The organism is Curtobacterium sp. Csp2, assembly GCF_013347165.1.
Window position 1 is genome coordinate 636,739 of the sequence record NZ_CP054593.1, and the last position, 47,948, is coordinate 684,686.

At 72.9% G+C, this 47,948-nt stretch carries 44 protein-coding genes, 1 tRNA gene and 1 other annotated feature (1 of these 46 running past the window's edge); of the genes, 32 read left to right on the forward strand and 13 right to left on the reverse strand.

Translation table 11 applies throughout. The features are described 5' to 3' along the window. On the reverse strand, positions 1-1,953 hold a 1,953-nt coding region (locus HUN59_RS03175), incomplete at its 3' end, for an adenosylhomocysteinase (RefSeq protein ID WP_174777473.1). On the opposite strand from HUN59_RS03175, the gene HUN59_RS03180 reads away from it, so the two are divergent. The 6 genes from HUN59_RS03180 (at position 1,943) to HUN59_RS03205 (ending at position 7,225) form a co-directional block, all read left to right on the forward strand. Beyond that, positions 1,943-2,647 carry a hypothetical protein gene (locus HUN59_RS03180; RefSeq protein WP_174777474.1) on the forward strand — a complete coding sequence of 235 codons (705 nt, stop codon included), beginning with the start codon at positions 1,943-1,945 and terminating at the stop codon, positions 2,645-2,647. The two genes, HUN59_RS03175 and HUN59_RS03180, sit on opposite strands and share 11 nt — an antisense overlap. Then, positions 2,644-4,017 (forward strand): amidohydrolase family protein, encoded by a 1,374-nt coding sequence (locus tag HUN59_RS03185; RefSeq protein WP_217483610.1) that lies wholly within the window; start codon positions 2,644-2,646, stop codon positions 4,015-4,017. Before HUN59_RS03180 ends, HUN59_RS03185 begins: the two co-directional genes overlap by 4 nt. Before the next feature lie 55 nt (positions 4,018-4,072). Then, positions 4,073-4,576, forward strand: coding sequence for a cupin domain-containing protein (locus HUN59_RS03190; RefSeq protein WP_254629976.1), 504 nt, complete (start codon positions 4,073-4,075; stop codon positions 4,574-4,576). 132 nt (positions 4,577-4,708) lie between these two features. After that, positions 4,709-5,530 carry an ABC transporter substrate-binding protein gene (locus tag HUN59_RS03195; protein WP_174777475.1) on the forward strand — a complete coding sequence of 274 codons (822 nt, stop codon included), beginning with the start codon at positions 4,709-4,711 and terminating at the stop codon, positions 5,528-5,530. A gap of 4 nt (positions 5,531-5,534) precedes the next feature. Beyond that, a complete protein-coding gene (locus HUN59_RS03200) occupies positions 5,535-6,413 on the forward strand; it encodes an amino acid ABC transporter permease (protein ID WP_114849498.1) in 879 nt (292 codons plus the stop codon). A 50-nt stretch (positions 6,414-6,463) separates the two neighbouring features. Beyond that, on the forward strand, positions 6,464-7,225 hold the full coding sequence (locus HUN59_RS03205) for an amino acid ABC transporter ATP-binding protein (protein ID WP_217483643.1): 762 nt from the start codon (positions 6,464-6,466) through the stop codon (positions 7,223-7,225). A 113-nt stretch (positions 7,226-7,338) separates the two neighbouring features. Here HUN59_RS03205 and HUN59_RS03210 read toward each other — a convergent pair whose 3' ends face one another. Continuing rightward, positions 7,339-8,304: an NAD(P)H-quinone oxidoreductase gene (locus HUN59_RS03210; RefSeq protein WP_058743114.1), complete on the reverse strand. Its 966-nt coding sequence runs from the start codon at positions 8,302-8,304 to the stop codon at positions 7,339-7,341. A 109-nt stretch (positions 8,305-8,413) separates the two neighbouring features. Between HUN59_RS03210 and HUN59_RS03215 the strand changes: the two genes are divergently transcribed. Then, on the forward strand, positions 8,414-8,911 hold the full coding sequence (locus HUN59_RS03215) for a hypothetical protein (RefSeq protein WP_174777476.1): 498 nt from the start codon (positions 8,414-8,416) through the stop codon (positions 8,909-8,911). A 66-nt stretch (positions 8,912-8,977) separates the two neighbouring features. On the opposite strand, the gene HUN59_RS03220 is transcribed toward HUN59_RS03215, so the two are convergent. Further along, positions 8,978-9,853 (reverse strand): aldo/keto reductase, encoded by an 876-nt coding sequence (locus HUN59_RS03220; RefSeq protein ID WP_141862935.1) that lies wholly within the window; start codon positions 9,851-9,853, stop codon positions 8,978-8,980. Between the two features lie 153 nt (positions 9,854-10,006). Between HUN59_RS03220 and HUN59_RS03225 the strand changes: the two genes are divergently transcribed. Beyond that, positions 10,007-10,744 carry a DUF6891 domain-containing protein gene (locus HUN59_RS03225; protein ID WP_174777477.1) on the forward strand — a complete coding sequence of 246 codons (738 nt, stop codon included), beginning with the start codon at positions 10,007-10,009 and terminating at the stop codon, positions 10,742-10,744. Positions 10,745-10,757: 13 nt separating this feature from the next. On the opposite strand, the gene HUN59_RS03230 is transcribed toward HUN59_RS03225, so the two are convergent. From HUN59_RS03230 to HUN59_RS03240, 3 genes are read right to left on the reverse strand one after another with little or no spacing between them, the layout of a single operon-like run. After that, complete coding sequence (locus HUN59_RS03230) at positions 10,758-11,999, reverse strand: FAD-dependent oxidoreductase (RefSeq protein ID WP_174777478.1); 1,242 nt, start codon at positions 11,997-11,999, stop codon at positions 10,758-10,760. Further along, entirely contained in the window at positions 11,996-12,478 is a 483-nt protein-coding gene (locus HUN59_RS03235; RefSeq protein ID WP_174777479.1) for a DUF6264 family protein, read from the reverse strand. Before HUN59_RS03235 ends, HUN59_RS03230 begins: the two co-directional genes overlap by 4 nt. 10 nt (positions 12,479-12,488) lie before the next feature. Further along, the gene (locus tag HUN59_RS03240; RefSeq protein ID WP_058743103.1) at positions 12,489-13,361 is read right to left on the reverse strand and encodes an HpcH/HpaI aldolase/citrate lyase family protein; all 873 of its coding nucleotides are present in this window, start codon (positions 13,359-13,361) and stop codon (positions 12,489-12,491) included. Between the two features lie 138 nt (positions 13,362-13,499). Between HUN59_RS03240 and HUN59_RS03245 the strand changes: the two genes are divergently transcribed. Together HUN59_RS03245 and HUN59_RS03250 are read left to right on the forward strand one after the other, a co-directional pair. Beyond that, positions 13,500-17,336: an ATP-binding protein gene (locus HUN59_RS03245; RefSeq protein ID WP_058743104.1), complete on the forward strand. Its 3,837-nt coding sequence runs from the start codon at positions 13,500-13,502 to the stop codon at positions 17,334-17,336. 302 nt (positions 17,337-17,638) lie between these two features. Next, entirely contained in the window at positions 17,639-18,223 is a 585-nt protein-coding gene (locus HUN59_RS03250; RefSeq protein ID WP_174777480.1) for a CDP-alcohol phosphatidyltransferase family protein, read from the forward strand. A gap of 118 nt (positions 18,224-18,341) precedes the next feature. Here HUN59_RS03250 and mscL read toward each other — a convergent pair whose 3' ends face one another. From mscL to HUN59_RS03265, 3 genes are read right to left on the reverse strand one after another with little or no spacing between them, the layout of a single operon-like run. Beyond that, positions 18,342-18,842 carry a large conductance mechanosensitive channel protein MscL gene (gene mscL, locus HUN59_RS03255; RefSeq protein ID WP_058743106.1) on the reverse strand — a complete coding sequence of 167 codons (501 nt, stop codon included), beginning with the start codon at positions 18,840-18,842 and terminating at the stop codon, positions 18,342-18,344. Between the two features lie 56 nt (positions 18,843-18,898). Then, positions 18,899-19,210 carry an FmdB family zinc ribbon protein gene (locus HUN59_RS03260; RefSeq protein ID WP_174777481.1) on the reverse strand — a complete coding sequence of 104 codons (312 nt, stop codon included), beginning with the start codon at positions 19,208-19,210 and terminating at the stop codon, positions 18,899-18,901. Position 19,211: 1 nt separating this feature from the next. Next, complete coding sequence (locus HUN59_RS03265; protein ID WP_174777482.1) at positions 19,212-19,796, reverse strand: 5-formyltetrahydrofolate cyclo-ligase; 585 nt, start codon at positions 19,794-19,796, stop codon at positions 19,212-19,214. Positions 19,797-19,910: 114 nt separating this feature from the next. Here HUN59_RS03265 and galU point away from each other — a divergent pair, with 114 nt between their 5' ends. The 4 genes from galU (at position 19,911) to HUN59_RS03285 (ending at position 22,937) form a co-directional block, all read left to right on the forward strand. Next, a complete protein-coding gene (gene galU / locus HUN59_RS03270) occupies positions 19,911-20,801 on the forward strand; it encodes a UTP--glucose-1-phosphate uridylyltransferase GalU (RefSeq protein WP_174777483.1) in 891 nt (296 codons plus the stop codon). 90 nt (positions 20,802-20,891) lie between these two features. Then, entirely contained in the window at positions 20,892-21,554 is a 663-nt protein-coding gene (locus HUN59_RS03275) for a GNAT family N-acetyltransferase (RefSeq protein ID WP_141862916.1), read from the forward strand. A 119-nt stretch (positions 21,555-21,673) separates the two neighbouring features. Further along, positions 21,674-22,780 carry a hypothetical protein gene (locus tag HUN59_RS03280; RefSeq protein WP_058743111.1) on the forward strand — a complete coding sequence of 369 codons (1,107 nt, stop codon included), beginning with the start codon at positions 21,674-21,676 and terminating at the stop codon, positions 22,778-22,780. 84 nt (positions 22,781-22,864) lie between these two features. Continuing rightward, positions 22,865-22,937 (forward strand) — tRNA-Ala (locus HUN59_RS03285). 70 nt (positions 22,938-23,007) lie between these two features. Here the strand turns inward: HUN59_RS03285 and HUN59_RS03290 are convergent. Next, positions 23,008-23,391 carry a hypothetical protein gene (locus HUN59_RS03290; protein WP_174777484.1) on the reverse strand — a complete coding sequence of 128 codons (384 nt, stop codon included), beginning with the start codon at positions 23,389-23,391 and terminating at the stop codon, positions 23,008-23,010. A gap of 73 nt (positions 23,392-23,464) precedes the next feature. Between HUN59_RS03290 and HUN59_RS03295 the strand changes: the two genes are divergently transcribed. After that, positions 23,465-24,526 (forward strand): amidase domain-containing protein, encoded by a 1,062-nt coding sequence (locus HUN59_RS03295; RefSeq protein ID WP_174777485.1) that lies wholly within the window; start codon positions 23,465-23,467, stop codon positions 24,524-24,526. A 180-nt stretch (positions 24,527-24,706) separates the two neighbouring features. Here the strand turns inward: HUN59_RS03295 and HUN59_RS03300 are convergent, their stop codons facing one another. Then, entirely contained in the window at positions 24,707-25,942 is a 1,236-nt protein-coding gene (locus HUN59_RS03300; protein WP_174777486.1) for a mannosyltransferase family protein, read from the reverse strand. Positions 25,943-26,066: 124 nt separating this feature from the next. Here HUN59_RS03300 and HUN59_RS03305 point away from each other — a divergent pair, with 124 nt between their 5' ends. Continuing rightward, positions 26,067-26,906 carry an alpha/beta fold hydrolase gene (locus tag HUN59_RS03305; RefSeq protein WP_174777487.1) on the forward strand — a complete coding sequence of 280 codons (840 nt, stop codon included), beginning with the start codon at positions 26,067-26,069 and terminating at the stop codon, positions 26,904-26,906. Positions 26,907-26,994: 88 nt separating this feature from the next. On the opposite strand, the gene HUN59_RS03310 is transcribed toward HUN59_RS03305, so the two are convergent. Beyond that, entirely contained in the window at positions 26,995-28,851 is a 1,857-nt protein-coding gene (locus tag HUN59_RS03310) for a glycoside hydrolase family 2 protein (protein ID WP_174777488.1), read from the reverse strand. Between the two features lie 100 nt (positions 28,852-28,951). Here HUN59_RS03310 and HUN59_RS03315 point away from each other — a divergent pair, with 100 nt between their 5' ends. Then, positions 28,952-30,214 carry a phosphotransferase gene (locus tag HUN59_RS03315; RefSeq protein ID WP_174777489.1) on the forward strand — a complete coding sequence of 421 codons (1,263 nt, stop codon included), beginning with the start codon at positions 28,952-28,954 and terminating at the stop codon, positions 30,212-30,214. A 133-nt stretch (positions 30,215-30,347) separates the two neighbouring features. Here HUN59_RS03315 and HUN59_RS03320 read toward each other — a convergent pair whose 3' ends face one another. Next, the gene (locus tag HUN59_RS03320; RefSeq protein WP_058742096.1) at positions 30,348-30,701 is read right to left on the reverse strand and encodes a DUF1844 domain-containing protein; all 354 of its coding nucleotides are present in this window, start codon (positions 30,699-30,701) and stop codon (positions 30,348-30,350) included. A 274-nt stretch (positions 30,702-30,975) separates the two neighbouring features. Here HUN59_RS03320 and infC point away from each other — a divergent pair, with 274 nt between their 5' ends. The 15 genes from infC to tyrS all read left to right on the forward strand — a co-directional run bounded on the left by infC (position 30,976) and on the right by tyrS (position 47,238). After that, the gene (gene infC / locus HUN59_RS03325; protein WP_083519974.1) at positions 30,976-31,635 is read left to right on the forward strand and encodes a translation initiation factor IF-3; all 660 of its coding nucleotides are present in this window, start codon (positions 30,976-30,978) and stop codon (positions 31,633-31,635) included. 79 nt (positions 31,636-31,714) lie between these two features. Continuing rightward, positions 31,715-31,909 (forward strand): 50S ribosomal protein L35, encoded by a 195-nt coding sequence (rpmI, locus tag HUN59_RS03330; protein ID WP_058742097.1) that lies wholly within the window; start codon positions 31,715-31,717, stop codon positions 31,907-31,909. A 28-nt stretch (positions 31,910-31,937) separates the two neighbouring features. After that, positions 31,938-32,321 carry a 50S ribosomal protein L20 gene (gene rplT, locus HUN59_RS03335; protein WP_022908516.1) on the forward strand — a complete coding sequence of 128 codons (384 nt, stop codon included), beginning with the start codon at positions 31,938-31,940 and terminating at the stop codon, positions 32,319-32,321. 71 nt (positions 32,322-32,392) lie between these two features. After that, the gene (locus tag HUN59_RS03340; RefSeq protein ID WP_174777490.1) at positions 32,393-33,244 is read left to right on the forward strand and encodes a TrmH family RNA methyltransferase; all 852 of its coding nucleotides are present in this window, start codon (positions 32,393-32,395) and stop codon (positions 33,242-33,244) included. 70 nt (positions 33,245-33,314) lie between these two features. Next, positions 33,315-34,355, forward strand: a complete 1,041-nt coding sequence (pheS, locus tag HUN59_RS03345) for a phenylalanine--tRNA ligase subunit alpha (protein WP_058742099.1) — start codon at positions 33,315-33,317, stop codon at positions 34,353-34,355. Continuing rightward, a complete protein-coding gene (pheT, locus tag HUN59_RS03350) occupies positions 34,355-36,850 on the forward strand; it encodes a phenylalanine--tRNA ligase subunit beta (RefSeq protein ID WP_174777491.1) in 2,496 nt (831 codons plus the stop codon). Before pheS ends, pheT begins: the two co-directional genes overlap by 1 nt. A 75-nt stretch (positions 36,851-36,925) precedes the next feature. Further along, on the forward strand, positions 36,926-38,023 hold the full coding sequence (locus HUN59_RS03355) for an N-acetyl-gamma-glutamyl-phosphate reductase (protein WP_058742101.1): 1,098 nt from the start codon (positions 36,926-36,928) through the stop codon (positions 38,021-38,023). A 5-nt stretch (positions 38,024-38,028) separates the two neighbouring features. Next, positions 38,029-39,219: a bifunctional glutamate N-acetyltransferase/amino-acid acetyltransferase ArgJ gene (gene argJ, locus HUN59_RS03360; protein ID WP_254629977.1), complete on the forward strand. Its 1,191-nt coding sequence runs from the start codon at positions 38,029-38,031 to the stop codon at positions 39,217-39,219. Next, positions 39,219-40,247 carry an acetylglutamate kinase gene (argB, locus tag HUN59_RS03365; RefSeq protein WP_058742102.1) on the forward strand — a complete coding sequence of 343 codons (1,029 nt, stop codon included), beginning with the start codon at positions 39,219-39,221 and terminating at the stop codon, positions 40,245-40,247. The genes argJ and argB overlap by 1 nt, the downstream gene beginning before the upstream one ends. Further along, entirely contained in the window at positions 40,244-41,464 is a 1,221-nt protein-coding gene (locus HUN59_RS03370; protein WP_174777492.1) for an acetylornithine transaminase, read from the forward strand. The genes argB and HUN59_RS03370 overlap by 4 nt, the downstream gene beginning before the upstream one ends. Beyond that, a complete protein-coding gene (gene argF, locus HUN59_RS03375) occupies positions 41,461-42,384 on the forward strand; it encodes an ornithine carbamoyltransferase (protein WP_058742104.1) in 924 nt (307 codons plus the stop codon). Before HUN59_RS03370 ends, argF begins: the two co-directional genes overlap by 4 nt. A gap of 70 nt (positions 42,385-42,454) precedes the next feature. Then, positions 42,455-43,654: an argininosuccinate synthase domain-containing protein gene (locus tag HUN59_RS03380; protein ID WP_174777493.1), complete on the forward strand. Its 1,200-nt coding sequence runs from the start codon at positions 42,455-42,457 to the stop codon at positions 43,652-43,654. Positions 43,655-43,734: 80 nt separating this feature from the next. Further along, positions 43,735-45,183 (forward strand): argininosuccinate lyase, encoded by a 1,449-nt coding sequence (gene argH, locus HUN59_RS03385; protein ID WP_174777494.1) that lies wholly within the window; start codon positions 43,735-43,737, stop codon positions 45,181-45,183. Then, positions 45,180-45,860 (forward strand): DNA-3-methyladenine glycosylase, encoded by a 681-nt coding sequence (locus tag HUN59_RS03390; protein ID WP_058742107.1) that lies wholly within the window; start codon positions 45,180-45,182, stop codon positions 45,858-45,860. The genes argH and HUN59_RS03390 overlap by 4 nt, the downstream gene beginning before the upstream one ends. A gap of 64 nt (positions 45,861-45,924) precedes the next feature. Then, entirely contained in the window at positions 45,925-47,238 is a 1,314-nt protein-coding gene (tyrS, locus tag HUN59_RS03395; RefSeq protein WP_174777495.1) for a tyrosine--tRNA ligase, read from the forward strand. Between the two features lie 572 nt (positions 47,239-47,810). Beyond that, positions 47,811-47,948, forward strand: a sequence feature (16S ribosomal RNA rRNA prediction is too short); it runs 151 nt beyond the window's last position.

Here is a 47,948-nt window from a genome sequence, read left to right on the forward strand (position 1 = left end):
GAGCGCCGCGCGGGCGGTCGCCTCGTCCACCGCGGGGTCGACCGGCACGACGGTGCGGTCGAGCTCGTCGCCGTGCTCGAGCAGCATCCGCACGGCTCCGAGCTGCACCGCGAAGGACAGGTCCATGATCTCGACCGGGTTGCCCTCGGCCGCGCTCGTGTTGACCCCGGCGCCCCCGGCCAGGAGCAGCACGTGGTGGCCGTCCGGCCAGGTCAGGCGCTCCACGCCCGGCGCCGCCGGGACACGGGTCGCCCCGGCGACCAGGGCGTCCTCGACGGCGACCTCGTGGTCGACCCCGCCGGCGACGGACACGACCGCGCCGGCTGCTGCGGCCCGGAGCACCGCATGGTCGATCGTGTCCGGCACCCCGGTCGCGCTCATCACCAGGTCGGCGTCCCGCACCGCGTCGACGAGCGGCGCCACCGCGGAGCCGGCGAACCGGGCCTGCAGGGCCCGGACCGGGTCGACCTCGGCGACCGTCACCCGGAAGCCGAAGGCGCGGAGTACCTGGGCGACCCCCTCGCCGACGGGACCGGACCCGGCGACGACCGCCGAGCCTCCCGGCCGGACGCGGTGCGCGGACGACGCGAGCCCGTCGACCAGGTCGAGCGTCGCGGCGACCGTCGACTGCCCGGTGCCGTACCGGTTGTCGAAGAAGGTCTTGCTGCGGGCGTCGTTCACGGCGGCCACGGGGATGCCGAGCGTGCCGCGCGCCGCCATCGTGCGGAGCGGTCGAAGGCCGCTCGTCGTCTCCTCGGCCGCGCCGAGCATCGTCGGCAGCAGGTCCGGCCGCTCCTGGTGGGCGAGCCGGACGAGGTGCGAGCCGTCGTCGAGCAGGACGTGCGGACGCGTGTCGAGCATCGCGAGCGCGAGGGTCTTCTGCTCGGCGGTCGTCGCCGTGCTCGACGCGTGCACCGGCACACCCGCGTCCCGGAGCGCCTGCGCGACCGCGTCGTCGGTCTCGTCGGCGTGCGCGTAGACGACCACCTCGGCGCCGGCGTCCCGCAGGAGCAGCACGAGGACCGCGGTCTTCGGTTCGAGCACCATCGACACCCCGACCCGGGTGCCGCGGAGCAGGCCGCCGTCCCGGAGCTCGGCGGCGACCGCGCGCGACACCGGCATCGAGCGCCGGGCCCAGCGGATGCGGGCTGCCGCTGCGGGGTCGTCCTCGGGGTCGCGGCCAGTCGAGACGAGGAACACGTCGTCGGACAGCGCCGGGACGGCGAGCACCCCTGGGCGTGCCGGGGCGACCCGTGTCCCGGCGGCGCCGGGCGTGGAGCGCCTGACCTGGCCGGACGGCCACCACGTGCTGCTCCTGCCCGGCGCCGCCGGGACACGGGTCGCCCCGGCGACCAGGGCGTCCTCGACGGCGACCTCGTGGTCGACCCCGCCGGCGACGGACACGACCGCGCCGGCTGCTGCGGCCCGGAGCACCGCATGGTCGATCGTGTCCGGCACCCCGGTCGCGCTCATCACCAGGTCGGCGTCCCGCACCGCGTCGACGAGCGGCGCCACCGCGGAGCCGGCGAACCGGGCCTGCAGGGCCCGGACCGGGTCGACCTCGGCGACCGTCACCCGGAAGCCGAAGGCGCGGAGTACCTGGGCGACCCCCTCGCCGACGGGACCGGACCCGGCGACGACCGCCGAGCCTCCCGGCCGGACGCGGTGCGCGGACGACGCGAGCCCGTCGACCAGGTCGAGCGTCGCGGCGACCGTCGACTGCCCGGTGCCGTACCGGTTGTCGAAGAAGGTCTTGCTGCGGGCGTCGTTCACGGCGGCCACGGGGATGCCGAGCGTGCCGCGCGCCGCCATCGTGCGGAGCGGTCGAAGGCCGCTCGTCGTCTCCTCGGCCGCGCCGAGCATCGTCGGCAGCAGGTCCGGCCGCTCCTGGTGGGCGAGCCGGACGAGGTGCGAGCCGTCGTCGAGCAGGACGTGCGGACGCGTGTCGAGCATCGCGAGCGCGAGGGTCTTCTGCTCGGCGGTCGTCGCCGGGTCCGGTCCCGTCGGCGAGGGGGTCGCCCAGGTACTCCGCGCCTTCGGCTTCCGGGTGACGGTCGCCGAGGTCGACCCGGTCCGGGCCCTGCAGGCCCGGTTCGCCGGCTCCGCGGTGGCGCCGCTCGTCGACGCGGTGCGGGACGCCGACCTGGTGATGAGCGCGACCGGGGTGCCGGACACGATCGACCATGCGGTGCTCCGGGCCGCAGCAGCCGGCGCGGTCGTGTCCGTCGCCGGCGGGGTCGACCACGAGGTCGCCGTCGAGGACGCCCTGGTCGCCGGGGCGACCCGTGTCCCGGCGGCGCCGGGCGTGGAGCGCCTGACCTGGCCGGACGGCCACCACGTGCTGCTCCTGGCCGGGGGCGCCGGGGTCAACACGAGCGCGGCCGAGGGCAACCCGGTCGAGATCATGGACCTGTCCTTCGCGGTGCAGCTCGGAGCCGTGCGGATGCTGCTCGAGCACGGCGACGAGCTCGACCGCACCGTCGTGCCGGTCGACCCCGCGGTGGACGAGGCGACCGCCCGCGCGGCGCTCGCCGCCTGGGGGAGCCGCTGCGATCCTCCCGTCCGTCCCGCCGGCCACCTGCCGGACCGCGAGCCGGACGTCCGCACCCACCGCTTCGGCGACCCGTCGACGGACCACCGGCCGTGAGCGCCGCGCACCCGACCGTCGTCCACTCCGCCCGCGTGGTGGTCCCGATGACCGCGCCGCCCATCGCCGACGGCGCGGTGGCGGTCCGCGACGGTCGGATCCTGCACGTCGGCGACCGCTCCTGGGTCGTCGACCAGCTCGACGGCCAGCCGTTCACCGAGCGGCGGTGGCGGGGCGCCCTGCTGCCCGGGCTCGTGAACGCGCACTCGCACCTGCAGTACACCGGCATGGCGGGTGTCGGGCAGCGGCAGTACCAGGGGTTCGAGGACTGGGCCGCCGCGTTCAACGTCGACTACGCCCGGCCGCACGACTGGCGGGCCGAGGCGTCCGCCGGCGCCGAGGCCTCGCTGCTGGCCGGTGTGACGAGCATCGCGGACATCGTCACCGACATCGAGGCAGCGACCGTCCTCGGCTCGTACGGCCTCGGTGGGATCACCTACTGGGAGGTCATGGACCAGGAGAACCAGGCGTGGCAGGAGCACGGCCGCGCCCAGGTCCTCGACGAGCTCGCGCGCATCCCGACCACGCCCGGCGCCGGACTCTCCCCGCACGCGCCGTACTCGCTCGACGTCGCGCCCCTGCTCGAGCTCCCCGACATCGTGCGGCAGCGCGGACTCCGCCTGCACCTGCACCTCGGCGAGGCCGCGTTCGAGGGCGAGCGGACCGCGCTCGGCCCGGTCCCCGGGCTCGAGGGCGTCGACGGTGTCGGACCGGCCGGGGGCGGACACAGCGCCGACTGGCACCTGGCGAACGTCCCGTCCTTCCGGGCGATGCGCGCGCTCGGGTTCGGCGCGAGCGCCACCGCGTTCGTCGACCGGCTCGGGGTCCTCGGGCCGGACTGCCACATCGCGCACGGCGTGTACGTGACCGCCGCCGACCGGGCCCTGCTCCGGGCACGCGGCACCGCGGTCGCGCTCTGCCCGCGCTCGAACGCCGTCATCGGGCTCGACCCGCCCCCGGTCGCGGACTACCTGCGCGAGGGCAGTCCGATCGCGATCGGCACCGACTCGCTCTCGTCGTCGCCCTCGCTCGACCCGATGGCCGACGTCACGGCCCTGCACCGCATCGCCCGCGCGCAGGGCTACGGCCACCGCGACCTGCACGAACGGCTCCTCGCCGCCGCGAGCCTCGGCGGCGCGCACGCGATGGGCCTGGCCGTCGGGCCGGACCGCGCCGGGCACCTGGCCGTCGGGGCGCGGGCCGACCTGGCCGTGTTCGACGTCGACGCACGCACCGTGCCGGACGCGCTCGCCGAGCTCGTCGAGGACGGTGCCGGTCGCGCCGTCGCCACCGTCGTCCGCGGGGTGGTCCGTGCGAGCGACGGCGTCCTGCACCCGTTCGACGCCGGCACCCCCGTCCCCGTCCCGTGACCGACCGCGTCCGCGCGCTCGTCCGCCACCCCGTCCCCGTCCCCGAGGAGTCCCGATGACCGACACCGCACCCCGTCCCGGCATGGTCCCCCGTCGCACCGTCGACGGCCGCGTGCTCGAGTGGCTCGACGTGCCCCAGCGTGCCGCGGCGCTCGGCATGGACCCGCACCCCGAGGGCGGCTGGTACGTCCGGACGTGGACCTCGCCCTCCGAGGTCGCCACCCCCGCCGGGCAGCGTCCCGCGGCGACGCTCATCCACTTCCTGCTGCCCCCGGGTGAGGCGTCCGCCTGGCACCGGGTGACGAGTGACGAGATCTGGATGTGGCACGGTCCCGACACCGTCGTGCTCGAGCTCGGCGGCAGCGGGGACCAGCCCGAGCCCGGCGACCGCATCACGCTCGGTCCGGACGCCGGCCGGCACCGGCTGCACGACGCGCAGGCGTTCGTCCGCGGCGGGGTCTGGCAGCGGACCCTGCCGAGTGGCGGCGAGGTGCTCCTGAGCTGCATGGTCTCGCCCGGCTTCTCGTTCGACGACTTCACGATGGCGGACCCCGCCTGAGCGGACCCGCGCCCGCCTGCCCGGCCCGTCCCGACCGCCCCGCATGTCACGGGCAGTCGCCGGCGTCGCGCTGGTATCCCACTCGCCGGTACACTGCGTCCTGCCCCCGACCCTCCTGACGAAGGCCCGCCCGTGACCCGCACCCGCCGTCTCTCCCTCGCCGTCGCCACCGCCGCGGTCGCCGCCCTCGCGCTCGCCGCCTGCTCCGCCGGGGGCAGCAGCTCCGCCGACGGCAACGTCACCGCGGGCAAGCTCACGATCGCCACCGGCGACCCGGCGTACTCGCCCTGGGTCGAGGACAACGAGCCGCAGTCCGGCAAGGGCTTCGAGGCCGCCGTGGCGTACGCCGTCGCGAAGGAGATGGGCTACGGCAAGAGCGACGTGGTCTGGAAGCGCAGCACCTTCGACAGCGCGATCGCCCCCGGCCCGAAGGACTGGGACCTCAACGTCCAGCAGTTCTCGATCGACGCCAAGCGCAAGAAGGCCGTCGACATGTCCACGGCGTACTACACGACCACCCAGGCCGTCGTGACCACGACGAAGTCGAAGGCCGCGAAGGACACCACGGTCGCCGCGCTCAAGGGCGACACGATCGGCGTCGCCGCCGGGTCGACGAGCATCCAGAGCGTCAAGGACGTCCTCGGCGTCACCCCGCAGGTGTTCAACTCGAACGACGACGCGGTCCTCGCCCTGAAGTCCGGGCAGATCGACGCCATCGTCACCGACCTGCCGACGGCCTTCTACATGTCCGGCGCGCAGCTCGACGACGGCACGGTCTCGGCGCAGTTCCCGCAGGACGGCACGGGCGACCAGTTCGGCTTCGTGCTGCCGAAGGGTTCCGCGCTGACGAGCAAGGTCGACGAGGCGCTGGCCGCCCTGAAGTCCGACGGCACGCTCGAGCGGCTGCAGACGACCTGGCTCTCCTCGGCGACGAACACCCCCGTCCTGAAGTAGCCCGGTGACCGTCCCCGCAGGCGCCGGCACCCCGGTCGCCACACCAGCGCCGAGCCCGGTGGAGGCCGAGCGCCGGCTGTACCGCCGGCAGCGCGGCCGCCGCTCGGTCGTGGTGTCGGTCGTCTCGACGCTCGTCGTCGTGGTGGTGCTCTGGCTCGGCGTGGTGAACACCCCCGGGTGGGCCGCCGTCCAGCAGTCGTTCTTCGACCCGCAGACCGCCGTCGACGTCTTCCCGCAGGTCCTGCTCGGCCTCTGGCTGAACATCCGGATCCTGTTCTTCGCGAGCATCGGCGTCGCGGTGCTCGGGACGCTGCTCGCGGTCGTCCGGGGCCTGCGGAACCCGGTGTTCTTCCCGCTGCGGATGCTCGCGACGGCGTACACCGACCTGTTCCGCGGCCTGCCGCTCATCATCGTGCTGTACCTGGTCGGCTTCGGCATCCCCGGGCTCGGCATCTTCCCGCGCCAGCCCCCGGAGGTCTGGGGCACCATCGCGATCGTGCTCACCTACTCGTCGTACGTCGCCGAGGTCCTGCGCGCCGGCATGGAGGCCGTGCACCCCTCGCAGCGGCTCGCGGCCCGGTCGCTCGGGCTGTCGCACGCCGGGACGCTCCGGCTCGTCGTGCTGCCGCAGGCGATCCGCAAGGTCACACCCGCGCTCATGAACGACTTCGTGTCGATGCAGAAGGACGTCGGGCTCGTGTCGATCCTGGGCGCCGTGGACGCGGTCCGCAGCGCGCAGATCGCCCAGGCCGAGGCCTACAACTTCACGCCGTACCTGGTCGCCGGACTCCTGTTCGTCGTGATCAGCCTGCCGCTGATCCGCGTCACCGACGCGGTCGCGCGGCGCCAGCAGCGCCGTGAGCAGATCGGAGGGACCGTGTGACCGAGGCATCCGCTGCGGGGGCGGGCCGCGCCTCCCGTCCGATCACCGGCCTGGAGGCAAGTGGTGCGTCCGACGCGTCGGTCCCCGTCCTGGAACTGCGCGGCCTGCGCAAGGCCTTCGGTGGGCACGAGGTCCTGCGCGGCATCGACCTGACCGTGCACCGGCACGAGGTGATCTGCGTCATCGGGGCGTCCGGCTCCGGGAAGTCGACGCTCCTCAAGACCGTGAACCTGCTCGAGGGCATCGACGACGGCGAGGTGCTGCTGCAGGGCACCGACATCGCCGACCCGCGCATCGACGTCGACGCCACCCGGGCGCGCATCGGCGTCGTCTTCCAGCAGTTCAACCTGTTCCCGCACATGCGCGTCCTCGACAACGTGACGCTCGCGTCCCGTCGGGTGCACGGCGTCCCGCGGGCCGAGGCCGAGGCGACGGCCCGGCGGCTGCTCGAGCGGATCGGACTGTCGGACTTCGCGGACGCGTACCCGGACCGGCTCTCCGGCGGGCAGCAGCAGCGCGTCGCGATCGTGCGTGCGGTGGCGACCTCGCCGGAGCTGCTCCTGCTCGACGAGGTGACGAGCGCGCTCGACCCGCAGCTCGTGGGCGAGGTGCTCGACCTGGTGCGCGAGCTCAAGGAGCAGGGTTCGACGATCCTGATGACCACGCACGAGATGCAGTTCGCCCGGAAGGTCGCCGACCGGATCGTGTTCCTGCACCGCGGCGAGGTCGTCGAGCAGGGCACCCCGTCCGACGTGCTCGACCGCCCGCAGCACCCCGCCCTCGTCGAGTTCCTGGCGCGCGTCCACGCCTGACCCGGCGTCCCGCGTCCCCGCGTCTGGCGTTTCGCGAAACGCAACGGTGGCGGTTTCTCGCAGCGGTATGTCGCTGCAAGCAACCGTCGACGTTGCGTCTTGCGGGGGCCCTGCTACGGGCGCAGCAGCACCTTCCCGACCACCTCGCCGTCGCGCACCCGGCGGTGCGCCTCGGCGGCGTCGGCGAGCGGCAGCACGCTGTCCACGACGGGTCGGACGCTGCCGTCGGCGACGAGCGGCCAGACGTGCTCCCGGACCGCGGCGACGATCGCGGCCTTCTCGTCGAGGGGTCGGGCGCGAAGGGTCGTGGCGCTGATCGTCGCGCGCTTCCGCATCATCGCGCCGAAGTCGAGCTCGCCCGTCCTGCCGCTGCCCGCCGCGATGACCGCGATGTGCCCGTTCGGCGCCAGGACGGCGAGGTGCTTCGCCAGGTAGTCCGCGCCGACGACGTCGAGCACGACGTCGACCCCGCGGCCGTCCGTGAACGCCAGGGCCCGCTCGACGAAGTCCTCGGTGCGGTGGTCGACGACCAGGTCCGCGCCGAGCTCCTGCGACGCCCGGACCTTCCGCTCGCCGCCGCTCGTCGCGATCACCCGGACACCCATGGCCTTCGCCAGCAGCACCGCGTGCGAGCCCATCCCGCCGGTGCCGCCGTGCACCAGGAGTGTCTGCCCGGCACGCAGGCCCGCGATCATCCCGAGGTTCGACCAGACCGTGCACGCCGCCTCGGGCAGCGCCGCGGCCTCGACCAGGTCGACGCCGTCCGGGACCGGGAGCACCTGCGCCGCCGGGACCGCCACGAGCGAGGCGTACCCGCCGCCGGACAGCAGGGCGCAGACCCGGTCGCCGACCGCGAACCCGGTCACGCCGTCGCCTAGGGCACGGACGGTGCCGGAGACCTCGAGGCCGAGCACATCCGAAGCGCCGGGCGGCGGCGGGTAGTTCCCGGCGACCTGCTGCAGGTCCGCGTTGTTCACCCCGGCCGCGGCGACCTCGACCAGGACCTCGCCGGGACCGGCCACCGGGTCCGGGAGCTCGTCGAGTCGGGGTGCGCCGTCGTGTGCCGTGATCGCCTGCATGCCCTCGACGCTAGCCCCGGGACCCGCGACCACCTGTGCGTCCGCCATGTACCGTCGACGGCGACCCGCGCACGACCGAGGCGCGGGCACGGACTCCAGGGGGACCCACATGACCAGGAAGACCACCGCACTCGCGACCGCCGCACTCGCCGTCGCACTGCTCGCCGGCTGCTCGGGCGGCGGACCGGGCGGCAACGGCGACGGCAACAGCAGCGGGAGCGGCAGCACGGGACAGAGCAGCGCACCGAAGGCGTCGTCGCAGGCGTCGTCCCAGACGAAGGCCGAGGCCTGCTCCGCCTTCCAGTCGAAGGTCGAGGACGCCGCGAAGGGCCTGCAGTCCCAGGTCTCCGCGCTGCAGTCCGACCCGAACGCCGCCGTCGCGAAGCTCAAGGAGTTCGACCAGTCGCTCTCCGACGGCGTCGACGCCGTGCAGAACACGGACGTGAAGCCGAAGGCCGAGGCGTTCCGCTCCGCCTACGACGAGATGCTCACCCAGATCGAGTCGATCGCGAAGGACCCGAAGTCCGCCGACCTCTCCGCCTTCACCGCGACGACGCAGAAGGTCCAGGACGCGGGCACCGAGTTCCAGAAGGTCTGCACGGCCTGACCCCGGGCCGTACGACGACGCCCCGCCCGGCACCACTGCCGGACGGGGCGTCGCTGCGCCCGTGCCTCAGGCCGCAGGCCGTGCGGCGTCGAGCCGGGCGACGTCCTCGTCGCGGAGCTTCACGGTCGCCGCGACGACCGAGTCCAGGATCGACTGCGGCCGGGACGCCCCGGGGATCGGTACGACGACGTCGCTCTTCCGCAGCTCCCACGCGAGCGCGACGACCTGCGGGGACACCCCGCGCTCCCGGGCGATGACCGCGAAGTCCTCGTACGCGGTGCCCAGGTCCGCGGCCTTCGCGATGCCGCCGAGCGGGCTCCAGGGCAGGAACGCGATGCCGAGCTCGTCGCACAGCTCCAGCTCGGGCTCACTCGACCGGAACGCGGGCGAGAACTGGTTCTGCACCGACGCCAGTCGCCCGCCGAGGACCTCGTTCGCCGTGCGGATCTGGTCCGGGTCGGCGTTCGAGATGCCCGCCATCCGGATGACCCCCTCGTCGAGCAGTTCGGCGAGCGCGCCGACCGAGTCGGCGTACGGGACCGCGGGGTCCGGCCGGTGGAACTGGTACAGCCCGACGGCGTCGACGCCGAGTCGCTTCGCCGAGGCCTTCGCCGCCTCCTTGAGGTACTCCGGCCGACCGTCCTGCGCCCACGGCCCCGCCTCGGGGCGCAGGTGCCCGCCCTTCGTGGCGATGAGCACGGCGTCCGTGTCGCCGTGGAACTCGCGCACCGCCTTGGCGATGAGCGTCTCGTTGTGCCCCACCTCGTCGTGGCCGGCCAGGTGGTAGGCATCCGCGGTGTCGATGAGCGTGACGCCCGCCTCGAGCGCCGCGTGGATGGTCGCGATGGACCGCCGTTCGTCGGGTCGGCCCTCGATGGACATGGGCATGCCGCCCAGCCCGATCGCGCTGACCGACACGTCTCCGATGACTCGTTGCTTCATGTCGCCAGCATGCGCCCGTCCGTCGGGTGCGTGCCCAGTGTGCGCACGGCCTGGAGGCACGGTGCCCGTCCCACGGGCCGGCTCGCGTCCGCCGCCCGGTCCGGTCCGGTCTGGCCGGGTCCGGGGCACGGGGCCGCTCGGTAGCATCGGCGCATGGCGTTCCGGTGGTGGCGACGACGGCGCTCCGAGGCGACCCCCGACACGAGCACACCGGCACCGGCGCCGGCACCCGTCGCGATCGACCCCGTGGCGCTCGCCGAGACGATCGACGCACTCGTCCTGCCCGGCTTCACCCCGTTCGAGGACGTCGTCGAGACGGTCGTCGAGGTGCACGAGGACGAGGTCGACGACCCGGAGACCCTCCGGCCGGTGGTCGAGCGGGCCGTCCGCGACCGCTGGGCCGCGCGCCTGACCGAGCAGCACGCGTGGGAGCCGGGATCCGGACAGTACGAGCGGCTCCGGGACGCCTTCGCCACGCTCCGCGAGCAGGGCTTCGTGACCGGCATGGCGGTCGGCGTCGACCAGGCCGACGGCGTCGCCGAGTGCGCGGACGCCCGGACGCCGGACCCGACCGCGCCGGACAGGCACCGGGAGTGGGCCTACGTGTTCTTCCACCAGCAGGACGCCGAGCGGCTGGCCGAGCCGACTGCGCTGCTGTACCTGGCCTACGGCGCCTTCCGACCGTCGCCCGACCTCGAGCCGGACCACGTCGCGCTCGCGGAGCAGTCCGCCGACGGGCGGGCCGTCCTGGGCCGGCACAGCCGCGTGAGTGCGGCCTCGGCGGTCGTGGCGGCCCTCGTCGACCACGGGCTCGACGCCGACTGGGACGGGCAGACCACGCAGCGCATCACGGTGCGGATCGACCGCTGGCAGAAGCCCCTGCCGGCCTGAGCGTTCCTGGCGGTCAGCGCCGTGCCCAGGCGGGGGCGTGCTCCGGCAGCGGTCCGAACGCCACCGCCCGCGCGTAGAGGCCCCGCGCCGGGGGCACCCACCGGGCGAGCAGCACGGGCAGGAGCGGTGGCCCGTCCTGCAGCCGCCCGGCGAAGGCGCGCTCGAACACCACCCGGTGCAGGAACCGCTGCGCCGTCTGCACCAGGACGGTCGGAGGCGTCCGGCGGCGTTGCACGGCCCGGAGCACCGGGTCGAGGGCCCGGCCGCGCAGCCCCTGCCGGAGTGCGGGGACCAGGGCGGTGGCCGTCGCGACCGCGTCCTGCACCGCCAGGTTGATGCCGACCCCGCCGGCCGGGGACATCGCGTGCGCGGCGTCGCCGATGCAGAGCAGCCCGGGACGCCACCAGCGACGGAGCCGGTCGGTCCGGACGTCGAGCACGTGCACGTCGTCCATCGACCGGAGGCCCTCCACCCGGTCGGCGAAGTCCGGTCGCAGCCGCGCGATCCGCGCCCGGAAGGCCTCGACGCCCGCGGCGCGCAGGGCGGCGTCCGACCCCTTCGGTGCGAAGTACGCGACCTGGTGGTACCCCTGCCGCGGGAAGGCAAGCAGGACGTCCCGACCGGTGAAGGCCGGCACGAGCGCGGTCGCGTCGTCGTCCTCGTGGCGGGGCAGCCGGAACCACCACGTGTCGAACCCGACCGGGAAGCGTCGCGGTCGCAGCCCCGCCGCGGCCCGCAACACCGAGTTCCGGCCGTCGCACGCGATGACCACGTCGGCGCGCAGCTCCTCGGGCTCGCCGCCGTCGCGCGGCGTCAGGTGCACGCCGGTGACCAGCCCGTCCTCCACGATCAGGTCGGAGGCCGCGGTACCCATGGTGATCGAGAACGAGGGCTCCTGGCGCGCCGCGGTGGTGAGCAGGTCGAGCAGGTCCCACTGCGGCACCATCGCGACGTGGTCGTACGGCGGACGGAGCCGCGAGAACTCGCCGAGCACGAGCCGTGACCCGTCCGGCCGGGGCAGCGAGAAGTCGTCGAGGCGCGACTGTGGGAGCGCCCGGAACCGGTCGCCGAGCCCGAGCTCGTCGAGCAGTCGGATGGTCGAGGCGTGCACGGTGTCGCCGCGGAAGTCGCGGTTGAAGTCCTGGTGCGACTCGACGACCCGCACGTCGACGCCGGCCCGGGCGACGAGCAGCCCGAGCACCACACCGGCGGGGCCGCCCCCGACGACGGCGACCGACGTCCGCGAGACCCTCACGGTGCTGCGGTCGCGGTCCCTGCCGTCCCGACACCGTCCGCCGCGTCGGCGAACACCACGCCGCCCCAGGTGATCACGGCGATCGCCAGGACGAAGCCGATCGCGGCGATCCACCACGGCGAGCGCCGCCGGAGCCAGGCGCCGATCGTCAGCACCACGGTCGCGACGCCGACGACGAAGGCGCCGCCGACCGCGATGGCCGTCCCGCCGAGGTAGCCGCCGGGCGAGCACCCGGTCGCGGCGTCGCACCCGGCGGTGGCGGAGACGAGCGCGATGATGCCGACGACCGCCGTGACGAGCGTCATCACGGCGCCGAACACGAGCAGGAGCACGGTCGACACCCGGTCGGCGATGCGCCCGGCGGGGAACAGCGTCGTCCCGCCGCGCGCCCACTCGGCCCGCTGCTGGGCGTCGCGGTCGTGGGGACCGCCGGTGGGCGAGGACTGCGGCGGACCGCCGGGCACGTTCGACCAGGTCATGGGGACCGGTCTACCGCGCCTCGACCCCGAACGCCTGGGCGAGTCGCTGGATCTTCTGCGCACGGCCGAGTCGCGGCAGGTCGGAGCCGTCGCGGATCACCCGGCCCCGGGCCTCGAAGTCGTCGAGGAAGTCCTGCGCCCAGGCCACGTCGGTCGGCGTGGGGGAGATGACCTCGTTGATGACCGGGAGCTGCTCGGTGTCCAGGCAGAGCTTGCCGGTCAGGCCGAGGGACACCGCCACCTGCGACTGCTCGCGCAGGATCGCGTGCGCCGACCCGACCGTCGGGCCGTCGATCGGCCCGGGCAGGTCGCCGACGCGGGACGCCACGACGAGCCGGGAGCGCGGGTACGCCATCGCCATCGTGTCGGCGGAGGTGCCGGTGTCACGGCGGTAGTCGCCGGAGCCGAACGCCAGTCGGAAGGCGCCCTGCGCGCGGGCGATCGACGTCGCCTCCTCGATGCCGAGCGCCGACTCGACGAGCGCGATCACGGGCGTGTGGCCGCCGAGCCGGTGCCACGTGTCGGTGACCTGTGCGGGCGACTCGGTCTTCGCGAGCATGACGCCCTGCAGGCCGGGCAGGCCGCGGAGCTCCTCGACGTCGTCCGCCCAGAAGTCCGTCGTGACGTCGTTGATCCGCACCCAGGCCTCACCGCCGCCGGCGAGCCACGAGGCCACCGTCTGGCGGGCGCCGGGCTTGGCGGCGGGGTCGACCGCGTCCTCGACGTCGAGGATGATCTGGTCGGCCCGGGACCGCTGCGCCCGCTCGAACCGGTCGGCGGCGGTGCCGGGGACGAGGAGCCACGAACGGGAGATCTCGGCGGGGACCGATCGACGCCGATCCGGCGCAGGGGTGGACGTGGTGGTGCGGTCGTCGATGGCCATGTCCACGTTGGTACCACACGCGGGTGGCCGGGGAGCCCGACCGTCCCGGGGCGGCCCGGAATCCCGGAAACCTCGGTTCATTGCCAGAGAGGGCGGTCGCTTCCGCCTACAGTGTCCGATGTGTGGCGAGCGGACAGGGTGACCGACGACGAGGGCGACGCGAACGGCGACGTCCCCGCGCGCGGTCGCGCCGTACCCGCCGACGGCCGGGGGGAGCAGGACGACCAGCAGGTGGAGCAGGGAGCGAACGTCGTGACGGACGAACCGGACCGGACCCTGCGGCCGGAGCTGCAGCTCACGAGTCCGCAGGCGATCAGCCTGGGTGATCCGCGCCTCCAGGCCGGCAACGCCGCGGAACCCGCGTGGGACGCGTGGCGGAAGCAGCTGACCGGGGTCGGCGGCGTCAGCCCGCTCACGCACTTCAGCGACCACCCGCGCACCCGCATCGAGCTCTCGACCACCCACCCGGGTGGCCTCGCGCAGTTCATCACCGGCAAGACCACCCTGCTCTCCAGCCTGATCCGCGACGAGGTGGCGCTCCGCGCCGCCCGCGTCGCCGCCGCCCGGGTCGAGGAGAAGGGCACCGAGCTCGCCACGGTCCGCGGCATCGACGCGGTCGAACTCGGCATCGGCATGGCCGACTGGACGCACGCCGACGAGCACTTCCGCGGCCCCGTGCTGCTCCGCCCGCTGGCCATCCGACGCCACGGCCGCGACTTCGAGGTCCGCCTGCTCGGCGAACCCGTCCTGAACCCGGGCCTCGCCGACGCCCTGCACGAGCAGTACGGCGTCATCCTCGACGCGCAGTCCTTCGTCGCGCTCGCGCAGCAGGACGGCTCGTTCACGCCGAACCCGGTCATCGACCGGCTGCGCGGCCTGACCGCGCACATCCCCGGCTTCTCGGTGCACGCGCGCCTGGTCGTGTCGACCTTCGCCGAGGTCGCGAGCGGCCTGGTCGAGGACACCGAGGACCTGTCGCACCCGGTCCTCGACGCCCTCGCCGGCAACCCGAGCGCCAAGTGGCAGGTCGAGCAGTCGTACCACCCGGTCGAGCAGACGCCGTCCGACGAGCGCAGCCCCGAGACGGACACGCTCCTGCTCGACGCCGACGACGAGCAGGAGAACGTGATCGCGCAGATCACGGCCGGTAACTCGATCGTCGTGAAGACCCTCCCCGGCACCGGTGGCACGCAGACCATCGTGAACGCCCTCGGCGGGCTCGTCGCGGCGAACAAGCGCGTCCTCGTGGTCAGCCCGCGCCGCGCGACCCTGCGGGGGATCGCCGCGCGCTTCGCCGAGGTGCAGCTCCCCGGGGTCGCCGTCACACCGTCCACGCTCCGACGCGACGTCGTCCGCGCGATCGCCCGGAACGAGAAGGCGTCCAGGCCGAACCTCCGCGAGGTCGACGACGCCCTGGTCCGGCTCCGCAAGGTCCTCACGGACTACCGCGGCTCGCTGACCCGGGTCGACCCGCACTTCCGCGTCTCCGTGCTCGACTGCCTGGTCGAGCTCTCGCGGCTCTCGCTCCTGCCGGTGCCGCCGTCGACGACCGCGCGGCTGTCGTCCACCTCGGTGACGAGCATGGTCGAGGGCCGTTCGCGCGTCGCCGAGACCATGGTCAGCGCCGCGAACCTCGGTGAGTTCCGCTACGGTCCCGACGACTCGCCCTGGTACGGCGCGAAGTTCGGCTCGAGCGACGGGGCGCAGCGGGCGCACCGCACCGCGCAGGACCTCGACGCCGACGGGCTGCCGACGCTGCTCCGCCGTGCTCAGGACCTCGTCGCCTCGACGCACATGCGGCAGTTCACGACCATCAACGAGCTCGGCATCTACCTCCGCCTGCTCACCGAGATCCGGGACACGCTGGACCGCTTCCTGCCCGTCGTGTTCGACCGCTCGGTCGCCGAGCTCGTCGCCGCCACCGCCCCGCGCGGCGAGGGCGCCCCGATGTCGTCAACGAACCGGCGCCGGCTGAAGAAGCTCGCGCGCGAGTACGTCCGCCCGGGTGTGCACGTGTCCGACCTGCACGAGGCCCTGACCCGCGTGCAGCAGCAGCGCGTGCTCTGGCAGCGCTACGTCGCCGCCGGCGTGAACCCCGAGGTGCCCACGGGCATCGGGGACGTCCAGGTGCTCTTCTCGAACGTCGTGCAGGACCTCGCGCGCCTGGACGAGCCGCTCGGCCGCACGTCGCGCGAGACCCAGCTGGCCAACCTGCCCATCGACGAGCTCGTCCCCACGATCGCGCGCCTGGCCGAGGAGTCCGACGTCCTGCACAACCTGCAGGAGCGCACCGAGCTCATGCAGACCCTGCGCGACCTGCAGCTCGAGCCGCTCATCACCGACCTGGCGAACCGCCACGTCCCGGACACCCAGGTGCCCGCCGAGCTCGAGCTCGCGTGGTGGCAGTCCGCCCTCGAGACCATGCTCGAGTCCGACCGGGCGCTGCTCGGTGGCAACACCGACATGCTCGACCGCGTCGAGGCGGACTTCCGGCTCGTCGACGACGCGCACGCCGCCGGGGTGTCCCAGGGTCTGGCGTGGCAGCTCGCCGAGAACTGGAAGGTCGGTCTCGTCGACTGGCCGGAAGAGGCGACCGCACTCCGCACCCAGCTCAAGGAGGGCGCGATCACCTCGCGCCTGCTCCAGGACTCCGCGCCGCACCTGTCCCGGTCGATCGCGCCCGTGTGGCTCGCATCGCCGTACGAGGTCGCGCAGATCGCCGACACGATGCCGTTCGACACGGTCATCCTGGTCGACGCCGGCGCCGTCACGATCGCCGAGACCGTCGGCGCGATCCGTCGCGCCCGGCAGACGGTCGCGTTCGGCGACCCGGTGACGCAGACGCCGTCGCCGTTCCGGATCGCCGTCGACCCCGACCACCGCGCCCTGCAGGTGGACGAGGGCACGCTCGACGCCCTGCACGCCGACTCCGCGCTGGCGAAGCTCTCCACGCTGCTGCCGACCCTGTCACTCACTCGGTCGTACCGCGCCGGCGGCGAGGACCTCGCCGAGCTCGTGAACCGGCGCTTCTACGGCGGCCGCATCGAGTCGCTGCCGTGGGCCGGGTCGTTCCTCGGGCACGGGTCGATCGCGATCGACTACGTCAGCGACGGCAAGGCGGTCCCGGACCCCGAGTCCGGCGCCGTCGAGAGCGTCGACGCCGAGGTGGACCGCGTCGTCCGGCTCGTCATGGAGCACGCCCGCACCCGGCCGTCCGAGTCGCTCATGGTCATCACGGCCTCCGCGAAGCACGCCGTCCGCGTCGAGCAGGCGGTCCTGACGGCCGCGCAGGGACACAAGGACCTCACCGAGTTCGTCATCGGCGACCGGGCCGAGCCGTTCATCGTCGCGACCCTCGAGCAGTCGGTCGCGCAGAGCCGCGACCGGGTCGTGTTCTCCATCGGCTACGGCCGGACGCCGCACGGCCGGGTCCTCCGCGACTTCGGGGCGCTCGGCAAGCCGGGCGGGGAGCGCCTGCTCGCCGTCGCGATGACCCGTGCGCGCCGCTCGATGGTCATCGTCACGTGCTTCCAGCCGTCCGACATCGAGGCCGAGCGGATGGGTCACGGCACCGTCGCCCTGGCCGAGATCCTCGCCGAGGTCCGCGCACGCACCACGGCCGAGTACGTGCCGGACGACTCCGACCCGCTGCTCGTCGACCTGGCCCGACGCCTCGAGATGCGCGGCATCCCGGTGGCACTCGGGCACCGCGGGAAGCTCGGCCTGGTGGCCGCGCACGGCGGGGTCTGCGTCACGATCGAGACCGACGCCTCGCTCGTCCGCGGGTCGCTCCGCGAGAGCCTGCGGCTCCGTCCCGAGGTGCTCCGTCGACTCGGCTGGCACTACGTGCGCGTGCACGCCTTCCAGCTGTTCTCCGACCCGGACCGCGTCGCGGACACGGTCGCGTCGGTGCTCGGCGTCGACCGCGGGGCCACCCAGGAGATCAGCATCCCGCCGATCCCGGCGCGCCGATGAGCCGCAGGGCGCACCGGCCCGCGGGGCCGGTGACGCCCGACACGGACCAGCTGGTGGGCACGTGGACGCGGGCCGACGACGCGGCGGACCCCGTGCCTCCCGTCCGGTCAGCGGCTGACGGACCGGAGACGGCGGGCCGGCCTGGAGGCACGGCGCGACCCCGCAGGCGCGTCACCACCCAGCCGGTGCCCGGCAGCGACCCCGCTCCCGCACCGGAACCGCCGCGGCACCGCACGGGGGAGAACGACGACCAGCTCCGCCGCGACGTCCCCCCGCACTGGTGACGGGTAGCCTGGGACGCGATGACTGACACCGTGCGGCAGCGCCCCGACTGGCAGACGTGGCCGAACCTGATCACGGTGGTCCGCTTCCTGCTGATCCCGGTGTTCATCGGGCTCGTCGTCGCACACCACTCGGGCTGGGCCCTGGTGACCCTCGTCGTCCTCGGCGTGAGCGACTGGGCGGACGGGTTCATCGCGCGGAGGTTCGACCAGGGCTCGAAGCTCGGCAAGGCCCTCGACCCGATCGCCGACCGGCTCGCCATCATCGCGATCGTGCTGTCGCTCGTGCTCGTCGGACTGCTGCCGTGGCCGAGCGTCGCGATCATCGTGGTCGTCGACGCGGTGCTGGCGCTGCTGTCCGGGCTGTGGTTCCGGGGCGACCCCGACCTCGACGTCACCTGGACCGGCAAGGTGCGCTCGGCCCTGCTGTTCGTCGGCCTGCCGCTGCTGCTGTTCTCGTCGACGTCGTTCGCGGCCGACCACGACTGGGTACGGGTCACCGCGCTCGTGTTCGTCTGGGCGGGGACGATCGGACACGTCGTCGCGGGCGTGCAGTACGCCAGGGCCCTCGCCGCGAAGCACCGCGCGGAGTCCCGCGCGCGCTGACGCGCCGCCCACCATCGCGGGCGGATCGAACCACGAAACCGACGTGGAACCAGCACACGTGCATGGTTCGACGTCGGTTCCGTGGTTCGGAGCGGGGCGACCGCGGTCGACCCGCGCGCTACAGCTTGGTCGTGCCGGCGATCCCCGGACCCTCGGGCGCGGTCGACGGGGCCACGTGCGCCCCGCCACCCGTACCGACCGCGGCGCCGTTCTGCGTGCGCAGCAGGTCGCGGATCTCGAGCAGCACCTCGACGTCCGTCGGCGGGACGTCCTGCGGCGTCTGCTCCTGGTTCTTCTGCACCCGCTCGAAGGCGAGCTTCTTGAGGTGGTTCACCGGGAGCACGAGTGCGAAGTACACGACCGCCGCGACGATGACGAAGTTGATGACCGCGCCGATCACCGCGCCGAAGTACATCACCGCCTCGCCGCCCGAGACGGTCGGGATCGCGACGGGCAGCGCCTTGTCCAGGCTCGACGCGTTGAAGACCGCGCCGATCGCCGGGTTGATGACGGCGTTGACGATCGCGGTCACGATGGCGGTGAACGCCGCACCGATGACGACCGCGACGGCCAGGTCGATGACGTTCCCGCGGAGCAGGAACTCCTTGAAGCCCTTCACGCGGGCCTCCTTCCGTGTCGAGGAGACCCCACCGTACCGACGGGGACGAGTCCTCGTCAGGAGGCGCTGGGCGCGGCCGGCTTCGACTCGGTCTTCTTCGGTGCGGCCTTCGACGTGCTCGACGAGGAGTCACCGGACGACGAGCCGCCGGACGACGAGCCACCCGACGACGAGCCACCGGACGAGGGCGTCGACCGCGAGTCGGTGCGGTAGAAGCCGCCGCCGTTGAACGTCACGCCGACGGGGGAGAAGACCTTGCGCAGGACGCCCCCGCACACCGGGCACTCGGTGAGTGCGGTGTCGGAGAACGACTGCTTGACGTCGAAGGCGTTGTCGCACGCAGTGCAGCGGTACGAGTAGGTGGGCACCCTAGCTCCGGAAGGTGATGATGCGCGACGGCGTGATGATGCCGTCGACGGGTTCGTCGTGGGCCTCGCGCGGGACCTCGTCGAGGTACTCCGCGTCGAAGATCACAGCATAGACGGGCGGACGGTTCGCCATGGACCCGAGCGTCTTGTCGTAGTAGCCGCGGCCCCAGCCCATCCGGCAGCCGTCCTTCCCGACGGCGGCCGCGGGGGTCAGGATCGCGTCGACGTCGCCGAGCGCGAGCGGGGAGAGCACCTCGCCGACGACCTCGGGCATGCCGGACAGGCCCTCGCGCTCGGACTCGCCGTCGCCGACGGCCCAGTCGAGCAGACCGTCCTCGCGGGTCACCGGCAGGAGCACCCGCACGCCGTGCTCGTGCGCCCAGTTCAGGAACGGTCGCACGTCGGGCTCGTCCGGCGCCGACAGGTACAGCGCGAGGGACCGGACCTGCCGTTCTTCGACGAAGCGCTGCAGGGTCGTGGTCAGGGCGCGGCTGTCGCCGTCCCGTTCGGTCGCGGTCCGGGTGCGCCGGCGCTGCCGGAGCTCGGCCCGCAGGGCTCGCTTCTCGTTCCCGAGGTCGGCGGTCATGGCGAGGAGTCTAGCGAGCGGGCACGATGCGGCTTCCCGCCGCTCGGCGCGGGAAGCCGTGTCCCCAGCAGTGACGACATGCCCCGTGCAGGGGTCATCCGATACGTTCTCGGCATGGGCTTCCAGATTTCGAAGGCGGTGATCCCGGCCGCAGGCCTGGGCACGCGCTTCCTCCCCGCGACCAAGGCGATGCCGAAGGAGATGCTCCCGGTCGTCGACAAGCCGGCGATCCAGTACGTGGTGGAAGAGGCCGTCGGCGCCGGACTCACCGACGTCCTGATGATCACCGGGCGCAACAAGAACGCGCTCGAGAACCACTTCGACCACGTGTCCGAGCTCGAGGAGACCCTGAAGAAGAAGGGCGACCACGAGAAGCTCCAGAAGGTCAACCAGTCGACCGACCTCGCCGACATGCACTACGTCCGCCAGGGCGACCCGCTCGGCCTCGGCCACGCGGTGCTCCGGGCCAAGATGCACGTCGGGCGCGAGCCGTTCGCGGTCCTGCTCGGTGACGACATCATCGACGCCCGCGACCCGCTCCTCAAGCGCATGATCGAGGTCCAGGGCGAGAAGAACGCGACCGTGGTCGCGCTCCTCGAGGTGCCGGCCTCGCAGACCCACATGTACGGCATCGCGACGGTCGAGCAGACCGACACCGACGACGTCGTGAAGATCACCGGCCTGGTCGAGAAGCCCCCGCAGGGCGAAGCCCCCTCGAACCTCGCCATCATCGGCCGCTACGTCATCCGCCCCGAGGTCTTCGACGTCCTCGAGAAGCAGGAGCCGGGCAAGGGCGGCGAGATCCAGCTCACCGACGCCCTCATGAAGATGGCCGGCGCCGAGGAGTGGACCGGCGGCGTGTACGGCGTCGTGTTCCGTGGACGTCGGTACGACACCGGTGACAAACTCGACTACATCAAGGCGATCGTGCAGCTCGCCTCGGACCGCGATGACCTCGGCCCCGACCTCAAGTCGTGGCTCAAGGAGTTCAACGCGGGCGAATAGCCGACCCCGTGCGAACGGGTCCGGGGGTCCTCCCCGGGCCCGTTCGTGCATCCACCCGGCCGACCACCGGGTACCGGAGGAACCACAGCGATGACGACGATCCCGACCCTGTCCCACGGGCGGGTCACCATCCGGCCCCTCCGCCTCCGGGACACGCGCGACCTCGACGTCGCCCTGGCCTCGAACCGCAGCTGGCTCCGGACGTGGGAGGCCACGAACCCGTCCGGCCACGTGTCGACGGACGTCCGAGGCAGCATCCGCGCGCTGCAGGCCAACGCCCGCGCCGGGCTCGGGCTCCCGTTCGCGATGGAGCTCGACGGTCGCTTCGTCGGCCAGCTCAACGTGTCCGGCATCTCCTACGGCTCCCTCGCGAGCGCGTCGATCGGCTACTGGGTCGTCGAGGACGCCGCCGGACACAACGTGACCCCGATCGCCGTCGCGATGGCCGTCGACCACTGCTTCCGGGTCGTCGGCATCCACCGCATCGAGATCTGCATCCGTCCGGAGAACGCCCCGAGCCTGCGGGTCGTCGAGAAGCTCGGCTTCCGGTACGAGGGACTCCGCCGCCGCTACATCCACATCAACGGCGACTGGCGCGACCACTTCTGCTTCGCCCTGGTCGCAGAAGAGGTCCGCGAGGGCGTCCTCGACCGCTGGGTCGCGGGTCGCGTCCCGGCCGGCGTCGGCAGCGTGCCGCTGGCGGCCCGCGACGAGGCCGCCATGCCGCTCGACACCCGTCCCCGCATCCAGTGACCGCGCGCATCCAGTGACGGCCGGGAGGCACGCCCCGCCTCCACCGGATCCGTCGCGACCCGCGCAACACGCGACCGGCAATCACCCGCCAGGGGAACCCGCACCCCTACCGTTGCCCCATGGCAGGTATCGGCTCCTGGGGCGGCGGCATCGTCCTGCTCATCGCGGCCGTGCTCTGGGTCGTCTACCTGATGCCCTCGTGGGCCGCCCGACGCCAGTACCTCGCCACCGAGCGCAACGCCATCCGGCTGCAGCAGACCCTCCGCATCCTCGCCCAGACCGCTGAGCTGCCGGACGAGGTCCGCGTCGAGATGAACGCCCGGTCGCTGGCCGAGGCGCAGCGCGTCGCGCGGTCCGAGGAAGCGAAGCGCGCCGCGATCGTCCGCGCCCACGAGGCCGCTCGGCAGCGTGAGATCACCCGGCGACTCGCCGAGCAGCAGCCCCAGCTCGAGCGTGTGTCGGCCGTCCCCGCACTGACCGCCCGTCGGATGCGACGGTCCCGGCTCGGCGCGACGACCTTCGGCGCGATCGGCCTCGTCGTCGCGCTCGTCGTCCTCGTCGCCGCACCGTCCGCGTGGCTCGTGGCGGTCGCCGGACTCGTCGCGGCCGGAGCGTCCGCCGCCGTGCTCGCCCAGCTGCACCAGGTCGCCCAGGCGCGGAAGGCGCGTGCCGCAGCCGGCGCTGCCGACGCGAGCCGTGCCTCCCGGCCGTCGACCACGTGGACGGACCCGGCGCCGCCGCTGCCCACGGAACAGCAGACGGAGCCCACGCGCGACCGCACCTGGACTCCGCCGGCCGCCGTCCCGAAGCCGCTCTACGTCGAGCGCCCCGCCGCACCGACCCCCTCGCCGGAGTCGTCAGCGGAGCTCGCCGCACGGCTGCGGGAGCGCGTCGCCGCGGCGAAGGCCGAGGCGGACGCCGAGGCCGCGGCGATCCGCGCCGCCGAGACGGACCCTTCGCTCGCCCGGGTGTCGCGGATGCGGCCGGACGTCGAGGAAGCGGTCGCCTCGCTCTCCGCGCACGACCAGGGCCGGCTCGCCGAGCGGCTCGGACTGCGGGCGCCCGCGCCGGAGCCGCGCGGGCAGGAGACCGCCGCGGCCCCGACCGCCGAGCCCGTGGCGGAACCGGCCCCGCCGAGCCGCTGGGCGGGCATGGGCGTGCTCGACGAGGACGGCTTCCAGCAGGCCGACCTCGACGCGATCATGCGTCGCCGTCGCGCGGTCTGACCAGCGTCCACTCCGCGGCACGCCCGAGCGGGTCGGACCGATTTCGGATCGTCGACGACGTGGTGCTAATGTGGTCGAGCACTCGGGGCTATGGCGCAGTTGGTAGCGCGTCTCGTTCGCAATGAGAAGGTCAGGGGTTCGAATCCCCTTAGCTCCACTCGAGTGCAGAAGGCCACCCCGCGGGGTGGCCTTCTGTGTTTCCGGGCTGTGCTTCCCGGGCCGCCGGCTCAGCTCGCGATGCTGTCCGTCAGGATGCCTGCCTGGGTGAGCTCGGCGTGGATCGCGTTCGCTGCCTGCTCGAACGCGCGGTTGCCGCGGGAGATCCCGATCGCACCGCCCTTCAGCGCGGACTTGCCGGAACCGCGGAGCAGTCGCGCGACGGTGCGTCCGTCGGGCGCGACCATCACCTGCACGTCGAGCCGGGTGTGGAACGTGCGGTCGTTCGCGAGGCCGCCGATGAGCAAGGTGAGGCCGAGGTTGCCACGGGTGGCCTGCAGAGCGCCCTGCTCACCGTCGACGACGGCGTACCCCTCGCGGACGAGCGCCTCGCGGACGCGGGCTCGGGTGGACTCGGGGTCGGCGGCGACGAAGAAGTCGTGGCTCTCGGGCATGGTCTGATCCTTCCGGTGCTGGTCGGGTTGCTACCGGCGATCCTGCCGCACCGTCGCCTACCCTGGACAGGTCATGTCTTCCTCGTTCACGCGTCGTTCGCTGCTCTCGCTCGCCGGTGTCGCCGGCATCGGCCTCGCCGTGGCCGCCTGCTCCCGTGGCGGGGACGGCGGTGGCGACGTCGCATCTGGCCCCACCAGCGCCGCCTCGGGCCGCGCGTCCGGCGGGTCCGGCAGCGCGACCGGCGCGGCGACACCCGCGGCCTCCTCGCTCGAGCCGGCGCAGGTGCCGCTCGCCGGCGGGGTCACGGTCACGATCGCGGGGACCGGCCTCGGTGCCGTCCGGGGGGCCACGGTCGGTGGGGTCGCCGCGCGGGACGTGCAGGCCTCGGCGACCAAGGTGACCTTCACGGCCCCGCACCAGGCGATGTACGCCGCCGGAGCCGCGGACGTCGCCCTCTTCACCACCGCGATCGAGCCCTCGGCGTCCGCGAACCGCTCGTCGGACGGCAACGGCAGCGCCGCGAACGACGGCCAGGCGGGGGCGACGCAGGACGACGCCACCGCGACACCCACTCCGACCGCCGCACCGGTGCCGGACGCGTCGACCGCCGTCGCGACGAGTTCGCTGACGTACGCGGCCCTGACCGACGTGGACCGGCAGCTCGAGTACGCGATGGCGCACTGGGAGGACTACAACACCGCCGAGTACGGCACCATGAACCCGATCGGCGGCGACTGCGCGAACTACGTCAGCCAGACGCTGATCGCGCGCGGGTGGCAGCAGCGGGGCGACTGGTACAACCGGGACGGCGGCGCGCAGCACAGCGCGACGTGGACCTACTGCCCGTCGATGGACCCGTGGCTCAGCGCGAACGCGTCGACGTTCGGCCTCACCCGCCGGTCCCTCGACGAGCGCAGCAAGGTCAAGGTCGGCGACATCGTCTTCTACGACTGGAACGCGAACCAGTCACCCGACCACGTGACGATCGTGTCCGAGGTGTTCACCGAGCCGGACGGCACCGTCCGCATCAAGTCGGCTAGCCACAACCAGGACGGGCCCTACCGGGACCTCGACGAGATGATCACCGTGCAGCACCCGGGCGGCACCGCCTGGTTCCACACGTTCGATGCGTAGCCGCCGCCGCGCGCGCGTTCGGGCGGGCTGCCGGGCCGCCGCGGGCGCCCGCACAACCGGAAGCACGCCGCGCCACGGAACTCAGTTGTTCGGCGTGCTTCCCGTTGTGCGCAGACACGCCGAACAAGCCGCGGCCCGCCCCGCACGCGCGCCGCGACACGCGCCCCGCGCCGCCGCGGCTCACGGGTACCCGAGGAACCACAGCAGCACCACGGCCACCGGCTGCAGGCACACCCCGACCACGAGCCACCCCACCGCCCGCCGCCGCGTCGCCGTGAACGCGTCCGCCCCGAGCAGCGGCGCCGTCGGCATGAGCAGCCGCGGCAGGCTCTGCTGCGGCAGGAACACCGCGACGAGGTACAGCGCGTACGCCGCCGTGAACGACACCACGTCGACCCCCAGGGCACGGACGCCCCGCCGGGTCCAGAACCAGACGGCCCCGGCGAGCACGACGACCACCAGGACGATCCCGGCCGGCCCGAGCCAGGTCCCCGCCATCGTGAACCACGGCGTCAGCGGCGCGAAGTGCTGCCGACCGACGAACCCCACCCACCACGACAGCTCGGTGTCCAGGTACGCGTCCGGTCGTCCGGTCACCGCCGAGGCGACCACGGGCCATGCCAGACCGGCCGCCGCGATCCCGAGCCCCGCGACGACGATCGCCACCGCGTCCCGCACCGGCAGCGCCCGACGCTCGCGTGTCCACCGCACGACCAGGTGCACCGCGAGCGCGACCGCGAGCGCGAGGACCCCCGGCTTCGTGAACGCCGCCACCAACCCGAGCGGCAGCACGGCCCAGTACCGCCGCCGCACGAGCGCGAGGAGCGCCCCGAAGAGCAGCAGCAGGAAGGTGCTCTCCGCGTAGGCCACCTGGAGCAGGAACCCGGTGGGTCCGAACGCGAAGAGTGCGGTCGCCCACCGCGCGCGCCGGACGTCGGCGACCGCCGCGACGAGCCGGTACAGCACCACGCACGCGCCCGCCCCCGCGAGCGTCGCGACGAGCACCCCGGCCACCCAGAAGGACCCGCCGACGAGCGGCTGCACCGCCCGCGCGAGCGTCGGGAACACGGGCAGGAAGGCCCAGGCGTTCGGGAGCACGTGGCCCGCCTGGTCGAGCGGCAGCGTGTTCGGGTAGCCGCGTTCCGCGATGGTCCGGTAGAACGACGCGTCCCACGAGCCGAGGAACGACCAGAACGTGCCCTCCCGGCGGTGGGACGCGAACGTCCAGCCGTGCACGGTGGCGGTCAGCCAGACGCCGAGCAGCAGGACGGTGCTGACCACGCGCGAGGCCAGCCACAGGAGCAGGGGAGCCGTCCACCCGCTGTGCCGCGCCTCCAGTCCGTCCGTCACCGTGCGTCGGACGCGGGTCGGCAGACCCGGCCGGGAGGCACGGGTCGGCTCCGCCAGGTCGGTCACCGCCCGATCCTCCCACCTCCGCGCGCGTCGGCGCGCTGTCCGGTCCCCGCACGCAGTCAGGTCCCGTCAGCGGAGCGGGCGTTGCATCGGGCACGTTCCACGGAAACCAGCGACAGGAGGCACCATGCCCTTCATCACCGTCGGCGCCGAGAACGGCCACGACATCGACCTGCACTACGACGACCTCGGCACGGGTGACCCCGTGGTCCTGATCCACGGGTGGCCGCTCTCCGGCCGCTCGTGGGAGGGCCAGGTCCCCGCACTCGTCGAGGCCGGCCACCGCGTCATCGCCTACGACCGCCGAGGCTTCGGCCAGTCGTCGCAGCCGTGGGGCGGCTACGACTACGACACCTTCGCGGCCGACCTCGACAAGCTCATCACCGAGCTCGGCCTGTCGGACGTCACGCTCATCGGCTTCTCGATGGGCGGCGGCGAGCTCGCGCGCTACGTCTCGACGTACGGGACGTCGAAGGTGAAGAAGCTCGTGTTCGCGAGCGCCGTGCCGCCGTACCTGTGGAAGTCGGACGACAACCCGGACGGCGCCGTCGACCAGGACCTCGCGGACTGGTTCGCGAACGGCATCACCGGCGACCGCCCGGCGTTCCTGCACCAGTTCGTCGACATGTTCTACACGCCGGGCGAGTCCGGGGAGCCCGTGGTCTCCGCCGATCAGCGCGCCTACGACCTGGCGATCGCCGAACTCGCGTCGCCGAAGGCCACGCTCGACTGCACCGTGGCGTTCGCGACGACCGACTTCCGCGACGACCTGACGAAGATCGACGTCCCGACGCTCGTCATCCACGGCGACTCGGACGGCATCGTGCCGTTCGAGGCCTCTGGGAAGCGCACCGCCGAGGCGATCCCGGACGCGCAGACGCACGTCATCGAGGGCGGCCCGCACGGGGTGCTCGCGTCCCACAAGGACGAGTGGAACGAGGCGGTCCTGCGCTTCCTCGCTTCCTGAGGCACCCCCGGCTCGCAAGGCGCAACGTGGGCGGTTTCCCGCAGCGACATTCCGCTGCGAGGAGCCGCCCACGTTGCGTTCTGCGGGGTCAGGCGCCCGTGACCGCCCGTCGGATGCGCTCGATCGGCACCTTCGGGGTCCGGTCGGCGTTCAGCAGGCCGTTCGTCTCCTGCAGCGTGTCGGTGAGCTGCGTCCAGCACGACCCCGCGAGGAACGAGCTCGCCCGGACGCCGTCGTACAGCGCCGTGATGCGCGCGATCCAGTCGTCGCCGTCGACGGCCGAGGTGTACCCCCACCCGTCCTCCCGCTGCGCCCCCGGCTGGTAGTCGACGCCGCCGAACTCGGTCAGCATGACGGGCTGCCCACGATCCACCGCGCCGCCGACCAGGATCCGCCGGTCCGCGGGGCCCCGTCCGCCGAGCAGGGCCGTCCGGGCGGCGTCGTCGGCGTAGGTCGCCGCGAGCCGCGAGCCGTCGCCCTCGTAGTCGTGCACCGTGACGATGTCCGAGTCGGGGTGCTCCCACCCGTCGTTGGAGACGACCGGCCGCGTCGCGTCGAGGGCCCGGGTGACGTCGGCCAGCGCCCGGGCGTACGCCTGCTGCGCCGGGTCGGTCGCGATCTGCTGCACGCCCCAGCTCTCGTTCGCGGGCACCCACGTGACGATCGACGGGTGCGAGGCGTCGCGCTCGACGGCGTCCATCCACTCCCGCACCAGCCGTTGCACCGTGAGCGGGGAGAACGCGTACGCCCCGGGTGCCTCACCCCAGACGAGCAGCCCGAGCCGGTCGGCCCAGTACAGGAACCGTGGGTCCTCGATCTTCTGGTGGTTCCGGGCCGCGGTGAAGCCGAGCTCCTTGATGAGCTCGACCTCGCGCCGGAGTGCCGCGCGGGACGGGGCGGCGAGGTGCGACTCGGGCCAGTAGCCCTGGTTCAGGACGCTCCGGACGTCGTACGCGCGCCCGTTGAGCAGGAACGCGCCGCCGTCGAGCCCGACGGTCCGGACACCGAAGTAGCTCGCCACGGCGTCGACGGGGGTGACCCCGTCCTGCAGCAGCGTGACGGTGGCGTCCACGAGCCGCGGGGTCTCCGGGCTCCACGTCAGCTCGTCCGCCGCCTGCCCGTTCGTCTGCCGGGTGACCGGCACGGTCACGTCGACCTCGTCCGCGGTGGCCGGGACGCTGGTCTCGACGCTCGCGATCCGCTCGCCCTGCTCCTCCCACCAGGCCTCGACCCGGACCCGCTCGTCCGTCCGGCGCTCGCCGCGGAGCCGCACGGTCAGGCGCACGGTGGCGTGGTCGACGTTCGTCCACCGCAGGGCCGCGACGGAGCGGGACGGGACCGCCTCGAGCCACACGGTCTGCCAGATCCCGGTCGTCCGGCGGTACCAGATGGCGTGCGGGTGCTCGTGCCAGTCCTGCTTGCCGCGGGGCTGCGTCACGTCGTGCGGGTCGTCCTCGGCACGGACCACGAGCAGGTGCCCGCCGTCCGGGGTGTCACTGTCCGGGGCGCTGCCGAGCGCCTCGGTCACGTCGAGCACGAAGGGGGTGTGGCCGCCCTCGTGCTCCCCGATGAACTGCCCGTCGATCCACACCCGCGCGCGGTGGTCGACCGCACCGAAGTGCAGCAGGAGTCGGTCCCGGTCGGCGCCGAGTCCGGCGGCCGTGAGCTCCTCGCGACCGATCGTCCTGGCGTACCAGACGACGGGGTGGAAGCCGGGTTCGTCGATGCCGGACGCCGCGGACTCCGGCGGGAACGGCACGGTGATCTCCCGCGCGTCGGGGAAGCCGTTCCGCCAGGCGGGGTCGTCGCCGGTGTTCCGGAACGACCACGTCCCGTCGAGGTCGGCCCACGCGCCGCGGAGGAGCTGGGGGCGGGGGTACTCGCCGTCCTGGCGGGACGCGAGCGGGAGGTCAGGTGCGGCGACGGTGCCGTCGAGCGTGCTCATGGGTCCATGCTGCCGCCGACATACATCGTTGTAAAGCAATGTGCATCGTCGTTGCGCACTGCGGGTGCCTTCACGGCGACCGCCGCGTACCGTCCATCCCATGAGCGCCGAGGCACCCGACCATTTCAGCGACCGTACGCTCGAGGGCTGGATCGCCCGGCAGCGCTGGTACACCGCGAAGGGCAGCACCCCGGCGCTGCACACCATCGCGCAGACCGACGGCACCCGGCTCGTCCTCGACGACGCCCCGACGGGCCCCGTCCTGTACCAGGTGCCCGTCTCCGGCGGCGGACCGGACGCCGACCCGGTCGACGCCACCACCGACACCGCGTGGGTGCAGCAGCTCGCCGCGCGCATCGACGCCGACCCCGCGAGCCTCCGCCTGATCGGCCGCATCACGGCATCGCGCGTGCTGGCCGGCGAGCAGTCGAACACCTCGGTCATCTGCGACACCGCCGACGGCGCCCGGGTGATCGTCAAGGTCTTCCGCGTCCTGCACCACGGCGACAACCCCGACGTGACGACGCAGCTCGCGCTCTCGGCGGCCGGCAGCGCGCGCGTCCCGACCGTGTACGGCGCGCTCCGGGCGAGCTGGCCGGACACCGGTCGTCCGGACGTCACCGCGACCGGGCACCTGGCGTTCGCGCAGGAGTTCCTCCCCGGGCTCGACGACGCCTGGCGCGTGGCCCTGACCGACGCCCGCGAGGGCAACCCGTGGGACGACCACGCGCAGCGGCTGGGGGAGGCCCTCGCCGAGGTGCACCGCACCCTCGCCCAGGCCCTGCCGACGGAACCCGCGGACGACGCCCGCCGTGCCGCGGCCGTCGCGACGATGCACGCGCGCCTGGACGCCGCCGTCCGCGAGGCCCCGACCGTGGAACCCCACGTCGACGCCGTCCGCTCGGTCTACGAGCGTGCCGCGGCCGTGCGGTGGCCGGACCTGCAGCGCATCCACGGCGACCTGCACCTCGGGCAGGTGCTCGCCGCGCCGGAGCCCCGCGGCTGGGTGTTCCTGGACTTCGAGGGCGAGCCGCTCCGCCCGCTGACCGAGCGGTCCCTGCCCGACGTGACGCTCCGCGACGTCGCCGGGATGCTCCGCTCGTTCGACTACGTCGCGGGCTCGCTCGCGCACGACGCCACGTTCGTGGACGCCGGCGCGTGGGCGCACGCCGCCCGGGCCGCATTCCTCGACGGCTACCAGCGAGGGACCGGGACGGACCTCCGGGAGCACCGGGAGCTGCTCGACGCCTTCGAACTCGACAAGGCCGTGTACGAGGTCGTCTACGAGACCCGCAACCGCCCGGACTGGGCCGGGATCCCGCTCGCGGCGGTCGCGCGGCTCGCAGCGCGCAGCGCTGCTTGACAGGAGCAGAGCGCGCGCAGCGCTGCTCGACAGGAGCAGAGCGCGCGCAGCGCTGCCTGCCAGGCCGACCCACCGACGGACGGGAGGCACGGTGCCAGCCGGCACCGTGCCTCCCGTCCGTCGTGTGGTCCGGTCAGTTCACCGGGCCCGTGTACTTCTCGCCGGGGCCCTTGCCGACCGGGTCCGGGATCGCCGACGCCTCGCGGAAGGCGAGCTGCAGCGACCGCAGCCCGTCGCGCAGCGGACGGGCGTGGTGGTCGCCGATCTCCGTCGCGGCCGCCGTGACGAGGCCGGCCAGGGCGGTGATGAGCTTCCGAGCCTCGTCCAGGTCGGTCTGCTCCTGCGGGTCGTCCGCGAGCCCGACCTTGACGGCGGCGGCGCTCAGCAGGTGCACCGCGACGGTGTTGATGAGCTCGACCGCGGGGACCTCTGCGATGTCGCGTGCCTCGTCGGCCCCGGTGGGCTCGTTCGGCGGGGTGTCGGTCACGGTGCTCCTCTGCTAGACTCGTCGGCGGCAGATGCTGTCCGTGTGCCCTGGAACCTGTTCCAAGGTGGTCGAACGGCGTCGTAGAAGAGGAGTCTCTCCCACCCGCGGCCGTGCACCAAGGCTACCGGGTCCCACCGCTCCGCCGGCCCTTCGCCGGCAGGCCGTCCCGCAGGGGACGGCGTCGGGCGGCTGCCGAACGGGTTCCGATCCGTGCGTCAGATCTCCTCTCTCGTGCCGTCGTCCAGGGCAACAGCCCCGGACGACCACCACCTGATTGAAGGAGCTCCGCATCACCGATCCCCGCACCAACGACCGAATCCGCGTTCCCGAGGTCCGACTCGTCGGCCCCCAGGGTGAGCAGGTCGGCGTTGTCCCGATCGCCATGGCCCTGCGTCTCGCGCAGGAAGCCGAACTGGATCTGGTCGAGGTCGCCCCGAACTCGAAGCCGCCCGTGGCCAAGATCATGGACTACGGCAAGTTCAAGTACGAGGCTGCGCAGAAGGCCAAGGAAGCCCGTCGCAACCAGGTGAACACGGACCTGAAGGAGGTCCGGTTCCGCCTGAAGATCGACGTGCACGACTACGAGACGAAGCGCAAGCGTGCCGAGGGATTCCTCCTCGGTGGCGACAAGGTGAAGGCCATGATCCTCTTCCGCGGCCGCGAGCAGTCGCGTCCGGAGCAGGGCGTCCGTCTCCTCCAGAAGTTCGCCGAGGAGATCGCCGAGTTCGGTGTCGTCGAGTCGCGTCCGACCCAGGACGGCCGCAACATGACGATGATCATCGCCCCCCTCAAGAACAAGTCCGACGTCAAGGGCGAGCAGAACGCCAAGCGTGCTGCGCAGAAGGCCGAACGTCGCGCGACGGAGCACGCTGCGAAGGGCAAGGAGACCTCCGGGTCCTCCGAGTCCGAGCCGGCCGAGGCTCCCGCCGAGTAGGTCCTGGTGATCGCCCCCGCGGCGCTCCCCGAACCGCGATGACGCGGCCCACCCATCCACCCCACGGAAAGGCACCACGATGCCCAAGCAGAAGACCCACTCCGGGTCGAAGAAGCGCTTCAAGCTCACCGGCAGCGGCAAGATCATGAAGCAGCAGGCCGGTATGCGTCACAACCTCGAGGTCAAGAGCGCCAAGCGCAAGGCCCGCCTCAACGAGGACCAGGTCCTCGCCAAGGCCGACGCGAAGAACGTCAAGAAGCTTCTCGGCCACTGAGCCGGCGGAATCGTAAAGGAACGAAAACATGGCACGTGTAAAGAGAGCGGTCAACGCCGCCAAGAAGCGCCGCGTCATCCTCGAGCGCGCCGAGGGCTACCGCGGCCAGCGTTCGCGCCTGTACCGCAAGGCCAAGGAGCAGGTCACCCACTCCCTCGTCTACGCGTACCGGGACCGTCACGCGAAGAAGGGCGAGTTCCGTCGCCTCTGGATCCAGCGCATCAACGCCGCGTCGCGTGCGAACGGCCTGACCTACAACCGCCTCATCCAGGGCCTCGGCCTGGCCGGCGTCGAGGTCGACCGTCGCATCCTCGCGGACCTCGCGGTGAACAACCCCGAGACGTTCGCGGCGCTCGTCGAGACCGCCAAGAAGGCCCTGCCGGCCGACACCTCGGCCCCGAAGGCCGCGTAGTCACGCCAGCTCCCGAAGCCCCCGCTCCGTCCACGGAGCGGGGGCTTCGTGCATGCTGCGACACTGGGTCCGTGAGCGATCTCCTCGAGAACCCGAAGGCCGGCCGCGTCCGGGCCGTGGCCGCCCTGTCGAAGAAGGACGTCCGAGCCGACACCGGGCTGTTCCTGCTCGAGGGTCCGCAGGCCGTGCGCGAGGCGATCGAGTACCGTCCCGAGCTCCTCCGCGAGCTGTACGTCACGCCGACGGCCGCCGCGCGCTACGCGCTCGACGACGCGCCGGTCGACACCTGGTTCGTCACCGAGCAGGTGCTCGACGCGATGGCGGACACCGTGACGCCGCAGGGCGTCGTCGCGGTCTGCCAGCAGTTCCCGACGTCGGTGCGCGAGGTCTTCCCCGACCCCGGAACGGTCGGACGGGAGGATCGTGGCGGGCTCCCGGGGATCGTCGCGATCCTGGAGCAGGTGCGCGACCCCGGCAACGCCGGCACCATCATCCGCGCCGCGGACGCCGCGGGTGCCGACGCCGTGGTGCTGACCGGGCGCTCGGTCGACCCGTACAACCCCAAGGTCGTCCGGTCGACCACCGGGTCGCTCTTCCACGTCCCGGTGTCGGTCGGGGTCTCGCTGCAGGACGCGGTCGCCCGCGCGAAGGCCCTCGGCTACACGGTCCTGGCGGCGGACGTGTCGGGCGACGACCTGCCCGACGTCCGGGCGGACGGGATGCTCGACGGGCCGACGGCGTGGGTCTTCGGGAACGAGGCCCGCGGGCTGACCAGCGAGGACCTGGCCCTGGTCGACCGGGCCGTGAAGGTGCCGATCTACGGCAAGGCGGAGTCGATGAACCTGGCGACCGCCGCGTCGGTGTGCCTGTACGAGAGCGCGTTCGCCCAGCGCACCGCGGCTTCTTCCTCCACAGGCGCCTGACCGCGGGGTCCGTCCACGGTCCGGGCGGTACAGGACGGCGGTATCCCATCGGCCGGTAGGCTTGGGCCTCGTGTCAGAACACCTCGAGATCAGCGAACCGGCCGTCGCCGCCGCCGTGGACGAGGCCCTCGCCGCCGTCCGTGCCGCGACGACCGTGGCGGAGCTGAAGCAGGCCCGAGCCGAGCACACCGGCGAGCAGTCCCCGCTCGCACGGATGAACGCGGCGATGCGCAGCGTCCCGAAGGAGCAGAAGGCCGCGGCCGGCAAGCTCGTCGGGCAGGCCCGTGGGCAGGTGAACCAGGCGATCGCCGCGCAGGAGAGCGTCCTGGCCCAGGCCGAGGAGCACGCGCGGCTCGAGGCCGAGCGCGTCGACGTCACCGCCCTGCCGAGCCGACGCACGCCGGGCTCGCGCCACCCGCTGTCGCTCCTCAACGAGACCGTCGCCGACATCTTCGTCGGCATGGGGTGGGAGGTGGCGGAGGGTCCCGAGCTCGAGCACGAGTGGTTCAACTTCGACGCACTGAACTTCGACCAGGACCACCCGGCCCGGGCGATGGCGGACACCGTCTTCGTCGAGCCGGTCGACCGGCACCTCGTGATGCGCACGCACACGTCGCCCGTCCAGGTCCGGTCGCTGCTCTCCCGCGAGCTGCCGCTGTACGTGATCGCCCCCGGCCGCGTCTACCGCGCCGACGAGCTCGACGCGACGCACCTGCCGGTCTTCACCCAGGTCGAGGGCATCGCGATCGACAGGGGCCTGACGATGGCGCACCTCCGTGGCACGCTCGAGCACTTCGCCCGCCAGGTCTTCGGCGACGAAGCGCAGATCCGCCTGCGCCCGAACTACTTCCCGTTCACCGAGCCGAGCGCCGAGATGGACGTCTGGCAGCCGAACGCCAAGGGCGGTGCCCGCTGGGTCGAGTGGGGCGGCTGCGGCATGGTGAACCCCAACGTCCTGCGTGCCGCCGGGATCGACCCGGACGAGTACCAGGGCTTCGCGTTCGGGATGGGCATCGAGCGGACGCTGCAGTTCCGCAACGGCCTGAACGACATGCGTGACTTCCTCGAGGGCGACATCCGCTTCTCGCAGCAGTTCGGAACGGTGGTCTGATGCGCGTCCCAGTCCGTTGGCTCGGCGAGAGCGTCGACCTCCCCGACGACGTCAGCCTCGAGCACGTCCACGCCGCGCTGGTGTCGGTCGGCTTCGAGGAAGAAGCGGTCCACACCTTCGACCTCACCGGCCCGGTCGTGGTCGGCCGGGTGCTGTCGCGCGAGCCGGAGCCGCAGAAGAACGGCAAGACCATCAACTGGTGCCAGGTGGACGTCGGCGAGCCCGAGCCCCGCGGCATCGTCTGCGGCGCGCACAACTTCGACGTCGGTGACCTCGTCGTGGTCACGCTGCCCGGAGCCGTCCTGCCCGGACCGTTCCCGATCGCCGCGCGCAAGACCTACGGCCACGTGTCGGACGGCATGATCGCCTCGGCCCGCGAACTCGGGCTCGGTGACGAGCACGACGGCATCCTGCGCTTCGCCGACCTCGGCATGGAGCCCGAGGTCGGTGCGGACGCGATCGGCCTGCTCGGGCTCGACGACGCGGCGGTCGAGATCAACGTCACGCCGGACCGCGGCTACGCCATGAGCCTGCGCGGCGTCGCCCGCGAGTACGCCCACGCGACCGGCGCGAGCTTCCACGACCCAGCAGAGCGCGTGACGCCCCGTTCCGGCGAGGGCTTCCGGGTCACGATCGACGACCGGGCGCCGATCCGCGGCCGCGTCGGTGCGCACACCTTCGTGACGCGCGTCGTCCGGGGTGTCGACCCGGCGCGGACGACACCGGCGTGGATGGTGTCCCGCCTGGCCCTCGCCGGTGTGCGGTCGATCTCGCTGCCGGTCGACATCACGAACTACATCATGTTCGAGCTCGGGCAGCCGCTGCACGGCTACGATCTCGCGAAGGTGCAGGGCGGACTCGGTGTCCGGCGTGCGACCGCGGGGGAGCAGCTCGTCACGCTCGACGACACCACCCGTACGCTCGACGCCGAGGACCTCGTCATCACCGACGACCAGGGGCCGGTCGGTCTCGCCGGTGTGATGGGCGGCGCGCGGACCGAGATCTCCGACACCACGACCGACATCCTGATCGAGGCCGCCGGCTTCGACCAGGTGTCGATCGCGCGCACGGCCCGTCGCCACAAGCTGCCGAGCGAGGCCTCGAAGCGCTTCGAGCGCGGCGTCGACCCGCTCGTGGCCGAGGCCGCCGCGAACCGCGCGGTCGAGCTCCTCGTCGAGCTCGCCGGCGGCACCCCGGACGCCCTGGGCTCGACGCTCGTCGACACCACCCCGCGCCCGCTCGTCACGATGCGGCTGCGTCGCCCCGCCGAGCTCATCGGCGTGGACTACACCGACGCCGAGGTCATCGACACCCTCCGCGCGATCGGTGCCACGGTCGAGGTGGACGGTGAGCAGCTGGCGGTCACCGCCCCGAGCTGGCGCCCCGACCTGACCGACGACACGACCCTGGTCGAGGAGGTCGCCCGGATCGTCGGGTACGACCGCATCCCGAGCGTGCTCCCGGTGGCGCCGCCCGGACGTGGCCTCACCGCGCACCAGCGCGCCCGTCGTCGCGTCGCCGCGGCCCTCGCCTCGGCCGGTCTGTTCGAGGTCGTGACCGCGCCGTTCGTGTCCCGCGCCACGCAGGACGCGTACCCGGGCATCGACGGCACGGGCGGTCCGAGCGTCGTGCTCGCGAACGCGCTCGACAGCGAGCAGGACCTGCTCCGCCGCAGCGCCGTCCCCGCCCTCGTCGACGCGGCACGTCGGAACGTCTCCCGCGGGCTCGTCGACGTCGCGCTCTACGAGACCTCCCGCGTCTTCCTGCCGGCGGCCGACACGGTGCTCGGCACGGACACGGTCCCGGCCGGGGCCGTCCGTCCCGACGCGGACGTGCTCGCCGCCCTCGACGCCGCGCTGCCCGCGCAGCCCTTCCACGTCGCGGCCCTGCTCACGGGCAACCGCGTCGTGAAGCAGCCCGGCGTGCAGCCCGAGCCACACGGCATCGCGGACGCCCTCGACGTCGCCCGCACGGTCGCCTGGGCGGTCGGCGGTGTGGAGCTCTCGGTCGCACAGACGTCGCACCCGTCCCTGCACCCGGGACGGGCGGCATCCCTGCTCGTCGGTGACTCCGTGGTCGGCGTGGCCGGCGAGCTGCTGCCCGCGCTGACCGAGGCCGCGGTGCTGCCGCGGGTCGTCGCCGTCGTCGAGCTCGACCTCGACGCCCTCGTCGCTGCGGCGCCGGACCTGGCGTCGGTCGGACCGATCGTGTCGTACCCGGCGGCCACCCAGGACCTCTCCCTGGTCGTCGACGCGGACGTTCCTGCCGGTGACGTCCTCGCCGAGGTCCGCTCGGGCGCCGGCGAGCTGCTGGAGTATGCTCGGCTCGTGGACGACTACCGGGGCACCGGCGTGGACGAGGGACAGAAGTCCCTGACGTTCGCGCTGCGCTTCCGCGCCACGGACCGCACGCTGACCGCTGCCGAGGCCTCCGAGGCCCGTGACGGCGCCGTCCGACGTGCCGGCGAGCGATTCGGGGCGACCCTCCGCGACTGATCCCGACGGATCAGCACCGCGCGGGGCCGCCGCCTCCGACTCCCTCGACGACCAGTCCGACCAAAGGTGGAACCCATGTCCGTATCCGTCGCCGTGGCGGGAGCCTCCGGCTACGCGGGTGGTGAGCTCCTGCGCGTGCTCGCCGCCCATCCGGAGTTCGACGTCAGGACGGTGACCGCGTACTCCAACGCCGGTCAGCCGCTCATCGCGACCCAGCCGCACCTGCGATCGCTGGCCCACCTGACGCTCGTCGAGACGACCGCGGAGCACCTGCGCGGGCACGACGTGGTCTTCCTCGCGCTGCCGCACGGGCAGTCCGGGGCGATCACGGCGGAGCTGGACGAGGACACCCTCGTGGTGGACTGCGGTGCGGACCACCGACTGACCGACCCCGCGGCGTGGGACGCGTTCTACGGCGGCGACTACCACGGCGCGTGGACGTACGGGCTGCCGGAGCTGCTGCACGCGGCGCCGACGCCGGGTTCGGCGGAGGAGTGGCGCGACGTCGACGACATCGCCGGCACCGGGCGCCAGCGCACCGAGCTCGCGGCGACGAAGCGCATCGCGGTCCCCGGGTGCAACGTGACAGCCGTCACCCTGGGCATCCAGCCGGGCATCCAGGCCGGGCTCGTCGAGTCGGACGACATCGTCGCCGTGCTCAGCGTCGGGCCGAGCGGAGCGGGCAAGAAGCTCGCGACCACGTACCTGGCCTCCGAGATCATGGGCTCCGCGAGCGCGTACGCCGTCGGTGGGACCCACCGGCACATCCCGGAGATCCAGCAGAACCTGGTGGCCGCAGGGGCCGGCGACGTGACGATCTCGTTCACCCCCGTGCTCGTCCCGATGTCGCGGGGGATCCTCGCGACGACGACGGCCCGACTCGCGCCCGGCGTGAGCGCCCGGGACGTCCGGCTGGCGTGGGAGCAGGCGTACGCGGACGAGCCGTTCGTGCACCTCCTGCCGCAGGGCGAGTTCCCGCGGACGGCCGACACCGTCGGCGCGAACACCTGCCTGGTCGGACTCGCCGTCGACGAGGCCGCCGGCCGCGTCGTCGCGGTCTCGGCCCTCGACAACCTCGCGAAGGGGACCGCCGGTGCCGCGGTCCAGTCCGCGAACATCGCCCTCGGCTTCCCCGAGACCCTGGGCCTCAGCGTGGACGGAGTCGCACCGTGACCGACGTGACCGAGACGGACGACGCAGGCACGAGCCTCCAGGGCGTGACCGCGGCAGCGGGGTTCCGCGCAGCGGGCGTGACCGCCGGTCTCAAGGAGAGCGGCAAGCCCGACGTCGCGCTCGTCGTCAACGACGGACCGGACGCCGCGGTGGCCGCGGTGTTCACCACGAACCGTGCGCAGGCGCACCCCGTGATCTGGTCTCGCCAGGTCGTCGGCGACGGGACCGCCCGCGCCGTCGTGCTGAACTCCGGCGGTGCGAACTGCTTCACCGGCCCGTTCGGCTTCCAGACCACCCACCTGACGGCCGAGGCCGTCGGCGACGCCCTCGGCGTCGGTGCGGGCGACGTCGTCGTCTGCTCGACCGGCCTCATCGGCCGTGGCGACCAGACCTTCCGCGACGGTGTGCTCCGCGGGGTCGACCTCGCTGCTGCCGCGCTGTCCGCGGACGGCGGGCCGGACGCCGCCGCGGCGATCATGACGACCGACACCCGTGCGAAGCAGTCGGTCGTGACCGAGGACGGCTGGACCGTCGGCGGCATGGCCAAGGGTGCGGGGATGCTCGCGCCGGGGCTCGCGACGATGCTCGTGGTGATCACCACGGACGCCGTGCAGACCCCGTCTCAGCTCGACGACGCCCTGCGCGCCGCGACCCGCGTCACCTTCGACCGCGTGGACTCCGACGGCTGCATGTCGACGAACGACACCGTCGTGCTGCTGTCGTCCGGCGCGAGCGGAGTCACCCCGGAGGTCGGTGACTTCCAAGAAGCACTGACGGCCGTCTGCGCGGACCTCGCCCGACAGCTCCAGCAGGACGCCGAGGGTGCGAGCCACGACATCACGATCGCGGTGACCGGCGCGGTGTCCGAGGACGACGCGGTCGAGGTCGGCCGGAGCGTCGCCCGGAACAACCTGTTCAAGGCCGCGGTGTTCGGCAACGACCCCAACTGGGGGCGGGTGCTCGCCGCGATCGGCACGACCGACGCCGAGTTCGACCCGTACGCCGTCGACGTGAGCATGAACGGCGTCCGGGTGTGCCACGCGGGCGCGCCCGACCGACCCGTCGACGAGGTCGACCTCAGCCCGCGCGAGACGCACGTGCTCATCGAGCTCGGGGTCGGTCCGCACGCCGCGACGATCCTGACGAACGACCTGACGCACGACTACGTCCACGAGAACAGCGCGTACTCCAGCTGATGAGCGACCTCACCAAGGAAGAAGAGCACGAGCTCGCCGCCGTCAAGGCCGCGACGCTCATCGAGTCCCTGCCGTGGCTGAAGCGGTTCTCCGGCAAGACGGTCGTCGTGAAGTTCGGCGGCAACGCCATGGTGAACGACGACCTGAAGCGCGCGTTCGCGGAGGACATGGTCTACCTCCGGTACGCCGGTCTGCACCCGGTCGTGGTGCACGGCGGCGGCCCGCAGATCTCCGCCGCACTCAAGGAACAGGGCATCGAGTCCGAGTTCCGGGGCGGCTACCGGGTCACGACGACCGAGGCGATCACGGTCGTCCGCGAGGTCCTGGCCGGCGAGGTGAACCGCGAGATCGTCGACCTGATGAACGAGCACGGCGACGGCCTGGCGGTCGGGGTGTTCGGTGACGGCGGTTCGCTGTTCACCGGCGAGAAGAAGGGCGTCGTCGTGGACGGCGAGCACTTCGACCTCGGCCACGTCGGCGACATCACGCACGTCGACCCGTCCGGCGTCCTCGCCGCAATCGAAGCCGGCCGCATCCCGGTCGTGTCGAGCATCGCGATCGACGACGCCCACCCGGACCAGGCCCTCAACGTGAACGCCGACGCCGCGGCCGGCGCACTCGCGATCGCCCTCGGCGCCGCGAAGCTGCTCATGCTGACCGACGTGCCCGGCCTCTACCGCAACTGGCCGGACCGGGACTCGATCATCGACCTCATCGCGGTCGAGGAACTCCGGGAGCTCCTGCCGAGCCTCGAGTCCGGCATGATCCCGAAGATGACCGCGTGCCTGGACGCGGTGGTCGGCGGTGTCGGCGGTGCGACGATCATCGACGGTCGCATCCCGCACTCGATCCTGCTCGAGGTCTTCACCCTCCGCGGCGCGGGGACCGAGGTCATCCCGGACCCGAGCCGTCGCACCGAGAACCAGAACACCCACGCCGAGGTCGGCCGACGGGTCCCCGAGTCCGCAGCGGACCCGGGCCGGCACGCAGCCGACGCCGACACCACGCAGAAGGGGAACGAGCAGTGAGCACCGAGACGCAGACCCAGACCTGGAACGACCGGTTCGGGGCGTCGCTCATGCGATCCCTGCCCGCCCCGAAGATCATGCTCGAGCGTGGGAAGGGCTGCCGTGTCTGGGACGTCGACGGCAACGAGTACCTGGACTTCCTCGCCGGCATCGCGGTGAACTCCCTCGGCCACGCGCACCCGGCGCTCGTCGAGGCGGTCGCCGACCAGGCCGCCAAGCTCGTGCACGTCTCCAACTACTTCGCGACTCCGCCGCAGCTCGAGCTCGCCGAGCGCCTGAAGCGCATCACCGGCGCCGGGGACGCCGGACGCGTGTACTTCGGCAACTCCGGGGCCGAGGCGAACGAGGCCGCCTTCAAGCTCGCGCGCCTGAACAAGGGCGCCGACGGTCGCAAGACCCGCATCCTCGCGCTCAAGCAGGGCTTCCACGGCCGCACCATGGGCGCCCTCGCGCTGACCGGCAAGCCCGCGCTGCAGCAGGACTTCCTGCCGATGGTGGCCGGTGTGGACCACATCGACTCCACGGTCGAGGCACTCGAGGCCGCGATCGACGACACCGTGGCGGCCCTCGTCGTCGAGCCGATCAAGGGCGAAGCCGGGGTGGTGGACCTGCCCGAGGGCTTCCTGCTGGCGGCCCGTCGCCTGACCGAGGAGCACGGCGCGCTGTTCATCCTCGACGAGATCCAGACCGGGGTCGGCCGGACCGGCAACTGGTTCACCTTCCAGGGCCACGGGTTCACGCCGGACGCGGTCACGATCGCCAAGGGCATCGCAGGGGGCTTCCCGATCGGCGCCCTCGTCACCTTCGGCTGGGCCTCGGAGCTCTTCTCCGCCGGGCAGCACGGGTCGACCTTCGGCGGGAACCCGCTCGGCACGCGGGTCGCGAACGCGGTCCTCGCGGAGATCGAGCGGGCCGACCTGGTCGCCGGTGCCGTCGCGAAGGGCGAGCGCATCCGCGCCGGCATCGCGAGCCTCGGTTCGCCGCTGGTGGACGAGGTCCGCGGGACGGGTCTGCTCATCGGCGTCGGGCTGGCCGCCCCGGTCGCCGCCGCCGTCAACGCCGCCGCGCTCGAGCGCGGTCTCATCATCAACGCCCCGAACGAGTCGAGCCTGCGCATCGCGCCGCCGCTCATCGTGTCCGACGCCGAGATCGACGAGTTCGTGTCGATCCTCGGCCAGAGCCTCGCGGCCGTCGCCGCCCAGGAGACCTCAGCATGACCCGCCACTTCCTCCGGGACGACGACCTCACCCAGGCCGAGCAGTCCGCGATCCTCGACCTCGCCGCGCGCATGAAGGCCGACCGCTGGGGCGAGAAGCCGCTCGCCGGCCCGCAGTCGGTCGCGGTGATCTTCGACAAGTCGTCCACCCGCACCCGGGTGTCCTTCCACGTCGGGATCTCCGACCTCGGCGGCAGCCCGCTCGTGATCACCACGGCGAACAGCCAGCTCGGCGGCAAGGAGACCCCGTCGGACACGGCTCGCGTGCTCGAGCGCATGGTGTCGGCGATCGTGTGGCGCACCTACGCCCAGTCCGGGCTCGAGGAGATGGCCGAGGGTACCCGCGTGCCCGTCGTCAACGCGCTGTCCGACGACTTCCACCCGTGCCAGCTCCTCGCCGACCTGCTCACCATCCGCGAGCACCGCGGTGCCCTGGCCGGACAGACGGTCGCCTTCGTCGGCGACGGCGCGAGCAACATGGCGCAGTCGTACCTGCTCGCGGGTGCCACCGCCGGCATGCACGTCCGCGTCGCCGCCCCCGCGGCCTTCAGCCCGGACGCCGTGGTCGTCAGCGACGCCGAGCGCCGAGCCGCCGAGACGGGCGGGTCGGTCCTCGTCGTGACGGACCCGGTCGCCGCGGTCGCCGGTGCGGACGTCGTCGTGACCGACACCTGGGTCTCGATGGGCAAGGAGGACGAGAAGCAGTCGCGCCTCGACACCTTCGCGGGCTACCGCGTGGACGACGAACTGCTCGCGCACGCCGCGGACGACGCCGTGTTCATGCACTGCCTGCCGGCGGACCGTGGGTACGAGGTGACCGCCGAGGTCATCGACGGTCCGCGCAGCATCATCTGGGACGAGGCGGAGAACCGGCTGCACGCCCAGAAGGCCCTGCTCGCCTGGCTGCTCGCCGCCGCCTGATCCGCCCCGCGGCACCAGCCCCGCGGAGCCAGCACCGCAGACCCCGTCCCGCCCGTCCGGAAGGAGCCCCGTGACCGACCGCATCGTCGTGGCGGCCTCAGCCGGCGTCGATCCCGCCGAGGCCGTCGCCCGGCTCGCCCACAGCGGCCCCGCGGACGACCACGTTGCGCTCGGCCCGGCCGACCGCGAGGTCATCGCGCTCGTCGTCGACGTCGGCGGGCGGGGCCGCGACGTCGAGCAGGTGCGGGACCGCGCCCGTGCGGCCGGAGCCGTCGACGCGATCGTCGTCGACGCGAAGACGGAGTACGCCGAGCGGTACGTGGTTCCCGCCCTGCGCGCGAACGCCCTCGACACGGGACGCTCGCTCGTCCCCGCGCTCCGACGACCCCTCGTCGCGGCGCACCTGGTGACGACCGCCCGGCAGCTCGGCGCCGGGCTGGTCGCACACGCGACGGCGGCCCCGGACGAGCCGGCCCTCGCCGCCCTGGTCGGCGGCGTGGACCCGGACCTCGGGGTCGTGCCGGTGCCGCTGGACGCGGTCCCGACCGGGGCGGAGCAGGACCTGTGGGGCCGACTCGTCCCGGCGACCGGCACGACCGGTCCGGCGGCAGGACCGCCGACCGGCCCGGCGGCAGGTCCGCCGACCGGTACGGCGACCGACCCCGCGGACGATCCCTGGGCCGCTCCGGCCGACGCCGGGTGGCTGCGCACGCAGGACCCCGTCACCGTCCCGGACCCCGACGAGGTCACCGTGACGTTCGAGCACGGCGTCCCCGTCGCCCTGGACGGTCAGCGCTTCGGGATCGTCCGGCTCCTGCAGGAACTCGACGCCCTCGCGGGACGGCACGGGATCGGCCGGCACGACGTGGTCGTGGACCTGCGTGACGGCCGCAAGGCCCGGCACGTCGCCGAGACCCCGGCCGCGACGGCCCTGACGGTCGCGCACCGGGACCTCGAACGGCTCACGCTCGAGCGGGACGTCGCCGTGTTCTCCCGCGGTGTCGAAGCTGAGTGGGCACGGCTCGCTGTCGACGGCGCATGGAACTCGGGGCTCCGCCGGGGCCTCGACGCGTTCCTGGAGCAGACCCAGCAGCACGTCTCCGGCGAGGTCCGGCTCCGGCTGCACGGCGGCGGAGCGGTGGTCACCGGACGCCGTTCGGAGCAGAGCCTCTACGACTTCGAGCTCGCCGCGGCCCCGGGTGCGACGAGCCTCGCCGACGCCTGGGCCCGCCCGGGCAGGACCGCCGCCCGACGAAACCGGGCCAACTGACCCTCCCGACCAGCGCCCGGCCAGAGCACGACACGACACCACCACTCCAGACCCCGCACCACCGAACGACGCAGGACGACATGAGCGACGCGAACCAGCCGACCAAGACCGACGCCACCAACACGGGCGCCCTCTGGGGTGCCCGCTTCGCCGACGGGCCGAGCGCCGAGCTCGCCGCGCTGTCCCGATCGACGCAGTTCGACTGGCAGCTCGCCCCGTACGACATCGCCGGGTCCCGGGCCCACGCCCGTGCCCTGCACACCGCGGGGTACCTGACCGCTGACGAACTCGAGCGGATGCTCGCGGGACTGGACCGCCTCGAGACCGCCCACGCCGACGGCTCCCTGCAGCCCGCGGACGGCGACGAGGACGTGCACGGCGCCCTCGAACGCCTGCTCATCGCCGACCTCGGTCCGGAGCTCGGCGGCAAGCTCCGCGCCGGCCGCAGCCGGAACGACCAGATCGCGACGCTCGGACGCATGCACATGCTCGACCACGCGCGCCGGATCGGGCACCTCGTGATCGACCTGGTCGACGCACTCAGCCAGCAGGCCAACGAGCACCCCGGGGCGATCATGCCGGGCCGGACCCACCTGCAGCACGCGCAGCCCGTGCTCCTCGCGCACCACCTGCTCGCGCACGCATGGCCGCTCGTCCGCGACCTCGAGCGGCTCCGCGACTGGGCCGACCGTGCGAGCGTCAGCCCGTACGGCGCCGGGGCCCTCGCCGGGAGTTCGCTCGGGCTCGACCCGGCGGCCATCGCGCACGAGCTCGGCTTCGCCCGCCCGGCGGACAACTCGATCGACGCCACGGCCGCTCGCGACGTCGTCGCCGAGTTCGCGTTCGTGCTCGCGCAGATCGGCATCGACGTCTCCCGCCTGGCGGAAGAGGTCATCCTCTGGAACACGAAGGAGTTCGGGTTCGTCCGGCTGCACGACGCGTTCTCGACCGGGTCGAGCATCATGCCGCAGAAGAAGAACCCGGACATCGCCGAGCTCGCACGCGGCAAGTCCGGGCGCCTCGTCGGCAACCTCACCGGGCTGCTCGCGACGCTGAAGGGCCTGCCGCTCGCGTACAACCGTGACCTGCAGGAGGACAAGGAGCCCGTGTTCGACTCGGTCGCGCAGCTCGAGGTCCTGCTCCCCGCGTTCACCGGAATGATCGCGACGCTGACCTTCGACACCGACCGCATGGCCGCCCTCGCGCCGCAGGGCTTCTCGCTCGCGACCGACGTCGCCGAGTGGCTCGTCCGCCAGGGGGTGCCGTTCCGCGACGCGCACGAGGTCTCCGGCGCGCTCGTGCGGCACTGCGAGGAGCGCGGCATCGAGCTCGACGAGCCGACCGACGACGAGTACCGCGCGGTGTCCGCGCACCTCACGCCCGAGGTCCGCGGCGTCCTGACGATCGAGGGCAGCGTCGCGTCGCGGTCCGGCGTCGGCGGCACCGCGCCCGACCGGGTCGCCGAGCAGCTCGCGTCGCTGACCCGGCGCGTCCACGACCTCGCCGCGGGGGCGCCGTTCGCGCGATGACCTCGCCGCTCCACGCCCTGCTCGAGCTGCCGGCGCCGACCTCGGCGCCGGCGCTCCTCGGCGCGACGATCACGGGCAAGGGCGTCGTCCTCCGCATCACCGAGGTCGAGGCGTACTGGGGTCCGACCGACCCGGGCTCGCACGGGCACCGCGGCATGACCGAGCGCAACCGCCACCTGTTCGGCTCCCCGGGGACCCTCTACGCCTACCGCTCGTACGGCATCCACACGTGCGTCAACGTCGTGAGCGGTCCCGAGGGCACCTCCTCGGGGTCGCTCCTGCGGGCCGCCGAGGTCGTGGACGGCGTGCCGGTGGCGCGTGGCCGCCGCGGTGACCGCCCGGCGGACACGGCGTTGGCCCGTGGCCCCGGCAACCTCGGCACCGCGCTCGGCGCGGTCCTCGGGACGGACGACGGCACGTCACTGCTCGACGGCTCCGGCCCCTACGTGCTCGCCCTGGCACCCGGCCTGGAGGCGCGGATCACCGCCGACGGGCCCGCTGCGGTCGTCGACGCGCTCCTGTCCGCAGGATCCGGCGCGGCCGGACCGCGCATCGCGCGCGGGCCGCGGACGGGCGTCGGCGGCGTCGCCGGCGGCGCCGCCTTCCCCTGGCGCTTCTGGCTCGCGGGCGACCCCACGGTGTCCGCGTACCGACGACACAAGGGTGCCCTCGACTGACGGAGCCGCCCCGCGCCTCCAGTCCGGATCCCGGTGCGCGCCCGCGCGCCGCTACGATCGTCGTGTGTCCAGCGCAACCGATCACGATGTCCTGACACGTCAGCGGAACGACCCCACCTTCGCCTCGGTGTGGGACGAACTGCGCTGGCGTGGTCTGGTGCACGTCTCCACGGACGAGACGGCACTCAAGGAGGCCCTCGACGGCGAGCCGGTCACCTACTACTGCGGCTTCGACCCGACCGCCCCGTCGCTGCACTGCGGCAACCTGCTCCAGCTGCTGACCATGCGGCGGCTGCAGCTCGCCGGGCACCGGCCCCTCGCACTCGTCGGCGGGTCGACCGGACTCATCGGCGACCCGCGCCCGACGGCAGAGCGCACGCTGAACACCCGTGAGACCGTCGCCGACTGGGTGTCGCGGCTGCAGGCGCAGGTGTCGCGGTTCCTCAGCGCGGACGGCGACAACGGCGTCCGGCTCGTGAACAACCTCGACTGGACGTCGCCGCTGACGGCGATCGACTTCCTGCGCGAGGTCGGCAAGTACTTCCGCGTCAACAGCATGCTCAAGAAGGACGCCGTCGCGGCGCGCCTGAACTCCGATGCGGGCATCAGCTACACGGAGTTCAGCTACCAGATCCTGCAGGGACTCGACTACCGCGAGCTGTACCGGCAGTACGGGTGCACGCTCCAGACGGGCGGCTCCGACCAGTGGGGCAACCTGACGTCGGGCACGGAGCTGATCCGGCGGTCCGAGGGTGCCTCGGTGCACGCCATCGGGACGCCGCTCATCACGAACTCCGACGGCACGAAGTTCGGCAAGAGCGAGGGCAACGCGATCTGGCTCGACCCGGAGATGACGTCGCCGTACGCCTTCTACCAGTTCTGGCTCAACACCGCGGACGCAGACGTGATCGCCCGGCTGCGGGAGTTCACCTTCCTGTCCCGCGAGGAGATCGAGCGGCTCGAGCGCGCCGTCGCCGACGAGCCCTTCCGACGTGAGGCCCAGCGGACGCTGGCGTACGACGTCACCGCGACCGTGCACGGGCACGACGCCACCCAGGCCGCGATCGATGCCTCGGCCGCGCTGTTCGGCAACGGCGACCTCGCAGCGCTGGACGCGGAGACCCTGCGGTCCGCGGTCGCCGAGCTGCCTGGTTCGGCGTCGCTGGAGGGCGATGCCGACGTGGCGCGCGCCCTCGTGGAGACCGGACTCGTCAAGTCCCTGGGCGAGGCGCGGCGCGCGATCGACCAGGGCGGTGTGTACGTGAACAACGCACGTGCCGAGAACGCGACCGCACCGCTGTCGGGGCTCGCGCTCCCCGGGGGCGTCGTCGTCCTGCGCCGGGGGAAGAAGACCCTCGCCGGCGTGACCCTGTCCTGAGCGGTTCCCGGCGCGTGTTGCAGAACGCGACACGCCCGGGAGCGGTCAGGGTTGGCGCTCACCGGGATCCCTGCGTAGAGTTCTTACTCGTCACCCCAAAGGTGCGGCGGAGCGGCTGGAGCGAGAGCCCAGAGCCTGCCGGCCTCAAGCGGGGGCCATCCTCCACCGAAGTTCAACCCGGGTCTTGTGCTCGGTCGCTTCGACGCTTAGGATGAACACTTCACCGGCCCTCTCCTACGGGATGAGCCACAGGACCTTGGTCCGACGCGTTGCCGGTGACAACCAAGATCGAAAGCCCCTCTGTTGAGGTCCGGTGTTACCGGGCTGATTGGTGGGTGCGTCTGGTCCTTGAGAACTCAACAGCGTGCACATTGTCAATGCCAATTATTTTGACCCCGTGCGATCGTGGCTCTTTTGGGGGTTGCGGTTGTCGGAGGCAATTCCTTTTGGATTGAATTGATTGTCAGTAGACAGTCTTTACAGTCAGTTTCAACTCGCTGACGCTTTCGGGTGTTGGTTGTATTTTTTTACGGAGAGTTTGATCCTGGCTCAGGACGAACGCTGGCGGCGTGCTTAACACATGCAAGTCGAACGATGATGCCCAGCTTGCTGGGTGGATTAGTGGCGAACGGGTGAGTAACACGTGAGTAACCTGCCCCTGACTCTGGGATAAGCGTTGGAAACGACGTCTAATACTGGATATGACTGCC

What these genes read in the sequence shown, in the direction of transcription:
- HUN59_RS03280 (WP_058743111.1), top strand. Translation starts at nt 21,674, where the DNA reads ATGGCAGGTATCGGCTCCTGGGGCGGCGGCATCGTCCTGCTCATCGCG.
- galU (WP_174777483.1), top strand. Translation starts at nt 19,911, where the DNA reads ATGGGCTTCCAGATTTCGAAGGCGGTGATCCCGGCCGCAGGCCTGGGC.
- HUN59_RS03220 (WP_141862935.1), bottom strand. Translation starts at nt 9,853, where the DNA reads ATGAAGCAACGAGTCATCGGAGACGTGTCGGTCAGCGCGATCGGGCTG.
- HUN59_RS03265 (WP_174777482.1), bottom strand. Translation starts at nt 19,796, where the DNA reads ATGACCGCCGACCTCGGGAACGAGAAGCGAGCCCTGCGGGCCGAGCTC.
- HUN59_RS03290 (WP_174777484.1), bottom strand. Translation starts at nt 23,391, where the DNA reads ATGCCCGAGAGCCACGACTTCTTCGTCGCCGCCGACCCCGAGTCCACC.
- HUN59_RS03315 (WP_174777489.1), top strand. Translation starts at nt 28,952, where the DNA reads ATGAGCGCCGAGGCACCCGACCATTTCAGCGACCGTACGCTCGAGGGC.
- pheT (WP_174777491.1), top strand. Translation starts at nt 34,355, where the DNA reads ATGCGCGTCCCAGTCCGTTGGCTCGGCGAGAGCGTCGACCTCCCCGAC.
- HUN59_RS03240 (WP_058743103.1), bottom strand. Translation starts at nt 13,361, where the DNA reads ATGGCCATCGACGACCGCACCACCACGTCCACCCCTGCGCCGGATCGG.
- rpmI (WP_058742097.1), top strand. Translation starts at nt 31,715, where the DNA reads ATGCCCAAGCAGAAGACCCACTCCGGGTCGAAGAAGCGCTTCAAGCTC.
- argH (WP_174777494.1), top strand. Translation starts at nt 43,735, where the DNA reads ATGAGCGACGCGAACCAGCCGACCAAGACCGACGCCACCAACACGGGC.
- HUN59_RS03225 (WP_174777477.1), top strand. Translation starts at nt 10,007, where the DNA reads ATGGCGTTCCGGTGGTGGCGACGACGGCGCTCCGAGGCGACCCCCGAC.
- HUN59_RS03295 (WP_174777485.1), top strand. Translation starts at nt 23,465, where the DNA reads ATGTCTTCCTCGTTCACGCGTCGTTCGCTGCTCTCGCTCGCCGGTGTC.
- HUN59_RS03390 (WP_058742107.1), top strand. Translation starts at nt 45,180, where the DNA reads ATGACCTCGCCGCTCCACGCCCTGCTCGAGCTGCCGGCGCCGACCTCG.
- HUN59_RS03215 (WP_174777476.1), top strand. Translation starts at nt 8,414, where the DNA reads ATGACCAGGAAGACCACCGCACTCGCGACCGCCGCACTCGCCGTCGCA.
- HUN59_RS03275 (WP_141862916.1), top strand. Translation starts at nt 20,892, where the DNA reads ATGACGACGATCCCGACCCTGTCCCACGGGCGGGTCACCATCCGGCCC.
- HUN59_RS03210 (WP_058743114.1), bottom strand. Translation starts at nt 8,304, where the DNA reads ATGCAGGCGATCACGGCACACGACGGCGCACCCCGACTCGACGAGCTC.
- argF (WP_058742104.1), top strand. Translation starts at nt 41,461, where the DNA reads ATGACCCGCCACTTCCTCCGGGACGACGACCTCACCCAGGCCGAGCAG.
- HUN59_RS03235 (WP_174777479.1), bottom strand. Translation starts at nt 12,478, where the DNA reads ATGACCTGGTCGAACGTGCCCGGCGGTCCGCCGCAGTCCTCGCCCACC.
- rplT (WP_022908516.1), top strand. Translation starts at nt 31,938, where the DNA reads ATGGCACGTGTAAAGAGAGCGGTCAACGCCGCCAAGAAGCGCCGCGTC.
- HUN59_RS03355 (WP_058742101.1), top strand. Translation starts at nt 36,926, where the DNA reads ATGTCCGTATCCGTCGCCGTGGCGGGAGCCTCCGGCTACGCGGGTGGT.
- HUN59_RS03310 (WP_174777488.1), bottom strand. Translation starts at nt 28,851, where the DNA reads ATGAGCACGCTCGACGGCACCGTCGCCGCACCTGACCTCCCGCTCGCG.
- HUN59_RS03250 (WP_174777480.1), top strand. Translation starts at nt 17,639, where the DNA reads ATGACTGACACCGTGCGGCAGCGCCCCGACTGGCAGACGTGGCCGAAC.
- HUN59_RS03305 (WP_174777487.1), top strand. Translation starts at nt 26,067, where the DNA reads ATGCCCTTCATCACCGTCGGCGCCGAGAACGGCCACGACATCGACCTG.
- argB (WP_058742102.1), top strand. Translation starts at nt 39,219, where the DNA reads ATGAGCGACCTCACCAAGGAAGAAGAGCACGAGCTCGCCGCCGTCAAG.
- HUN59_RS03190 (WP_254629976.1), top strand. Translation starts at nt 4,073, where the DNA reads ATGACCGACACCGCACCCCGTCCCGGCATGGTCCCCCGTCGCACCGTC.